56 protein-coding genes and 1 pseudogene (2 of these 57 cut by a window edge) are annotated in these 56,262 nt (G+C 64.2%); 30 read left to right on the forward strand and 27 right to left on the reverse strand.

From position 1 onward, the window contains the following. The 3 genes in view from IC761_RS05120 to IC761_RS05130 are tightly spaced (at most 7 nt apart) and all read left to right on the forward strand, a layout consistent with a single transcriptional unit that may run on beyond the window. Positions 1-760, forward strand: the 3' portion of a protein-coding gene (locus IC761_RS05120) for a microcin C ABC transporter permease YejB (protein WP_195802204.1). The gene continues 350 nt to the left of window position 1, outside the view; 760 of the gene's 1,110 nt are visible here — the last part of the coding sequence; the start codon falls outside the window, past its left edge; the stop codon is at positions 758-760. Continuing rightward, the gene (locus IC761_RS05125) at positions 760-1,938 is read left to right on the forward strand and encodes an ABC transporter permease (protein ID WP_195802205.1); all 1,179 of its coding nucleotides are present in this window, start codon (positions 760-762) and stop codon (positions 1,936-1,938) included. The genes IC761_RS05120 and IC761_RS05125 overlap by 1 nt, the downstream gene beginning before the upstream one ends. A gap of 7 nt (positions 1,939-1,945) precedes the next feature. Continuing rightward, positions 1,946-3,583, forward strand: a complete 1,638-nt coding sequence (locus IC761_RS05130) for an ABC transporter ATP-binding protein (protein WP_195802206.1) — start codon at positions 1,946-1,948, stop codon at positions 3,581-3,583. Between the two features lie 234 nt (positions 3,584-3,817). Here IC761_RS05130 and IC761_RS05135 read toward each other — a convergent pair. Then, positions 3,818-3,922: pseudogene (locus IC761_RS05135) on the reverse strand (peptidase P60); the annotation flags it as partial. A gap of 275 nt (positions 3,923-4,197) precedes the next feature. Here IC761_RS05135 and IC761_RS05140 point away from each other — a divergent pair. Further along, on the forward strand, positions 4,198-4,962 hold the full coding sequence (locus IC761_RS05140; protein ID WP_195802207.1) for a molybdate ABC transporter substrate-binding protein: 765 nt from the start codon (positions 4,198-4,200) through the stop codon (positions 4,960-4,962). A 258-nt stretch (positions 4,963-5,220) separates the two neighbouring features. On the opposite strand, the gene IC761_RS05145 is transcribed toward IC761_RS05140, so the two are convergent. The 3 genes from IC761_RS05145 to IC761_RS05155 all read right to left on the reverse strand — a co-directional run bounded on the left by IC761_RS05145 (position 5,221) and on the right by IC761_RS05155 (position 8,982). Further along, a complete protein-coding gene (locus IC761_RS05145; protein WP_195798804.1) occupies positions 5,221-6,600 on the reverse strand; it encodes a transposase in 1,380 nt (459 codons plus the stop codon). A 161-nt stretch (positions 6,601-6,761) separates the two neighbouring features. Continuing rightward, entirely contained in the window at positions 6,762-7,610 is an 849-nt protein-coding gene (locus IC761_RS05150; RefSeq protein ID WP_195802208.1) for a C40 family peptidase, read from the reverse strand. Beyond that, positions 7,603-8,982: a leucyl aminopeptidase family protein gene (locus tag IC761_RS05155; protein ID WP_195802209.1), complete on the reverse strand. Its 1,380-nt coding sequence runs from the start codon at positions 8,980-8,982 to the stop codon at positions 7,603-7,605. Before IC761_RS05155 ends, IC761_RS05150 begins: the two co-directional genes overlap by 8 nt. A 212-nt stretch (positions 8,983-9,194) precedes the next feature. Here IC761_RS05155 and IC761_RS05160 point away from each other — a divergent pair, with 212 nt between their 5' ends. The 3 genes from IC761_RS05160 (at position 9,195) to IC761_RS05170 (ending at position 12,100) form a co-directional block, all read left to right on the forward strand. Further along, on the forward strand, positions 9,195-9,398 hold the full coding sequence (locus IC761_RS05160) for a hypothetical protein (protein WP_195802210.1): 204 nt from the start codon (positions 9,195-9,197) through the stop codon (positions 9,396-9,398). 304 nt (positions 9,399-9,702) lie between these two features. Continuing rightward, positions 9,703-11,196: a metallophosphoesterase family protein gene (locus IC761_RS05165; RefSeq protein ID WP_195802211.1), complete on the forward strand. Its 1,494-nt coding sequence runs from the start codon at positions 9,703-9,705 to the stop codon at positions 11,194-11,196. Positions 11,197-11,287: 91 nt separating this feature from the next. Then, positions 11,288-12,100 (forward strand): tetratricopeptide repeat protein, encoded by an 813-nt coding sequence (locus IC761_RS05170; RefSeq protein WP_195802212.1) that lies wholly within the window; start codon positions 11,288-11,290, stop codon positions 12,098-12,100. Positions 12,101-12,232: 132 nt separating this feature from the next. Here the strand turns inward: IC761_RS05170 and IC761_RS05175 are convergent, their stop codons facing one another. The 10 genes from IC761_RS05175 to IC761_RS05220 form a co-directional block, all read right to left on the reverse strand. Further along, positions 12,233-13,207 carry a type II secretion system F family protein gene (locus IC761_RS05175; protein WP_195802213.1) on the reverse strand — a complete coding sequence of 325 codons (975 nt, stop codon included), beginning with the start codon at positions 13,205-13,207 and terminating at the stop codon, positions 12,233-12,235. A 9-nt stretch (positions 13,208-13,216) separates the two neighbouring features. Continuing rightward, positions 13,217-14,194, reverse strand: coding sequence for a type II secretion system F family protein (locus IC761_RS05180; protein WP_195802214.1), 978 nt, complete (start codon positions 14,192-14,194; stop codon positions 13,217-13,219). A 16-nt stretch (positions 14,195-14,210) separates the two neighbouring features. Further along, positions 14,211-15,674, reverse strand: coding sequence for a TadA family conjugal transfer-associated ATPase (locus tag IC761_RS05185; RefSeq protein WP_195802215.1), 1,464 nt, complete (start codon positions 15,672-15,674; stop codon positions 14,211-14,213). Between the two features lie 21 nt (positions 15,675-15,695). After that, positions 15,696-16,961 carry a CpaE/TadZ family protein gene (locus tag IC761_RS05190; protein ID WP_195802216.1) on the reverse strand — a complete coding sequence of 422 codons (1,266 nt, stop codon included), beginning with the start codon at positions 16,959-16,961 and terminating at the stop codon, positions 15,696-15,698. Further along, the gene (locus IC761_RS05195) at positions 16,958-17,692 is read right to left on the reverse strand and encodes a CpaD family pilus assembly protein (protein WP_195802217.1); all 735 of its coding nucleotides are present in this window, start codon (positions 17,690-17,692) and stop codon (positions 16,958-16,960) included. Before IC761_RS05195 ends, IC761_RS05190 begins: the two co-directional genes overlap by 4 nt. A 20-nt stretch (positions 17,693-17,712) precedes the next feature. After that, entirely contained in the window at positions 17,713-19,188 is a 1,476-nt protein-coding gene (locus IC761_RS05200; protein WP_195802218.1) for a type II and III secretion system protein family protein, read from the reverse strand. An 11-nt stretch (positions 19,189-19,199) separates the two neighbouring features. Then, positions 19,200-20,000 (reverse strand): Flp pilus assembly protein CpaB, encoded by an 801-nt coding sequence (gene cpaB / locus IC761_RS05205; protein ID WP_195802219.1) that lies wholly within the window; start codon positions 19,998-20,000, stop codon positions 19,200-19,202. 127 nt (positions 20,001-20,127) lie between these two features. Beyond that, entirely contained in the window at positions 20,128-20,652 is a 525-nt protein-coding gene (locus tag IC761_RS05210) for an A24 family peptidase (RefSeq protein ID WP_195802220.1), read from the reverse strand. A 123-nt stretch (positions 20,653-20,775) separates the two neighbouring features. Next, positions 20,776-20,922, reverse strand: a complete 147-nt coding sequence (locus IC761_RS05215; protein WP_195802221.1) for a hypothetical protein — start codon at positions 20,920-20,922, stop codon at positions 20,776-20,778. 69 nt (positions 20,923-20,991) lie between these two features. Then, a complete protein-coding gene (locus IC761_RS05220; protein ID WP_195802222.1) occupies positions 20,992-21,156 on the reverse strand; it encodes a Flp family type IVb pilin in 165 nt (54 codons plus the stop codon). A 257-nt stretch (positions 21,157-21,413) separates the two neighbouring features. On the opposite strand from IC761_RS05220, the gene IC761_RS05225 reads away from it, so the two are divergent. The 4 genes from IC761_RS05225 (at position 21,414) to IC761_RS05240 (ending at position 24,308) form a co-directional block, all read left to right on the forward strand. Beyond that, positions 21,414-22,241 (forward strand): sterol desaturase family protein, encoded by an 828-nt coding sequence (locus IC761_RS05225; protein WP_195802223.1) that lies wholly within the window; start codon positions 21,414-21,416, stop codon positions 22,239-22,241. Positions 22,242-22,405: 164 nt separating this feature from the next. Then, the gene (locus IC761_RS05230; RefSeq protein WP_195802224.1) at positions 22,406-22,906 is read left to right on the forward strand and encodes a pilus assembly protein N-terminal domain-containing protein; all 501 of its coding nucleotides are present in this window, start codon (positions 22,406-22,408) and stop codon (positions 22,904-22,906) included. Between the two features lie 231 nt (positions 22,907-23,137). Continuing rightward, positions 23,138-23,716, forward strand: coding sequence for a TadE/TadG family type IV pilus assembly protein (locus IC761_RS05235; protein WP_195802225.1), 579 nt, complete (start codon positions 23,138-23,140; stop codon positions 23,714-23,716). Between the two features lie 13 nt (positions 23,717-23,729). Next, entirely contained in the window at positions 23,730-24,308 is a 579-nt protein-coding gene (locus tag IC761_RS05240; protein ID WP_195802226.1) for a TadE/TadG family type IV pilus assembly protein, read from the forward strand. Positions 24,309-24,426: 118 nt separating this feature from the next. Here IC761_RS05240 and IC761_RS05245 read toward each other — a convergent pair whose 3' ends face one another. From IC761_RS05245 to IC761_RS05255, 3 genes are all read right to left on the reverse strand, one after another. Further along, positions 24,427-24,639 carry a cold-shock protein gene (locus tag IC761_RS05245; protein WP_195802227.1) on the reverse strand — a complete coding sequence of 71 codons (213 nt, stop codon included), beginning with the start codon at positions 24,637-24,639 and terminating at the stop codon, positions 24,427-24,429. Between the two features lie 272 nt (positions 24,640-24,911). Further along, positions 24,912-25,202, reverse strand: coding sequence for a translation initiation factor IF-1 (gene infA / locus IC761_RS05250; protein ID WP_128936634.1), 291 nt, complete (start codon positions 25,200-25,202; stop codon positions 24,912-24,914). A 23-nt stretch (positions 25,203-25,225) separates the two neighbouring features. After that, positions 25,226-26,800: a DEAD/DEAH box helicase gene (locus tag IC761_RS05255; protein ID WP_195802228.1), complete on the reverse strand. Its 1,575-nt coding sequence runs from the start codon at positions 26,798-26,800 to the stop codon at positions 25,226-25,228. Between the two features lie 503 nt (positions 26,801-27,303). Between IC761_RS05255 and urtA the strand changes: the two genes are divergently transcribed. From urtA to IC761_RS05330, 15 genes are all read left to right on the forward strand, one after another. Continuing rightward, entirely contained in the window at positions 27,304-28,626 is a 1,323-nt protein-coding gene (urtA, locus tag IC761_RS05260; protein WP_195802229.1) for an urea ABC transporter substrate-binding protein, read from the forward strand. 97 nt (positions 28,627-28,723) lie between these two features. Then, positions 28,724-30,331 carry an urea ABC transporter permease subunit UrtB gene (gene urtB / locus IC761_RS05265; protein ID WP_195802230.1) on the forward strand — a complete coding sequence of 536 codons (1,608 nt, stop codon included), beginning with the start codon at positions 28,724-28,726 and terminating at the stop codon, positions 30,329-30,331. After that, positions 30,328-31,497, forward strand: coding sequence for an urea ABC transporter permease subunit UrtC (gene urtC / locus IC761_RS05270; protein WP_195802231.1), 1,170 nt, complete (start codon positions 30,328-30,330; stop codon positions 31,495-31,497). Before urtB ends, urtC begins: the two co-directional genes overlap by 4 nt. Positions 31,498-31,502: 5 nt before the next feature. Further along, the gene (urtD, locus tag IC761_RS05275; protein ID WP_195802232.1) at positions 31,503-32,264 is read left to right on the forward strand and encodes an urea ABC transporter ATP-binding protein UrtD; all 762 of its coding nucleotides are present in this window, start codon (positions 31,503-31,505) and stop codon (positions 32,262-32,264) included. A 3-nt stretch (positions 32,265-32,267) separates the two neighbouring features. After that, complete coding sequence (gene urtE / locus IC761_RS05280) at positions 32,268-32,963, forward strand: urea ABC transporter ATP-binding subunit UrtE (protein ID WP_195802233.1); 696 nt, start codon at positions 32,268-32,270, stop codon at positions 32,961-32,963. 36 nt (positions 32,964-32,999) lie between these two features. After that, positions 33,000-33,830, forward strand: a complete 831-nt coding sequence (locus IC761_RS05285) for an urease accessory protein UreD (RefSeq protein WP_195802234.1) — start codon at positions 33,000-33,002, stop codon at positions 33,828-33,830. A gap of 40 nt (positions 33,831-33,870) precedes the next feature. Next, positions 33,871-34,173 carry an urease subunit gamma gene (locus tag IC761_RS05290; RefSeq protein ID WP_195802235.1) on the forward strand — a complete coding sequence of 101 codons (303 nt, stop codon included), beginning with the start codon at positions 33,871-33,873 and terminating at the stop codon, positions 34,171-34,173. A gap of 10 nt (positions 34,174-34,183) precedes the next feature. Next, on the forward strand, positions 34,184-34,489 hold the full coding sequence (locus tag IC761_RS05295; protein ID WP_011084271.1) for an urease subunit beta: 306 nt from the start codon (positions 34,184-34,186) through the stop codon (positions 34,487-34,489). Positions 34,490-34,492: 3 nt separating this feature from the next. Next, positions 34,493-35,032: an HD domain-containing protein gene (locus tag IC761_RS05300; protein WP_195802236.1), complete on the forward strand. Its 540-nt coding sequence runs from the start codon at positions 34,493-34,495 to the stop codon at positions 35,030-35,032. 37 nt (positions 35,033-35,069) lie between these two features. Continuing rightward, positions 35,070-36,785: an urease subunit alpha gene (gene ureC, locus IC761_RS05305; RefSeq protein WP_195802237.1), complete on the forward strand. Its 1,716-nt coding sequence runs from the start codon at positions 35,070-35,072 to the stop codon at positions 36,783-36,785. A gap of 124 nt (positions 36,786-36,909) precedes the next feature. Next, positions 36,910-37,209, forward strand: a complete 300-nt coding sequence (locus IC761_RS05310; protein WP_008131870.1) for a putative quinol monooxygenase — start codon at positions 36,910-36,912, stop codon at positions 37,207-37,209. A gap of 14 nt (positions 37,210-37,223) precedes the next feature. Continuing rightward, entirely contained in the window at positions 37,224-37,820 is a 597-nt protein-coding gene (locus IC761_RS05315; RefSeq protein WP_195802238.1) for an urease accessory protein UreE, read from the forward strand. After that, a complete protein-coding gene (locus IC761_RS05320; RefSeq protein ID WP_195804554.1) occupies positions 37,801-38,526 on the forward strand; it encodes an urease accessory protein UreF in 726 nt (241 codons plus the stop codon). Before IC761_RS05315 ends, IC761_RS05320 begins: the two co-directional genes overlap by 20 nt. A 160-nt stretch (positions 38,527-38,686) precedes the next feature. Next, positions 38,687-39,310 carry an urease accessory protein UreG gene (gene ureG / locus IC761_RS05325; protein ID WP_195802239.1) on the forward strand — a complete coding sequence of 208 codons (624 nt, stop codon included), beginning with the start codon at positions 38,687-38,689 and terminating at the stop codon, positions 39,308-39,310. Positions 39,311-39,620: 310 nt separating this feature from the next. Further along, positions 39,621-41,279 (forward strand): CHASE domain-containing protein, encoded by a 1,659-nt coding sequence (locus tag IC761_RS05330; protein ID WP_195802240.1) that lies wholly within the window; start codon positions 39,621-39,623, stop codon positions 41,277-41,279. Between the two features lie 15 nt (positions 41,280-41,294). Here the strand turns inward: IC761_RS05330 and IC761_RS05335 are convergent, their stop codons facing one another. From IC761_RS05335 to IC761_RS05345, 3 genes are all read right to left on the reverse strand, one after another. Next, a complete protein-coding gene (locus IC761_RS05335; RefSeq protein WP_195802241.1) occupies positions 41,295-41,654 on the reverse strand; it encodes a RidA family protein in 360 nt (119 codons plus the stop codon). Between the two features lie 47 nt (positions 41,655-41,701). Then, positions 41,702-42,310, reverse strand: a complete 609-nt coding sequence (locus IC761_RS05340) for a TetR/AcrR family transcriptional regulator (protein ID WP_195802242.1) — start codon at positions 42,308-42,310, stop codon at positions 41,702-41,704. Positions 42,311-42,418: 108 nt separating this feature from the next. Then, complete coding sequence (locus tag IC761_RS05345; RefSeq protein WP_195802243.1) at positions 42,419-43,561, reverse strand: OpgC domain-containing protein; 1,143 nt, start codon at positions 43,559-43,561, stop codon at positions 42,419-42,421. A 185-nt stretch (positions 43,562-43,746) separates the two neighbouring features. On the opposite strand from IC761_RS05345, the gene IC761_RS05350 reads away from it, so the two are divergent. Further along, entirely contained in the window at positions 43,747-44,946 is a 1,200-nt protein-coding gene (locus IC761_RS05350; RefSeq protein WP_195802244.1) for an MFS transporter, read from the forward strand. Between the two features lie 6 nt (positions 44,947-44,952). On the opposite strand, the gene IC761_RS05355 is transcribed toward IC761_RS05350, so the two are convergent. The 3 genes from IC761_RS05355 to IC761_RS05365 all read right to left on the reverse strand — a co-directional run bounded on the left by IC761_RS05355 (position 44,953) and on the right by IC761_RS05365 (position 47,065). Then, positions 44,953-45,408, reverse strand: a complete 456-nt coding sequence (locus IC761_RS05355) for a hypothetical protein (protein WP_195802245.1) — start codon at positions 45,406-45,408, stop codon at positions 44,953-44,955. Positions 45,409-45,504: 96 nt separating this feature from the next. Further along, positions 45,505-45,876: an ElaB/YgaM/YqjD family protein gene (locus IC761_RS05360; RefSeq protein WP_195802246.1), complete on the reverse strand. Its 372-nt coding sequence runs from the start codon at positions 45,874-45,876 to the stop codon at positions 45,505-45,507. A gap of 76 nt (positions 45,877-45,952) precedes the next feature. Beyond that, positions 45,953-47,065: an AI-2E family transporter gene (locus IC761_RS05365; RefSeq protein ID WP_195802247.1), complete on the reverse strand. Its 1,113-nt coding sequence runs from the start codon at positions 47,063-47,065 to the stop codon at positions 45,953-45,955. Positions 47,066-47,284: 219 nt separating this feature from the next. Between IC761_RS05365 and IC761_RS05370 the strand changes: the two genes are divergently transcribed. Continuing rightward, entirely contained in the window at positions 47,285-48,055 is a 771-nt protein-coding gene (locus tag IC761_RS05370) for a L,D-transpeptidase (RefSeq protein ID WP_195802248.1), read from the forward strand. Positions 48,056-48,072: 17 nt separating this feature from the next. After that, positions 48,073-48,723: a DUF2865 domain-containing protein gene (locus IC761_RS05375; RefSeq protein WP_195802249.1), complete on the forward strand. Its 651-nt coding sequence runs from the start codon at positions 48,073-48,075 to the stop codon at positions 48,721-48,723. Positions 48,724-48,785: 62 nt separating this feature from the next. On the opposite strand, the gene IC761_RS05380 is transcribed toward IC761_RS05375, so the two are convergent. Both IC761_RS05380 and IC761_RS05385 read right to left on the reverse strand, forming a co-directional pair. Then, positions 48,786-50,882: a methyl-accepting chemotaxis protein gene (locus tag IC761_RS05380; protein ID WP_195802250.1), complete on the reverse strand. Its 2,097-nt coding sequence runs from the start codon at positions 50,880-50,882 to the stop codon at positions 48,786-48,788. 238 nt (positions 50,883-51,120) lie between these two features. Continuing rightward, positions 51,121-53,214 (reverse strand): methyl-accepting chemotaxis protein, encoded by a 2,094-nt coding sequence (locus tag IC761_RS05385; RefSeq protein WP_195802251.1) that lies wholly within the window; start codon positions 53,212-53,214, stop codon positions 51,121-51,123. A gap of 274 nt (positions 53,215-53,488) precedes the next feature. Here IC761_RS05385 and IC761_RS05390 point away from each other — a divergent pair, with 274 nt between their 5' ends. Next, entirely contained in the window at positions 53,489-53,644 is a 156-nt protein-coding gene (locus IC761_RS05390; RefSeq protein WP_195802252.1) for a Thivi_2564 family membrane protein, read from the forward strand. 75 nt (positions 53,645-53,719) lie between these two features. On the opposite strand, the gene IC761_RS05395 is transcribed toward IC761_RS05390, so the two are convergent. Continuing rightward, positions 53,720-55,885, reverse strand: a complete 2,166-nt coding sequence (locus tag IC761_RS05395; protein ID WP_195802253.1) for a malate synthase G — start codon at positions 55,883-55,885, stop codon at positions 53,720-53,722. Positions 55,886-56,102: 217 nt separating this feature from the next. Then, a protein-coding gene (cysC, locus tag IC761_RS05400; protein ID WP_195802254.1) for an adenylyl-sulfate kinase crosses the window boundary here: on the reverse strand, positions 56,103-56,262 show its final stretch. 1,757 nt of this gene lie beyond the right edge of the window; only the last 160 of its 1,917 coding nucleotides appear in the window; the start codon falls outside the window, past its right edge; its stop codon occupies positions 56,103-56,105.

Below are 56,262 nucleotides of genomic sequence, written 5' to 3' on the forward strand. Positions count from 1 at the left end.
TTTCGGCGACAGCTATTTCCGCACGGTCAGCGTCATCCAGCTCGTCAAGGAGAAGCTGCCGGTCTCGATCTCGCTCGGCATCTGGCTGACGCTGCTGACATATCTGATCTCGATCCCGCTCGGCATCCGCAAGGCGGTCAGGGACGGCACCCGCTTCGACATGTGGACCTCGACGGTGATCGTGCTCGGCTACGCCATCCCCGGCTTCCTGTTCGCGATCCTCTTGATCATCCTGTTTGCCGGCGGCTCCTTCTTCAACTGGTTCCCGCTGCGCGGGCTGACGTCGGACGGCTGGTCGCAGTATCCGTGGTATTGGAAGATCATCGATTATTTCTGGCACCTGACGCTGCCCTTGATCTCGCTGGCGCTCGGTGCGTTCGCGACCATGACGTTCCTCACCAAGAACTCGTTCCTCGACGAGATCCGCAAGCAGTATGTGATGACTGCGCGGGCCAAGGGCTGTAGCGAGAACCAGGTGCTCTATGGCCACATCTTCCGCAACGCGATGCTGATCGTGATCGCGGGCTTTCCCGGCGCCTTCATCGGCGCCTTCTTCTCAGGCTCGCTGCTGATCGAGACCATCTTTTCCCTGGATGGGCTGGGATTGCTCGGGTTCGAGAGCGTGCTCAACCGCGACTATCCCGTCGTGTTCGGCACGCTCTACATCTTCTCCCTCATCGGCCTCGTGGTGAGCCTGATTTCGGATCTGACCTATATGTGGATCGATCCAAGGATCGATTTCGAGGCGCGGGAGGTGTGATGACGATCACCGCGCCAAATCCGCCTGAGACCAATACGACGTCGCCGCCCGGCGCCGCCACGCCGGTTGCGCGCAAGCCGTTCGTGCCGTCGCCGCTCAACCGGCGCCGCTGGCAGAATTTCAAGGCGAACCGGCGCGGCTACTGGTCGTTCTGGATCTTCATGGTCCTGTTCGTGGTGTCGCTCTGCGCCGAGCTGATCGCCAACGACCGGCCGTTCCTGATCAAGTATGACGGCCATCTCTATTGGCCGGCCTTCGTGACCTATTCGGAGACGACCTTCGGCGGCGACTTCGAGACCGCGGCCGACTACCGCGATCCGTATTTGCAGAAGCTGATCAAGGACAAGGGCGGCAGCATCGTCTGGCCGCTGATCCGCTACTCCTATGGCACCCACAATCTCGACCTGCCGACGCCGGCGCCGTCGCCGCCCACCTGGTGGCTGACGGAGGCGCAGTGCAAGCCGGTGGTGGAGAAGAAGGGCCTGAAGGGCTGCCGTGACCTCGAATACAACTGGCTTGGCACCGACGACCAGGGCCGCGACGTGGTCGCGCGGATGATCTACGGTTTTCGCATCTCGGTGCTGTTCGGCCTGATCCTCACCATCGTGTCGTCCGTCATCGGCGTCGTCGCCGGCGGCGTGCAGGGCTATTTCGGCGGCTGGACCGATCTGTTGTTTCAGCGCTTCATCGAGATCTGGAACGCCATCCCCTATCTCTATCTTCTGCTGATCATCTCGGCGGTGCTGCCGCCGGGCTTTTTCATACTGCTCGGCATCATGGTGTTGTTTCACTGGGTGTCGCTCGTCGGCCTCGTACGCGCGGAATTCTTGCGCGGGCGCAACTTCGAATACATCCAGGCTGCGCGGGCGCTTGGTGTGTCGGATCGCGTGATCATGTTCCGCCATTTGTTGCCGAACGCCATGGTCGCGACCATGACGTTCCTGCCGTTCATCGTGTCATCGTCGGTGATGACGCTGACGGCGCTGGACTTCCTCGGCTTCGGCCTGCCTCCCGGCTCGCCCTCGCTCGGTGAGCTCTTGTCGCAGGCCAAGGCCAATGTGCAGGCGCCGTGGCTCGGCTTCAGCGGCTTCTTCTCGGTCGCGATCATGCTGTCGCTGCTGATCTTCACCGGCGAAGCGGTGCGCGACGCCTTCGATCCGCGCAAGACCTTCAAGTGAGGGCGTGATGGACGCGATCAACCAGCCGCTGCTCAGCGTGCGCGACCTCTCGGTGGCCTTCCACCAGGGCGGCGCCACCACGCTCGCGGTCGACAAGGTCTCGTTCCAGATCAAGCGCGGCGAATGCGTCGCGCTGGTCGGCGAATCCGGCTCCGGCAAGTCGGTCAGCGCGCTCTCGATCCTGAAGCTCCTGCCCTATCCGAACGCCTCGCATCCCTCGGGCAGCATCCGCTTCAAGGGACAGGAGCTGATCGACCGCTCGGAGCGCGAGATGCGGGAGGTGCGCGGCAGCGACATCTCCATCATCTTCCAGGAGCCGATGACCTCGCTCAATCCGCTGCACACGATCGAGGCGCAGATCGGCGAGATCATCCAGCTGCACAACCCGACCAGCAACGCGCGGACGCGCGAGCGGACGCTGGAGCTGCTCACACAAGTCGGCATTCCCGAGCCCGAGACGCGGCTGAAGAGCTATCCGCACCAGCTCTCCGGCGGCCAGCGCCAGCGCGTGATGATCGCGATGGCGCTTGCCAACGAGCCGGACCTCTTGATCGCGGACGAGCCGACCACGGCGCTCGACGTCACCGTGCAGGCGCAGATCCTGGCGCTGCTCGCCGAGATCCGCGCCCGGCTCGGCATGAGCCTGCTGTTCATCACCCATGATCTCGGCATCGTGCGCCGCATCGCCGACCATGTCTGCGTCATGAAAAGCGGTGAGATCGTCGAGCAGGGGCCGGTCGAGCAGGTGTTCAGGAGTCCAAAGCATCCCTACACGCGCGACCTGCTCGCGGCGGAGCCGAAGCCGGATCCAGCGCCGCCGCGGCCGGACGCGCCGGTGGTGATGTCGGCCGATGATTTGAAGGTCTGGTTTCCGATCAAGCGCGGACTGATGCGCAAGACGGTCGGCCACATCAAGGCGGTCGATGGCGTCAGCGTCGCCGTGCGCAAGGGCGAGACGCTCGGCGTCGTCGGCGAATCCGGCTCGGGCAAGACCACGCTGGGGCTGGCGCTGCTGCGGCTGATCTCCTCGAACGGGCGCATCGTGTTCTTGGGCAAAGACATCCAGGGCCTGCGCTTCAAGGAGATGCGCCCTATCAGGCGCGACATGCAGGTGGTGTTCCAGGACCCGTTCGGCTCGCTCAGCCCGCGCATGTCGGTCGCCGACATCGTCGCCGAAGGTCTCTCCGTGCATCAGCCGACACTCTCGCGCGAGGAGCGCGAGGCGCGCGTCGTCAAGGCGCTCGAGGACGTCGGCCTGAAGCCCGACACCCGCTACCGCTATCCGCACGAATTCTCCGGCGGCCAGCGTCAGCGCATCTCGATCGCGCGCGCAATGGTGCTGGAGCCGGATTTCGTGGTGCTGGACGAGCCGACCAGCGCGCTCGACATGCTGTTCCAGGCGCAGATGGTCGATCTCTTGCGCGAGCTCCAGCGCAAGCGCGACCTGACCTACATGTTCATCTCGCACGATTTGCGCGTGGTCGCCTCGCTCGCGAGCCACCTCATCGTGATGCGCGGCGGCAAGGTGGTCGAGGAAGGCCAGGCCGCCGACCTGTTCAAGAGCCCGAAGACGGATTACACCCGCGCGCTGTTCGCGGCCGCGTTCCGGCTGGAGATGGCGGGCGACGGCTCGGTCGCGACGTAGCCCCTTCACCTCTCCCGAAGGGAGAGGTGCGCAAGCAAATCGGTTGAGGGGCGGAACACTCACGCCTCACATTCGCTGTCGTCCCGGCGAAGGCCGGGACCCATACCGCGGAATCTCTCGGCTGCAATCGGTAGGTGTGCCGAACAGCGGTTCTTCGCCAAGCGTCCCCCGGGGCAATGGGTCCCGGCCTTCGCCGGGACGACGATCAGGAGGGTTGTTTGCGCCCTTGCGAGCTCAACCAAGCCGCTTGATCTCCACGATCTCGCTACCCGCCTGCCTGATCCGCGCAATGGCCGGCTCGATCGGCTCGATCACCGTCGCCATGTGATGCGCGTTGGCAATGAACCACGATTACGGTGACAGTGCACTTAATCATCCGTCGATAGACGGCGCAGCCTTCGATCCGCGCGTGCCGGGCTTGAAAGGGCGGAGCGGCCAATTGAGTGCACTGTCACCGTAATTCCGCGGCGGTCAGCGGACGTGATTGACCCAACTGAGACATGGGGTGCCGCCGTCCGCCTTGCGAGAGTACCGAGAAACGTGAATATTCATGCTGGTTCGCGTGTCTCAGGAAAATCCCGTAATAGAGCGCTGCAATGAATAGGGGTCTTGTCATGACAAGGTATCCGATTACGGTGGCCGCCTCGGTGCTAGCTCTGGCGCTTGTGGTGTCGCCGTCAGCCAATGTGCAGGCTGCCGAACTCAGGCTTCTGGCAGGTGGAGCAATGTCGGCCGTTTGGGCCGATATCAAACCGCAGTTTGAGCAAGCCTCTGGTCACAAGCTTGAAATTTTCCTTGGCACAACTCCGAACCTCATAAAGGAAGCCACATCGGGCAAGCCGTTCGATGTTGGCGTTGTACCTGTCGAGGTTATGCAGGATGCGTCGGCCAGAGCTAAATTCGTGGCAAGTCCGACAATCGATATTGCTCACGTTGGCCTCGGCGTTGCCGTCCAATCTGGCGCTCAAAAGCCTGAAATCGGCAACGCTGATGCCCTCAAAGCAACGCTGCTCAAAGCTCAGTCTATTGCCTCGATCCCGGAGAGCGCCACCGGCTATTCAATCGCAAAGGTATTTGATCGCCTTGGAATTACCGAGCCGATGAAGGCGAAGATGAAGGCGCAGCCCAACCCCGCGCAGGTCGTCGCGGTGGTCGCCAAGGGTGAAGTCGAATTGGGCATATTCCTTATCAACGTTCTCACGGCTCCCGGTTTGGAAGTCGTCGGTCCATTTCCGGCCGAACTGCAACAAAACGTGGTGTTTACGGCGGCGATCGGATCGGAAACCAAAGAAACTACCGCCGCCAAGGACCTTATTGAGTACCTTAAAAGTCCGGCGGCAGTTGCAATCATCAAATCAAAGGGCATGAACCCCGGCTGATCCGACGGATCAACCCGTTGCGCGGGAGACGTTCCTCGCGCTTCGCGTCGCGTGTTCGATCATCAGCGGTGCCACCGAAAACGTCCGTCACTTCCGTTAATGGCCGATTTTGTTGCAGAAGTCGGTAGGATCGACGCTCTCAGCCGAGGCCGAGATCTGAAAATTTGGGCTCGCGATCTCTCGGCCGCCTGCCCGGCATGGGCTGCGGATACGCCCCCGGGCACTGATGTTTGACGCAACCAACGCGACGGACGCCACTTACGCAACGCACGGTGCGGCCGTGTTGGGTGGATGGAGCGCCAGCTTGGCAAAGCGACGAAGGTTCTGAGCGATTGCTGCAAGCGTAAATTCGAACCGCGCGCCGGCCGGGCCACGCAGCCTCAGGCGGCCGAGCCGCAGAATCCGCTTGAGGTGCGCAAACAGCATCTCAACCTTCTTGCGATCTCGTCGGGTCTGATCGTAGGCAGGCGTCTTGGCGATCGCGCGGGCGACATCGCGCGCTGCCTCATGCACGTGGCGTGTGATCTTCCGGCTAGGCGAGTTTGGGCAGCATTTGGACTTGAGCGGGCAGTCGCGGCAATCGGCGACGCGCGAGAAATACGAGATAGCGTCATCCCCGCGTGGTCCGCGTGCTCCACTTGAGCGCGGCAGGATCTTGCCGCTGGGGCAGATACATTGATCGCGCGCCTCGTCATAGATGAAATCGTCGCGGCTGAACGTGCCGTCGTCGCGCTTTGACTTGTCGATCACCGGGATGTGGGGCGCGATCCCCTTCACATCGACCAGGAAGTGGAGATTTTGGGCCGCGCCGTAGGCCGTATCCGCGACGAGCCAGTCGGGTTTGATGCCGAACGTCTTCTCAGTCCTTTCGATCATCGTCTGGGATGCGCCAACCTCGGACTGGCGGATCGCCCGGGACGCTTCGACATCCATGATAATACCGAACTTGATGTCGACGAGGTAATTGTCGGCGTAGGCGAAGAACGCGGCGCTGCGCAGTGCGCCAGTCCACTGCGCGGCTGGGTCGGACGGCGCGACAAACTTCGGCACGACGTCGGTCGCACGACCCCATGCCGGATCGTCGAGATTGGCAAGGTAGTCCTGAACGGCGCGCCTGGCCCTCATCGGGTCGATGTCGTGGCTCCATTTGTCGCCCGGGGTCGAGCGGCACTTATTGGCGTCCGCCGCGATCAAGCTGGCATCGACGGCGAAACCATCGCCGCCGACAAGGCCAGCTTTGATGCACGAAACGACGACATGTTCGAAGACGTGACGAAAGACATCATGATCGCGAAAGCGCTCGTTGCGGGCGCGCGTGAATGCCGAGTGATCCGGGATTCTGTCCTCTATGCCAAGACCGCAGAACCAGCGATATGCGAGGTTGAGCTGGACCTCGCGGCATAATGCTCGCTCCGAGCGGATCGCGAATACGTATCCGAGGATGAGCATCCGGATCATCAACTCCGGATCGACCGATGGCCGACCAGTGTTGGAGTAGTGCGGCGCAAGCTCTGCGCGCACCCACGAGAGATCGAGAACTGCCGCAATCTGCCGAACCTGATGGTCGTCCGGTACTACGGCTTCGAGGTCGAACGCATAGAACAGCTGACCCTGCTCACTCTTGCACCGCCCCATCATCGAAACGCTCCGTCGATGGCCGCTTCACCTCACGGAATCACGGTTTGCTCCGCTCCTCAAGGGTTCTGCAACAAAATCGGCCCAAGGCAGACACGGACCGTGGGGCCTTCGATGCCGCCTTTCGAGAGTAAAGCCGACGCAACGCATTTTCGACGACGCGCCTACAGCCGCTTGATCGCGACGATCTCGCTACCCGCCTGCCTGATCCGCGCAATGGCCGGCTCGATCGGCTCGATCGCCGTCGCCATATGATGCGCGTTGGCATGAACCATGCTGCTGCCGTCGCGCACGATGGCGACATGGCCCTTCCAGAAGATCAGATCGCCGCGTAGCAGCGTGCTCCGTTCATGCGGCTCCAGCGCGCGGCCAAGCCCGGCCTGCTGCATGTCGCTGTCGCGTGGGCAGCCGATGCCCGCCGATGTCAGCGAGACCTGCACCAGGCCCGAGCAGTCGATGCCGAGGCTGCTCTTGCCGCCCCAGAGATAGGGCGTGCCGACGAAGCGTTCGGCGACAGCGACGAAGTCCGGCTCATGATGATCGAGCGGGTCGAGATGCGCCTTCGGCAGGAACATTCCTTCGCGCGTCACGGCAAAGCTGCCGTCCTCGCGCGCGATCGTGAGTTTTGATCCCAGCACCAGCGTGTCGGCCGGGGGCAATTTGATCGAGGGGCCGGGGAAGGCAAACGTCCGCAGCGCGCTCACCTTGTGGGTCGGCGCGGCCACGGGCTTCGTCAGCGCCGCATCCGGCATCCAGCCGACATAGCCGTCGCCGCCGAGCTGGCCCCAGGCCCAGCCCTCGTCGTTGCGGTCGTAGATCGTGACGCGCTCGCCGCGCAGTGCTTCGGTCGCCAGCATCGCGCTCGACGACGGCTGCTCGCGCACGGCTGCAATCGCCTCGATCACCTCGAATTCCTCGCCGGCGACGTAGCGATCCGCCTTCACCTTGCCTTCGAGATACTTTGCGGCGAGGTCGCGCCGTGCCGGCGTCAACCTTGGGTCGAAATCATCCATAGCGCTCGCTCAGCAATGCGTAGATCGCGCGGGCGGCCTGGCATTCGCCGCCCTCGGGCCGCGCCGGCTTGGCCGACGGTGTCCAGCCGTAAATATCCACGTGAAGCCAGCTTTTGGCCTGCTCGACGAAGCGCTGCAAAAACAGCGCGCAGGTGATCGAGCCGGCGAAGCCGCCGGACGGTGCATTGGTGATGGTGGCGGTCTTGGAGTCCAGCCAGGCATCGTAAGCGGGCCACAGCGGCATGCGCCACAACGGATCGTTCTCCTTCGCCGCGCAGCGCGCGACGTCGGCGGCCAGTGTCTCATCATTGGTGTAAAAGGGCGGTAAATCCGGTCCCAGCGCGACCCGCGCCGCGCCGGTCAACGTGCCGAGATCGATCAGCAGGTCCGGCTTCTCCTCGTCGGCCAGCGCCAGCGCGTCGGCGAGCACGAGCCGGCCTTCGGCGTCGGTGTTGCCGATCTCGACCGTGATGCCCTTGCGCGACGTAAAAATGTCGAGCGGGCGGAAGGCGTTGCCGGAGACCGCGTTTTCGACCGCGGGGATCAGCACGCGCAGCCGCACCTTCAGCTTCGCGTCCATCACCATGCGCGCCAGCGCCAGCACATTGGCGGCACCGCCCATGTCCTTCTTCATGATCAGCATGCCGCTCGACGGCTTCAGGTCGAGCCCGCCGGTGTCGAAGCAGACGCCTTTTCCCACCAGCGTCACCTTGGGATGATCAGGGTCGTCACCCCAGCCGATATCGATCAGCCGCGGCGCGCGATCCGAGGCCATGCCGACGGCGTGGATCAGCGGGAAATTCTTCGCCACCAGCTCGTCGCCGACGATGCAGGCAAAGCTCGCGCCGAACTCGGCGGCGAGGTCTCGTGCGGCGGCGGCCAGCTCCTCCGGCCCCATGTCGTTGGACGGCGTATTGATGAGGTCCCGCGCCAGCGTCGCGGCCTCCGCGACGCGATCGATCTCGACCGCATCGACACCATCCGGCGGCACCAGCCGGACGTCGGGGCTATCAGCCTTGCGGTAGCGGCCAAAGCGGTAACAGCCGAGCGCGAAGGCGAGCGCGGCCAGTCGGGTATCGTGCGGGGCATTGGCGAAACGATAGGTGCCCGGCGGCAGCAGGCCGGGCAGGGCGCCGGGCCGGAACGGGTCGCGCGATCGGGCGCTGTCGTCCTCGAGGCCGAACAGGATCTGCGCGATCGTGCCATCGGGCGCGGGCAGCGCCAGATAGCCGCCCGGCTTGCCGGCGAAGGCGCTCGCTGTGGCGAACTGACGCTGCGCCGGCGGTAGCCGCTCGGCGACCTGATCCCAGCTCGACTTGGTGACGAAGGTGATCGGGGTGGCGGTCGAGGCGGTCTCGAAGACGGAAGGCATTGGCGGGTCCGGCGCGTCAGATCAAACGGGTCATTCGGTCGGTGGAGACTTCGCAGAGTTTTGCCATGGCCGCAATCGGCTTCGCGGTCACCGCTGAGTGAGCCGCTACTCGCAGAGAAGCAGCCATGCTAGGTTCCGGCCGACGGTTGCCAGGCGTCAGGTGCGCAGAGAACGCCGGCGACCGAAGACGAGGCGTGCCGGGAGGAATTGCGATGGAATTTGTGTGGAGCGTGGTCACATTCATTGGCCAGGCCATCGAGGCGGTCTTTGGCTATGTCGAGCATCATCACTGGGTCTTCGCGTTCCTCGCCGGCGGCTACGTCTTCTATCTCCATGATCGTTCGGTCCATGCGCGGTTCGACGCGCTCGACAAGCGCCTGGACGAAATCCGCAAGCGCCTCGCCATCGAATATTGATCGGGCGAGACGAAACAATCGTCCGGCGACCTCGTACCTCCGCTGAGAACTGTCGTTCACGAGAGCGCGGCCGCAGGGCTTTACTAGCGCTGCGGTTGTGGCATTATTGTAGAATATTCTTGGGTTGCGTGATGTGCTCCTGCACGTATCGAGCGCAAGCGCGCGGCTGAATCTTGGTTGATGCCGGTCTGGATTGATACCGCCTGAGCCTCTTGGTCGTAAGCCTCTTGGTCGCGAGGCTCTTCGTCGAAGGCATTTCTCTCAATCGTTTGGGCGACGCAGCATTCGCGATGAGCGGCGCAACATGGATAGATCGTTTGTCATTGCGCAGATATCCGACCTGCATCTGGACGGGTCAGGCCGGCTGCTTGCCACGGTCGAGGCCCTCGTGGACTCTCTCCGCGAGAGGATGGCGGATTTCGCGGACGTCCCCGATCGCATCCTGCTGATCACGGGCGATCTCGTGAACGACCCGACGCCGCGTGCGCTCGACGAAGCGCTCGCGGTCATCGCGTCCCTGCGGCAGACCGGCCTGTTCACGGATATCCAGGCGGTGGCCGGCAATCACGACGTCAAGCGTCCGAGCCAGCGCGCAGGCCGGCACGACGCCTACGATTACCTGCACCTGCCGCGGACCTCGAAGAGCGTCTATTACCGTCAGGCTGGTCTCGATCTGGTGCTGCTGGACTCCAATAGCGCCAGCCTGACCACGCTTGCCAGTGGCGGTGTCGATGAGCGCGCCTACCAGGCGCTGGTGACGCATTCCGCCCGGTTGAGCGTCGAGCTCGCCGGCAGCACAGGTTCAGCCGGACGCACCGACTATGCCGAGCCCGCGGAAAACCTGGTGCGCGTGCTGGCGCTGCATCATCATCCGCTGCCGCAGGCGACCGGTGAGGGCAAGCGGTTTCTCGGCGTCCCCGACGAGCCGCTGATGTACCTCGCCGCGCCCGCGACCTTTCTCGAGGCCGCCACCTCGCTCAACGTCAATCTGATCCTGCACGGGCATCGGCATGTCGAGGGGCTCACCCGCTATTCGATTCCCGATCCGCGCACGACACGGAGCGGGGTCGAGGATTTCTGGCGCACGATCTATGTGCTCTCCTGTCCGTCGTCGACGGGGCAGGGCGGCGACGATGCCGGCTTCAACATCATCCATTTCAGTCCGAGGCCTCAGGCTGGAGGTTACCGGTTCGCGATCACGCGATATTCGCGGCCGCGCGACGAGGGCACATTCAGGCCGCTGGACTCGAACCTGCCGGGCGGCCTCATCACGCTTCCGGCGGGGCGGGATTTTTCCCGCGATCCCGCCATCCAGTCGGCGATCGATATCGCCTCATGCGCATCGTTGAAGCGGGATCAGGTCCCGGCGCTGGTCCGACAGCTGCTGTCGCGCCGCGCCTTCTACGATGACGGCGGGCAAAGCTGGGCGGACTCGCTCTACACTTATCTCGTCACTGCCCACGCCTGGTCGGATCTCAAGGGCAGGTTCGCAAGGTCGGGACCTGGGCCTGAGGTCGAGGCGCTGGCGGCAGCGCGAGCGTTGCTCCGTCAATTGATCGGGCAATCCGCCGACGTGCTTGGCATCGACCGCGCCACGCTCGACGAGCTCCGCGCCAACCGCCTGATCAATCGTGACGACGTCCTGCGCCGCTGGCCGCGGCTGCCGCGCGAGGGCATCGACATCGAGGAGCGGTTGCGACAGAGGCTGCAATGGCTGCGGGAGCTCGACCGGCAAGCGGGTGCGCTCGGCCTCGCTCTCGGCCTCGGCGGCAAGATGCCGCCGAAAACGCCGCCATAAAGCCGCAGGCCGCGCGTTAACCGGCCATTAGGGTTAACGGTCTATTGCTGGCGCGTTCGGCTCGATCCATCCGCTCGAGAGTCAAAGCGTCATGCGTCAACGGTTCAGTCCTGCCCGGCTTCTTGCCTCCGCCTCGCTGATCGCGCTGGTGGGTGCGAGCCTCGGCGGCTGCACGGCCATGTCAAAGCTCTCCGACGTCACCGGCTCGATCGGGCCGAAGGCGGAAGCCGCTCCGACCGATCCGGCGCGCGCCGTCGAGGTCTATGGCGAGCGTTACCGTGCCAATCCCAGGGATGCCGACGCGGCGCTGGCCTATGGCCAGGCCTTGCGCGCCAACGGCCAGCGCGCGCAGGCTGCCGCCGTGCTCGAGCAGGCGACCATCGCCAATCCCGGCAACAAGGCGCTGCTCGCCCAATACGGACGCGCGCTCGCCGACAACGGCAATTTCCAGCAGGCTTTCGACGTGCTGTCGAAGGCGCATTCGCCCGACAATCCGGACTGGCGCCTGCTCTCGGTGCAGGGCACTGCGCTCGACCAGATGGGCCGTCACGACGAGGCGCGCGCCTATTATGCCAGCGCGCTCAAGATCGCGCCGGGCGATCCCGGCGTGCTCTCAAATCTCGGCCTGTCCTACATGCTGTCGCGCGACCTGCCCAAGGCCGAGGACGTGCTGCGCCAGGCCTACGCCTCGCCGCACGCGAGCGCCCGGGTGCGGCAGAATCTCGGCCTGGTGGTCGGCCTCCAGGGCCGCTTTGCCGAGGCCGAAACCATCGTGAAGGCGGACCTGCCGCCGGACCAGGCCGCGGCCAATGTCGCCTATCTGAAGGACATGCTGAGCCGCAACGACGCCCCGCGCGGCGCTCAGAAGCGGACGCCGGTCGCGTCTCTCGGCCAATCCGACTGATCCGCCGCTCTTCGCGCCATTGCGCGGATTTCCCCTGACGCTTCAGACGCTTTGCGCGATCCACCTCGCAGCCGGCCGGCGACCGCCGGCTACTGTGCATGGGGTTGTTTTCGAGGATTTGTTTTTGGCGCCTCAGTGCAGCTCGGAGATCTTGATGCCGGTCGGCCCGAGAATGACGACGAACAGCACCGGCAGGAAGAACAGGATCATCGGCACCGTCAGTTTCGGCGGCAGCGCGGCGGCCTTCTTCTCGGCCTCGTTCATGCGCATGTCGCGATTTTCCTGCGCCATGACGCGCAAGGAATGGCCAAGCGGCGTGCCGTAGCGCTCCGCCTGCTGAAGCGCGAGACAGACCGACTTGACGCCTTCGAGCCCGGTGCGGCGCGCCAGGTTCTCGTAGGCCACCTTGCGGTCCTGCAAATAGGACAGCTCCGCGGTGGTCAGCGTGAACTCTTCCGACAGCGCGATCGACTGGCCGACGATCTCGGTCGCGACCTTGCGGAACGCCATTTCCACCGACATGCCGGACTCGATACAGATCAGCAGCAGGTCGAGCGCGTCGGGGAAGGCACGCTTGATCGAGAGCTGGCGCTTCGAGATCGCATTCCTCAGGAACAGCATCGGCGCCTGCAAGCCGCCATAGGCGGCGCCGACGCAGATGCCGATCTTGATCGGCATCGATTGCTCCATATGGGCGATCAGGAACACGTAGACGACCGAGCCGACGAACAGCACCAGCGGCGCCACCATGCGGGCGAACAGGAAGGTGATGTAGGGGGCCTGGCCGCGATAGCCCGCCATGATCAGCTTGTCGCGCGCGGCTTCCTGCGCCAGCCATTTGGTGAGGTTGAAGTCCTCGACGACCCTGGAGACGAGCTGCTTGGGCGTCTGGCGCAGCGAGACCTTCTCGCTCTTGTTGAGGCGTTCGCGCTCACGCTGCCGGATGCGCTCGCGCTCGCTCGCCACCGCCTTCATGCGCTTGGAGAGGCCTTCGCCGGCGAACAGCGGCATGACCAGCGTATACACCGTGGCACTGGCGGCGATGGCCGCCAGCAACATGGTCATGAAGTGGACGTCGTGCAGCTTCGTGACGAGCAAATCAACCATACGGCACCATCAAAAATCGAAGTTGATCATCTTCTTCATCACCATGATGCCAATCGACATCCAGACGACGCAGCCGACCAGCATCAGCTGGCCTGTGGGATGGGTCCAAAGAATCGAGATGTAGCCAGGCGTCGTGAGATAGACGAGAAACATCACGATCGGCGGCAGCGAGCCGATGATGCCGGCCGAGGCCTTGGCTTCCATCGACATCGCCTGGATCTTTTCCTTCATCTTCTTGCGGTCGCGCAACACCTTGGAGAGGTTGCCGAGCGCTTCGGAGAGGTTGCCGCCCGACTTCTGCTGGATCGACACCACGATGCCGAAGAAGTTGGCCTCCGGCAGCGGCATGCGGTCGTAGAGACGCGAGCAGGCCTCGCCGAGCGGCATGCCGATCGCCTGCGTTTCGATGATGGACAGGAACTCGCTGCGCAGCGGCTCCGGCGCATCGGCGGCGACGACCTTGATCGATTCGAACAGCGGCAGGCCGGCCTTGATGCCGCGGACGATGACGTCGACGGCGTCCGGCAGCGCCGCCAGGAATTTGTTCTCGCGGCGCTTCTTCAGGAAACCGAGCGCCCAGCGCGGCAGGCCGAAACCGCCGGCGAAGGCGAGACCGACGGCGCCGAGCAGGCCGCCACCGCCGAACAGCGCGCCAAAGAAAAACACGCCGCCCGTGACAGCGGACACGATCCAGAATTTCTGCGGCGTCCAGTCGAGCCCGGCCTGCGACAGGCGGACGTGGAGCGGAACGCTCTTCTCCTGCGCGCGCCGCGCCTCGAGATCCTTGAGCGTGGTCTCGACCTGCTCGCGACGCGAGCGCTGGGTCTTCTCGGCCTGGCGGGCGGTGGGCGCCTCGGCGCGCGCGATCGAGGCGCGGCGACCCTCGGCCTTCCGCTCGCCGGATAGCAGCGGGTAGACGAAGACCCAGGCGATGCCGCCGACCGCGGCGGTGGCGAGGAAGGCGAGGGCGAGGACCTGCATGTTCATGGCTGCGCCGCCCTGCTCACGTGTTCGGTTTCTTTTCCGCGGCGTCGAGCGCGGCGGCAAGGCGTTTCTCTTCGCCGTAATAGCGGGCGCGTTCCCAGAACTTCGGGCGACCGATGCCGGTCGAGCGGTGCTGGCCGATGATCTTGCCGTTGGCGTCCTCGCCGACGAGGTCGTAGAGGAAGACGTCCTGGGTGATGATGGTGTCGCCTTCCATGCCCATCACCTCGGTGATGTGGGTGATGCGGCGCGAGCCGTCGCGCAGGCGCGCGGCCTGGACGATGACGTCGATCGAGGCGCAGATCATCTCGCGGATTGTTCGCGAAGGAAGCGAAAAGCCGCCCATGGTGATCATGGATTCGCAGCGCGACAGCGCTTCGCGGGGATTGTTGGCGTGCAGCGTTCCCATCGAGCCGTCGTGGCCGGTGTTCATGGCCTGGAGCAGGTCGAACGCCTCAGGTCCGCGGACTTCGCCGACGATGATGCGTTCGGGGCGCATACGCAGGCAGTTGCGCACCAGCTCGCGCATGGTGACCTGGCCTTCGCCTTCGATGTTGGGCGGGCGGGTTTCGAGCCGGACCACGTGGGGCTGCTGGAGCTGGAGCTCGGCGGCGTCCTCGCAGGTGATGACGCGCTCGTCGTGCTCGATGTAATTGGTCAGACAGTTGAGCAGCGTGGTCTTGCCGGAGCCGGTACCGCCGGAGATCAGCACGTTGCAGCGGACGCGGCCGATGATCTGGAGGATCTCGGCGCCCTCCGGCGAGATCGCGCCGAACTTGACCAGCTGATCCAGCGTCAGCTTGTCCTTCTTGAACTTACGAATGGTGAGTGCGGGGCCGTCGATCGCGAGCGGCGGTACGATGGCGTTGACGCGGGAGCCGTCGGCGAGGCGCGCGTCGCAGATCGGCGAGGATTCGTCGACGCGCCGGCCGACCTGGCTGACGATGCGCTGGCAGATGTTGAGGAGCTGCTGATTGTCGCGGAAGCGGATGCCGGTCTTCTGGATCTTGCCGTTGACTTCGATGAAGACGGTGCCGGCGCCGTTGACCATGATGTCGGCGATGTCGTCGCGTGCGAGCAGCGGCTCGAGCGGGCCGTAGCCGAGCACGTCGTTGCAGATGTCGTCGAGCAGCTCTTCCTGCTCGGCGATCGACATCACGATGTTCTTGATCGCGATGATCTCGTTGACGATGTCGCGGATTTCCTCGCGCGCGGACTCGGAATCGAGCTTGGCGAGCTGGGCGAGGTCGATGGCCTCGATCAGCGCGCCGAAGATGGTCGCCTTGACCTCGTAATAATTGTCCGAGCGGCGGGCTTCCATCGCCGGCGCGGGCCGGGCGGGGGCGAGCGGCGGCGAGGCGACGACCGGCGGGGGCGGCGCGCGCGACACTGTGGGCGCCGGAGCCGGGGCAGGCTCTGGCGACACGGCGCCGGGCTTGGGAGCCCGAAGATCGGTGTCTGTTCCGCTACGCTTACCGAACACTTAACAACTCCATGCGGCGGCTTATTTTCCCCGCAACTTCTCAATCAGCGGTGAAAGCAGGGACGACTTTTGTTTCTTCGTCTCGCTGCGGCCGGTCAGCCGCTGGGCGATCTGGAGAAACATTTCGATCGACTTGTGGTTGGCGGAGATCTCCGCGATCATCTGGCCGTTGTTGGCCGCCGAGCCGAAGATCTGCGGCTCGAACGGGATCGAAACGACCGGCTGGCTCTCGATCGCCTTGGCGAATTCAGCCGCCGCAATCTCTGGCCGCTTGGGCACGCCGACCTGGTTCAGGCAGTAGAGTGGCGGCCGGTCGTTGGGACGGGCGGCCTTCAGCAGATCGAACAGGTTCTTGGTGTTGCGCAGATTGGCGAGATCGGGCGCCGCCACGATCAGGATGTCGTCGGCGCCGATCAGGGCGCGCTTGGTCCAGCCCGACCATTGATGGGGGATGTCGAGCACGATGCAGGGCATGGTTGAGCGCAGCGTGTCGAACACGGAATCGAAGGCGTCGGAGCCAAAATCATAGACCCGGTCGAGCGTGGCCGGCGCCGCCAGCAGGCTGAGATGGTCCGTACATTTCGACAGCAGGCGGTCGATGAAGGCGGTGTCGACGCGATCGGGCGAGAACACCGCGTCCGCGATGCCCTGCGGCGGGTCCTGGTTGTAGTCGAGACCGGCGGTGCCGAAGGCGAGGTCGAGATCGGCCACCACCGCGTCCATCGCGAGGTCCCGCGCAATCGCCCACGCGACGTTGTGGGAGATGGTGGAGGCGCCGACGCCGCCCTTGGCGCCAACCACGGCGATGATTCGGCCGACCGCCTTGGCCTCCGGCGCCGAGAACAGGTTGCAGATCGAGCGCACGACGTCGATCGGTCCGACCGGCGAGAGCACGTAGTCGCTGACGCCGCGGCGGACCAGCTCGCGATAGAGCATGACGTCGTTGATGCGGCCGATCACGACCACGCGGGTGCCGGCGTCGCAGACGGTCGCGAGCTGGTCGAGGCCGTTCAAGAGGTCGTTGCGGCCGTCGCTCTCGAGCACGATCACATTGGGGGTCGGGGCAGACCGATAGGCCTCGATCGCAGCCGCCATGCCGCCCATCTGGATCTTCAGATGGGCCTTGCCGAGACGGCGATCCTCACCGGCCGACTGCACGGCGGCGGCGGTCTCCACCGTCTCGCAAAAGGCCTGGACCGAAACGCGCGGTGCGGGCGCAATATGCTCCTCGACCGGTGCAGGGGCCTCCGGCTGCTCTTCTTGAGTCTGGCGAGCGTAGCTGATCATTTGCCGGTATCGCTGAGTTTGGCCTTTTCGGCTTCCGGATAGGGGACCGCCGTCGGCGTTCCCTTGCGAAACTTCTCGAAGGCGGCGGTGCGCCGCGGCGTGTAGGCCGGCGTTTCGGGCCGTGGCTGCTCGAGGTCCGACGGGTTGTCGACCATCGCGGCCATGTTGCGCTGATAGGAGCAGCCGAAATTGTAATAGTCCTTGTTTTCGAACCAGCCCTTGTTCTTCATCGATGGGCCGATGTCGTCCGGCCACAGGCCGCAGGGGCCCGCGACCGCGGCGATCTTCGAATAGGTCAGCCGGATCGGCGGCAGGAAACGCTTGTCCTCGGGCTGGTAGGGGCGTGCGATCACTCCGCGCGGGGGAACGCCCGCTGCTGCCAGCATCGCCTGGATCTCACGCATCGATTCCGCCACCGGGCGCGCGTTGGGCACCCCGGACGGCACGTCGATATGGATGGCGCCGGTGCCCTCATGCATCCAGGCCGACGCCAGACCCATCACGTCGGCGCGCTGGGCTGCGGTCAGGCCGCCGCGGGCGTGGCCGACGAAGACGACGATGGAGCGGTTCTGTTCCTCGATCGCGATCGGATGACGCTGCTTGTAGTCGTCCGGAATGGAGGCGGTCACCACTTCATCGTGCTGGCAACCGCCGAGCGCGATGGCGATACCGACCAGCGCGCCACCGAGGCCGATGGCGCGTTTGCGAAGTTGGGGTGGTCTTGTGATCATCGTGAAGTCCCCGTTCCGCCTCAGTCGGTGATGAAGCCGTAGGTGCCGCGGTAGTTCTTTGCCGGTTCAGTCCGGCCGGGCACGCCGTAGATGCGGTTGATGTTGCCGAGCAGTTCGACCTGCGGATCCGAAGGCGCTGAGAAACCGTCATCCGGCCGCGACAGGTCCTTCTGCGCCACCGCGCGCACGATGTAGGGCGTCACGATCACGACCAGCTCGGTCGAGTTGTTGACGAAGTCGCGGCTGCGGAACAGCGAGCCGAGAACCGGGAGCTGCATCAGGCCCGGCAGTCCGCTGATTGCCTGCTTGGTCTGCTGCTGGATCAGGCCGGCCATCGCCATTGCGCCGCCGGAGGGAATTTCGAGCGAGGTCTCGGCACGGCGGGTCCTGATCGAGGGCACCGTCAGCGAGTTCACCGAGGTCGAGGTCACGGCCTGCGACAGCGTGATCGCGTTGTCGTTGGAGAGCTCCGACACCTCGGTCATCACCCGCAGGCTGATCTTGCCTTCGGTCAGCACCACGGGCGTGAAGTTGAGCGAGATACCGAACTTCTTGAAGCTGATCTGGGTGGTACAGACATGCGTGGTGGGGTCGCAGGCATAGCCTGCCGGCACCGGGAATTCACCGCCGGCGATGAAGGTCGCCGATTCACCCGAGATCGCGGTCAGGTTCGGCTCGGCCAGCGTGCGGATCACACCTGCGGTCTCCATCGCGCGCAGGGTGGCCTGCACGGACGGGGTCGCGCCGAACTTCGTGGTCAGGCTGTTGCCGTCGACGAGGTTGTGGCCAAGCGCCGTGAACGGGTTGGAGTTGGTGAAGCTGACCACGGACGTGCCGTAGTTGAGGTTGGCGGTGAGATCGATGCCGAGCTGCTTGACGATGTTGCGCGCGACTTCGGCGACTGTCACCTTCAGCATGACCTGGTCGCGGCCGCGGACCACGATCGAATTCACCACCTTGTCGGCGCCGCCGGCAAGCCGCGCGGCGAGCTCGTTGGCCTGCTGCGCTTCGATCGGGGTCGCCGCCGTGCCGCTGAGGACGACGCCGTCGCCGAGGCCGTCGATCTGGATGTCGGAATTGGGCAGGATCTGCTTCAGTGCGGCGCGCACGCCATTGAGGTCGCGCTTGACCGCGATGTCATAGGCCGCGATCTGCTGGCCGGCGGAATCGAAGAACACGATGTTGGTCTGGCCGACCGAGGCGCCGATGATGTAGGCGCGCTGGGACGAGCGCACCACTGCGTTGGCGATCTTGGGATCGGCGACGAGCACGTCCTTGATGTCGCGCGGCAGGTCGATCACGATCGACTTGCCGACGCCGAGCGACAGAAAGCGCGCGTTCATCTGGCCGTCGGCCGCAACCGGCGCCACGGGACGGTAGTCTGCGGCGACCACGGGGGTCAGCACCGGGTTGAGCGTCAGCGCGAGAGCGGCCGAGAACGACAGGGCGCGGACCGCGGAGGTTCGCAACGTCGTCAAATCTGCCCTGCATTTCATATCGACAGTCCTCATCGTACCTTCGCCGACTGGCTCGGGATGCCGTAGCGAATGACCGAAATGCCGTCGCGCTTTTGCGCGGAGTCATCGAGCGTGATCTCGCTCATCTTGACGTCGGCGATGCTGCGCAGGGCCAGCGACAGCGTGCCGCTCTGGCGGGCGGCGGAAAGCGTCGCGGTCTGCGCGGGATTGAGCTCGAGGGTGACGGTCTTGCCGACCACGGAGTTCTGGCCGTCCTTCTCCTTCGGCGCCTGGTCGATCGCCAGCACGCGGACATTGGCCAGGATGATCTCTGACGTGACGATGTCCTGGGCGCCTGCGCTCTGGTCCGGGTTCTTGAGGCGGCGGGTGAGGAGCACGTCGACACGATCGTTCGGCAGGATAAAACCGCCCGCGCCGGTCTCCGGCGAGATCTCGGTCGAGATGGCGCGCATGCCGGTCGGCAGGATCGCGGCCATGAAGCCGGAGCCGTCAGCCTTGACCAGCTTCTGGTCGCGGATCGGCTCACCCTGGATGAAAGGCGCGCGCGCGATCGAACCAGTGACCTGGGTCGCGCCCTCTGGGCGCTCGTTGCGACGGATGAAGGTGGCGCTGGCGGAGCTGGTCGGCCATGTCTGCCACTGCACGTCTTCCGGCTTCACGGTCTGGCCGAGGCCAATGTCGTTCTTGGCGACCAGCACGTCGACGGTCGGAAGCTGCGCGACGGGAGCCGCCGGAGGCGGCGCAGAATTGTCCGAGCCGCTCGCCAGGTACGCGGCGACACCGCCGGCGCAGATGGCGGCCGTCAGGACGACAATGCGTGCCCTATTCATACGCTTCACTTTCCAACTAAACGCCGCGACGCAGCCGCCGCCGTAATCGGCAGTTGACCAGCTATTCGTCAAAGCATGGTTAATGAGGCGTATCTAAATCGCCTTAACGCCGGGTTACCCGGAGCGTTCAGCGCAGTGCGAGGCGAGCGAGGTCGATCGCCTTCACCCATTCGGTCTCCGGGTAGACCATCAGCGCGCTGAGCGCGAGCGCGATGCCGTAGGGAATGCCGGTCTCCTTGGCGTGGAGCCGCGCCAGCCAGGCCTGGCCGGCGAGCCCGAAGGGCAACGGCCATTGCCGGAACTGGAGCAGGAAGAGCGTCAACGCTCCGCCAAACAGCGAGGCGTAGAGCAGGAAGTTCGTCAGATGTGCGAAGCCGAACCAGAGCGCCACCGATGCCGCGACCTTCGCGTCGCCGCCGCCGACCCAGCCCATCGCAAAGCAGGTGAAGGCCACGACCAGGATGAACGCGCCGGCGCCGACATGGCTCAGCATGTCGTATGGTGCCATGCCACCGGCAATGGCGAGCACGAAGAAGCCTGCGACCAGGATCAGCGAGACGCGGTTCGAGATGGTCATCGTGAAGAGATCGCTGGCCGCGGCGAAGGCCATCAGGGCCGGGAAGAGCAGAAGGCGCGCGAGGTCGAGGGTCATGGCTGCGTCTTGGGGCCGTGGGTCTGTCGCTGGATCGGGCGTCGCGGCATGCTAGTCGGCAGTGCTAAACAAACCGACAACGGCGGCGGCGCCTTGACGGCGCTGGAACCGGCGGGCCGGCCATCACCAGATGCTGGCGATGCGGGTCGCGAGCGTGACCATTGCGAGCAGCAACGCGAGACAGACCCAATAGACCGATGCGTCGGCTCGCGCCGCTTCCGCCTCGTTCGCCGCAACCGCGGCATCGGTTCTGGTCTTACGCAACGCCACTGGAACTCGCCGTGTCCAAAAAAACAAAGGCCCCGGAGGTCCGGGGCTTTTGCCGCAATCGGTGCTCGCTTACTTCAGCGAGGAGCTGATCGAGCCGAACTTGGCGTTCAGCGAGGTGCCGAGGTTGTTGACGACGGTGATGATGGCCAGCGCGATGCCGGCGGCGATCAGACCGTATTCGATGGCGGTGGCGCCGGATTCATCCTTCGCGAAACGCGCAATCAGGTTCTTCATGAACTAACTCCATCTGGGGTGAGGTCGCCTCGTGCGGCGCTGGTCTTGACACGTCGACCATGAGAGCCGAGCTCTTTCGGTAGAGTTAATTCGACCGCGCAAAGCCGGCCGAAGCGCCGTGCTTTTGGCCAGAGTGAATTTCGCCTTAAGACCGCCCCTGCAATTCGCTCCGGTTCCGAACGCGTCGTCAACTTCACCCTCCCTTAAATTTCGCGGAGTAGGCCTAGTGGCATCAGCAGTCTGGAAGAGAGGCGACGATGTCGAGCCTACCCATGCAAGTCGCCCTGATGCTCGGCGAGACCATCGAGAAGGTCATCCCGATCACCTTCATGCTCGCGGTCGTCTTCACCGTGCTTGAGCATTTCTGGGCCTGCAATCCCGGTGCACCGTGGTGGCGCAAGCGCGAGATCGTGACCGACATCTGCTACTGGTTCTTCGTTCCGGTGTTTGCCCGCACCATGCGGATCGGCCTCCTGATCGTCGGCGCCAGTGCCGTCTTCAACATCCACGATGCCGACGAGCTGATCGCCTTCTACGACAACGGCCATGGCCCGCTGTCGCAATTGCCGCTGTGGGCGCAGGGCGCGCTGTTCCTGGTGTTGTCCGACTTCATGCTGTACTGGCTGCACCGGATGTTCCATGACGGCGGGTTCTGGAAGTACCACGCCATCCATCATTCGTCGGAGGAGATCGTGTGGATTTCCGCGGCGCGCTTCCATCCGGTGAATCTCATGCTCGGCACCATCGGCGTCGACGTCGTGCTGCTGATGGCCGGTATTTCGCCGAACGTGATGATCTGGGTCGGCCCGTTCACCACTTTCCATTCGGCCTTCGTGCACGCCAATCTGAACTGGACCTTCGGGCCGTTCAAATATTTGCTGGCGACGCCGGTGTTCCACCGCTGGCACCACACCCCGCTCGAAGAGGGCGGCGACACCAATTTCGCCGGCACCTTCCCGATCTGGGACGTGCTGTTCGGCACCTTCCGCATGCCCGAGGGCGAGCTGCCGCAGGATTACGGCAAGGACGAAGCGGCGATGCCGAAGGAAATCGGCGGCCAGCTCGCTTTTCCGTTCCGCCGCTAGGGTTGGGGCCGGCAGCCGGAGAGGCCGCAAAAACGCCAGTCCGTTCAAACAATAGCCTGCGAATTTGCGGAACGTTCACGAATTAAAGGCAGGTTAGCGGATGTCGGGCGCCGGCTCCGCCTCGTCAATCGCTTCTGCCGGCTTGTACGTCCCGGGGTAACAGTATGCGTAAAGAGTTCCTGCGCCGCCATGCGCGCGTCTGTCTTCTGGTTGCGGCTGCCGTGCTGGCTTCGCCCGCGGCTGGTCTTGCCGAACCCACCGCCGATACCATCGCCGTCAATGTCGACCAGGCCAAGCTGGTCCGGCTGCCCGGCAAGGTGGCGACGATCGTGGTCGGGAATCCCCTGATCGCAGACGTCACGCTCCAGCCCGGCGGCATGATTGTCGTGACCGGGAAGGGCTACGGCGCCACCAATTTCATCGCGCTCGACCGTAGCGGCGAGATCCTGGTCGACCGCCAGATCCAGGTCGAAGGCCCGAGCGACCGGCTCGTCACCGTCTACCGCGGGGTCGAGCGGGAATCCTATAGCTGCATGCCCGTCTGCCAGCGCCGCGTGACGCTTGGCGACAGCGACAACTATTTCAACACGACGATGAACCAGGCCGGTACGCTGAGCAGCAATGCCAGTGGCAGCGGTGGCGGCGCGGCCGCCAAGACGAACTAACAAGACCAACTCGCGAGACAAGCAAGCAAGACCGGCCAGTGGTCGGGACCATCCGGTCCCGCGCGGTGCCGTCTTGCATGCGTTCTGTCCTCGCGGCGTCCAAGGGCCGGCGTGGTTAACCCGCGCTTAACGGCGCGATCCGGTCCGCGCGGATTGTCTGAAACACTTAAACAATCAGTTTCCGATATTGATCGGGGCAGATGATCGCCGCCGCCTGAGGAATTTTACGCGATGCCATCGCCTGCACCTTCGAGGTTCACGCTCCGGACCGCGCTGCGCCGGTTTCGCGGCAACCGCCACGGATCAGCAGCGGTCGAGTTTGCGCTGGTCGCGCCGATCTTCTTTGGGCTGCTGTTCGCCATCATCGAGACGGCGCTGGTGTTCTTCTCGGGCCAGGTGCTCGAGACCATCACGCAGAATTCCGCACGCGTGGTGCTGACCGGCCAGGCGCAGTCGGGTTCAGTGACGGCCTGCGCGGTGTCCGGCGTCGCCGCGCCCTGCACGCAGGCGACGTTCAAGACTTACGTCTGCACCCAGATCCCGGCACTGTTCAATTGCAATAGTCTTTATGTCGAGGTCACCAGCTTCTCGTCCTTCTCTGCGGTAACGCTGCCGACCCATCTCGATGCGGCCTGCAACTTCGACACCAACATGACCTACAGCGCGGGCAGCGCGGGCGATATCGTGGTGGTCCGGCTGTTCTATCAGTGGCCGCTGTTCGTGACCGGGCTCGGTTACAACATCGGCTGCGGCAGCACCAGCAAGCGGCTGCTCGTGGCGACCGCTGCGTTCAAGAACGAGCCCTACTAGGACCAGCGGAACGATGCAGACGATTGCGAAATTCTGGCGGACGACCCGTCTCTCCGCATGCGAATTCCTGGCCGATGGCAGCGGGCTCGCGGCCACCGAATTCGCGGTCATCGTGCCGCTGATGCTGGTGATGTTCTTCGGCACGGTGGAGTTCTCGTCAGCCGTGGCGGTCGATCGCAAAGTGACGCTGATGGCGCGGACGCTGTCGGACCTCACCTCGCAGTCGACGTCGGTCGCCGATACCGACATGACCAATTTCTTCGCGGCCTCGACCGCGATCATGACGCCGTATTCGACCACGCCGATATCGTCGACGATCAGCGAGCTCTATGTCGATCCCTCGACCTTGATTGCGCATGTGCAGTGGAGCAAGGGCTCGGTGCCGCGGACCGCGAAATCCGTGGTCTCGATTCCGACGACGCTTGCGATCGGTGGCACCTATCTGATCTTCAGCGAAGTCAGCTACACCTACACGCCGACCGTGGGTTACGTGCTCAAGAGCGCGATCACGCTGAGCGACGTCGCCTATACCCGCCCGCGCCAGTCGACCTGCGTCTACTACAGCCCGGATACGGCCTGCACGACCTATTGAGCGCGTTCGCGTTCCGGGCATGAAAAAAGGCCGCGCATGCTGCACGGCCTTTTTCCGTTGTCGGGTTCGCTCGCGCTGATCCCGTGCCCGCGAGGGCCGGACACGCAAGGGTCGCGCGTCAGCCTGCGTCGCGGAGATTGTCGGCGGCCGACTTGCCGGACCGGCGATCGGCGACGATCTCGTAGGAGAGCTTCTGGCCTTCGCGCAGCGAGCCGAGGCCGGCGCGCTCGACGGCGCTGATGTGAACGAATACGTCCTTGCCGCCGTCGTCGGGCTGAATGAAGCCATAGCCCTTGGTCGCGTTAAACCACTTCACGGTTCCCATGCTCACGGGGGTAGTCCCTTCTCAGATACACAATGGTAGCGCCCGCTCGCGCGGGCTGGTTAGGTTAGATCGAATTTTTGGAAGGGTCGTCAGCGTGTCTGAACCGGCTGTACCGGTGGATGCTAATGTCGTCCGGCCGAAAATCGATTAATTCATTTTATTGGAAATAAGGCGCCAAAACAATCCTGACGTGCACGATTTTTTGATCCGCCGTGATGTCCACGGCGGATCAGCATACAGATCAGAATTTTAATTCCGCGCTTGCGCGCGGAACGGCATTAGCGACGGCGGAATTGGCCGCCGCGCTGCGCGCCACCCCGCGGCGGTCCGCCGGGCGTTGATGGACGTTCGTCCTTGTGGCGGAAAATCAGCCGGCCCTTCTCAAGATCATAGGGCGACATCTCCACCGTCACGCGGTCTCCCGCCAGCGTCTTGATGCGGTTCTTCTTCATCTTGCCGGCAGTGTAGGCAACGATCTCGTGCCCGGCGTCGAGCTGCACGCGGTAACGCGCGTCGGGGAGGATTTCGGTGACCAGTCCTTCGAACTGGATCAGCTCTTCCTTAGCCATGAATTTCTCCAGGTCGTGGACGGCTAGTGCGAATGGGGTTTGCGGTTCGGGTGGCCGTTCGGCCGACTCTCACGGCGCAAAAAGGCCACGCCTTGTATCCCATCAGACGCCCCCGCGCTATGCGCGGAACGCTGTTCCTGACGGTCGTTTGACGAAGAATGCATCTTTCCACCGGAGCGACGACGGGGAGTCCCCTTCGAAGCTTTCGGACCATTACCGGGCCTTCCCTCGACACGCCTTCCGTCAGCATGCCGTGCCTCGCCATTCCGGCTTTCACTGGGCCGTCCGTCGCCCTGCTTGCCGGCACTGTGATGGCGTCCGTCGGCATGCCTTTCATCGGTACGCCGTCCGTCACCGTGCCGCGCGCCTTGCGAACGCTGGCCCGGGCGGCCGCCTGGCCGGCCCTGCCGTTGTTGCTGCGGGGGAGCGCCAGCATCGCGGCGGCCGGCATCGGTGCGAAGATCCTCGCGCGGCAGCGCCACCTTGATCAGCCGCTCGATGTCGCGGAGATAGCTGAGCTCCTCGCCGCCTGCGACCAGCGAGATCGCGGTGCCGTCGGCGCCGGCGCGCGCGGTGCGGCCGATGCGGTGGACATAGGTCTCTGGCACGTTCGGCAGGTCGAAATTGATGACGTGGCTGATGCCGTCGACGTCGATGCCGCGGGCGGCGATGTCGGTGGCGACCAGCGTGCGGATTTCACCCGAGCGGAACAGGGCGAGCGTGCGCTCGCGATGGTTCTGCGACTTGTTGCCGTGGATGGCGCTGGCGGCGATGCCGGCCCGCTCGAGCGTCTTCACGACCTTGTCGGCGCCGTGCTTGGTGCGGGTGAAGACCAGCGCGCGGTTGACCTGCTCGTCCTTCAAGAGCTTGGTCAGGAAGGCGGGCTTGGCCGAGAAGTCGACCTGGATGATGCGCTGGTTGATGCGCTCGGCGGTCGAGGCGACCGGGGTCACCGCGACGCGCGCGGGGTCGCGCAGCATCGAGTCGGCGAGCTCGGCGATGTCCTTCGGCATGGTGGCCGAGAAGAACAGCGTTTGCCGCTTGATCGGCAACTTGGCGACGATTTTGCGGATGTCGTTGATGAAGCCCATGTCGAGCATGCGGTCGGCCTCGTCGAGGACGAGGAATTCGACGCTTCCAAGCTTCAGCCCATTGCTCTGCACGAGGTCGAGCAGGCGGCCGGGCGTGGCCACCAGCACATCGACACCTTGCATCAGAGCGCGGACCTGGCGGCCCATCGGCACGCCGCCGATGGCGAGCGTCGAAGATAGGCGGATGTGGCGGCCATAGGCATTGAAGCTGTCGAGGATCTGGCCGGACAGCTCACGGGTGGGGGAGAGCACGAGCACGCGGGCTGTCTTGGGCTGCGGCTTGATGCGGTGCTCGAGCAGACGGTGCAGGATCGGCAGCGCGAAGGACGCGGTCTTGCCGGTGCCGGTCTGGGCGATGCCGACGACGTCCCGGCCCGTCAATGCCAGCGGGATGGTCTGGGCCTGGATGGGGGTGGGGGTGACGTAGTTCTCTTCGGCGAGGGCACGCGCGATGGGTTCGGCGAGGCCGAAGTCCTGAAAGGAAGTCAAAAGAGGGGCTCTTTCCATGTCAAAAGCGTTCGCCCGGCGCAGTCAGCGGGGCGCGCGCAAAAGGGTGTCAAAAAGACACCTGCGTGTTTGGGGTGTCGGATGGCTTGGTGAGATGGGGCAAGCCAGAGGCCCGTACGGGCTTAAGAACACGCGGCTCGCAACGACCGCTCGATTCGCAAGCGATCTCCACCGCTATATGGAACATTGACGCGGCGGTTTCAAGGCAGGCGTTCGCCCGGCATCGATTGCGGTGCAAAAATGGTTATGCCGGAATTTTAGCCAGACGCAACCTTTTGCCTGAAAATTGGACCGTCTGCCGCATTAGCATACATTTTATTCGCTCAAGTTTTAAGCAGATGGACTGCGGCGAAACTTTGATTACGACAAAATTATTGAGCCTGACCAAAGACTTGGCAGGTGCCCAAGCCATGGCATGGTTCTTGCGATTCCGTTAATCGCAGGCGGCCGTGGGGCCGTTTCGCAGCGTCTTTTCACGTCTGCGTCAGGGAGATGATACACAAATGCTTACCAAATCCACTCATGATATAGCGGCGTCATTTAGCCGCCGCGGCGTGCTCGCCGCGACCGCCGGACTGATGCTCGGTCTGGCTTCCATTTCCGGCGCGAAGGCCGCGGACGACACCATCAAGGTCGGCGTGCTTCATTCTCTCTCGGGCACCATGGCCATCAGCGAAACCACGCTGAAGGACACCATCCTCTTCCTGATCGACGAGCAGAACAAGAAGGGCGGCGTGCTCGGCAAGAAGCTCGAGGCCGTCGTCGTCGACCCCGCCTCGAACTGGCCGCTGTTCGCCGAAAAGGCGCGCGAGCTGATCACCAAGGACAAGGTCTCGGTCGTGTTCGGCTGCTGGACCTCGGTGTCGCGCAAGTCGGTGCTCCCGGTGTTCAAGGAGCTCAACAACATCCTGTTCTACCCCGTGCAGTACGAGGGTGAGGAGAGCGAGCGCAACGTGTTCTACACCGGTGCTGCTCCGAACCAGCAGGCGATCCCGGCCGTCGACTATCTGATGAAGGAAGAGAAGGTGAAGCGCTGGGTGCTCGCGGGCACCGACTACGTCTATCCGCGCACCACCAACAAGATCCTGGAAGCCTATCTGAAGTCGAAGGGTGTCGCCCAGGACGACATCATGATCAACTACACGCCGTTCGGTCACTCCGACTGGCAGACGATCGTAGCCGACATCAAGAAGTTCGGCTCGGCCGGCAAGAAGACCGCGGTGGTCTCGACCATCAACGGCGACGCCAACGTCCCCTTCTACAAGGAGCTCGGCAACCAGGGCATCAAGGCCAAGGACATCCCGGTGGTCGCGTTCTCGGTGGGTGAGGAAGAACTCGCCGGCATCGACACCAAGCCGCTGGTCGGCCATCTCGCCGCCTGGAACTACTTCGAGTCGATCAAGACGCCCGCCAACGAGAAGTTCATCAAGGACTGGCAGGCCTACACCAAGAACCCGAAGCGTACGACCAATGACCCGATGGAAGCGCATGTGATCGGCTTCAACATGTGGGTCAAGGCCGTCGAGAAGGTGAAGTCGACCGATCCGGACAAGGTGATCGACGCGCTTCCCGGCATCGAAGCCGCGAACCTGACCGGTGGCACCTCGAAGATGCTGCCGAACCACCACATCACCAAGCCGGTGTTCATCGGCGAGATCAAGGGCAACGGCCAGTTCGACGTGGTCTGGAAGACCCCGGGTCTCGTCGCTGGCGATGCCTGGTCGAAGGAGCTCGATGGCTCCAAGGACCTGATCGGCGACTGGGTCGGCAAGAAGTGCGGCAACTTCAACACCAAGACCAACAAGTGCCTCGGTTCGGGCTCCTGATCCGAGAGCACGCGACTAAGGCCTGACGGCCAATTGCGATCGGAGAAGGCGGCGATCCCGCCGCCTTCTCCACCCATTTCTGCCGGGGTCATTCACAGTGCCAGCCAATTTGTCCGCCCGTCTCTGTTCGCTCCTGCTCTCATTGGTCCTGATCGCGTTCGCGTTGCCGGCCTTTGCCGGTCCGTTCGAGGATGCGGTCGCCAAATTCGCCAATGATGATTATTCCGATACGGAAGAGGCGATCGGCGTGGTCGCGAGCAGCGGCAACAAGCTTGCTTTTCCCATCATCAGCGCGCTCCAGGACGGCCGCCTCATGGCCGATCCGGACAGCAAGAAGGTTTACGTCACCGGCACCGACGGCAAGTCGATCGACGCTGCAACCGGCGAGGCAGTCGCCAGCGTTCCCGACAGCGCCAGCGCAGTTCGCCTCAACAATCGCCTGCGCCGCAGCGTCGACGCTGCGCTCGGCGGCCTGACGCTTCAGTCGCCGGATCTCGGAACGCGGCTCCAGGCCGCGCAATCCGTGTTCAAATCGCACGAGGAGACCGCGCTCGAGGCCGTCGACGGCGCGCTCGCCAAGGAAACCAACAAGTCGGTCAAGACGGCGCTCAGCGAAGCCCGCGCGGCGATCCTGCTGTTCAAGTCTGACGCGACCGAAGTCGAGAAGCTCGAGGCGGTCGCCACCATCAAGGCGCGCGGCGACCAGGAGGCAATGGCGCTGCTCACCGGCATGGGCGACCAGCCGGCCTCGGTGACCAAGGCCGCCGCCAGCGCCATCGGTTCGATCCAGAGCTCGCTCGCGGTGTGGTCCAGCGTGCAGAACGCCTGGTACGGGCTCTCGCTCGGCTCGGTGCTGCTGCTCGCCGCGATCGGGCTCGCCATCACCTTCGGCGTGATGGGCGTCATCAACATGGCCCACGGCGAGATGGTGATGATCGGCGCCTACACCACCTTCGTGGTGCAGGAGGTGATCCGCACCCGCTATCCCGCTCTGTTCGACTATTCGCTGCTGATCGCCGTGCCGCTCGCCTTCCTGGTCGCCGGCGCGATCGGCGTGCTGATCGAGCGCAGCATCATCCGCTTCCTCTACGGCAGGCCGCTGGAAACGCTGCTTGCGACCTGGGGCCTGTCGCTGGTGCTCCAGCAGGCCGTGCGCACCATGTTCGGTCCGACCAATCGCGAGGTCGGCAACCCCTCGTGGATGAGCGGCGCGTTCGAGCTCGGCCAGATTACCATTACCTATAACCGGCTCTGGATCCTTGTCTTCACGCTTGCGGTGTTCGCGATCCTGCTCGCCATGCTGCGCTTTACCGCGCTTGGCCTCGAGATGCGCGCGGTGACGCAGAATCGCCGCATGGCAGCGTCCATGGGCATCGCTACCTCGCGCGTCGACGCGCTGACCTTTGGTCTCGGCTCCGGCATTGCCGGCATCGCCGGCGTGGCGCTGTCGCAGATCGACAATGTCAGCCCCAATCTCGGCCAGAGCTACATCATCGACAGCTTCATGGTCGTGGTGTTCGGCGGGGTCGGCAATCTCTGGGGCACGCTGGTCGGCGCCTTTACGCTCGGTATCGCCAACAAGTTCCTGGAGCCGGTCGCCGGCGCCGTGCTCGGCAAGATCGCCATCCTGGTCCTGATCATCCTGTTCATTCAAAAGCGGCCGCGCGGACTGTTCGCGCTCAAGGGCCGTGCGGTGGAAGCATGACCCCTCACATGCTGACGCGATCGCTGGACCGCGGCGCGATGATTTTCCTCGCCGTCGTCGCGGCCTGCGGCATTCTGATCCCGCTCTCCAACCTGCTGCTGCCGGCGGGCTCGTTCCTGCAAGTGCCGACCTATCTCGTCGCGCTCTGGGGCAAGTATGTCTGCTACGCCATCCTCGCGCTCTCGATCGACCTGATCTGGGGCTATTGCGGCATCCTCTCGCTCGGCCATGGCGCCTTCTTCGCGCTCGGTGGCTACGCCATGGGCATGTACCTGATGCGGCAGATCGGCACCCGCGGCGTCTATGGCAACCCGATCCTGCCGGACTTCATGGTGTTCCTGAACTATCCGAAACTGCCGTGGTACTGGCACGGCTTCGACATGTTCTGGTTCGCGGCGCTGATGGTGCTGTTCGTGCCTGGGCTACTCGCCTTCTGCTTCGGCTGGCTCGCCTTCCGCTCCCGCGTCACCGGCGTGTATTTGTCGATCATCACCCAGGCGATGACCTATGCGCTGCTGCTCGCCTTCTTCCGTAACGATTTCGGCTTCGGCGGCAATAACGGCCTGACCGATTTCAAGGACATCTTGGGCTTCAACGTGCAGGCTGACGGCACCCGCGCGGCGCTGTTCATGCTGAGCTGCCTCGGCCTGATCATCAGCTTCCTGATCTGTCGCGCGGTCGTGTCCTCCAAGCTCGGCAAGGTGCTGATCGCGATCCGCGATGCGGAATCGCGCAGCCGGTTCCTCGGTTACCGCGTCGAATCCTACAAATTGTTCGTCTTCACGCTCTCGGCCTGCATGGCCGGCGTCGCCGGCGCGCTCTATGTGCCGCAGGTCGGCATCATCAACCCGAGCGAATTCGCGCCGGGCAATTCGATCGAGGCGGTGATCTGGGTCGCGGTGGGTGGCCGCGGCACTTTGGTCGGCGCGGCCCTCGGTGCCGTCGTCGTCAACTACGCCAAGACGCTTTTCACCTCCGGCGCGCTCGCGCCCTATTGGCTGTTCATGCTGGGCGCGATGTTCATCCTGGTGACGCTGCTGTTGCCCAAGGGCATCGTCGGCACCTTCAGTGCCTGGCGGGAACAGTCGAAGGAGAAACGCCCAGCCGAGACCACCGCGAGTGCTGCGGCCGAAGACGGCGTCACCGAACCGAAAATGGCGGAGTAAGCGCGATGAACGTCATGGACACTCGCGCAACCTCCGCACTGCTTTATCTCGATGGCGTGCACGTCTCGTTCGACGGCTTCCACGCCATCAACAATCTGTCGCTGACGCTCGCGCCCGGCGAGATGCGTGCGATCATCGGCCCCAATGGCGCCGGCAAGACCACGATGATGGACATCATCACCGGCAAGACCAAGCCGGACGAGGGCACGGTGCTGTTCGACGGCGTCACCGACCTGACGCGGCTGGACGAGACCCGCATCGCCGAGCTCGGCATCGGCCGCAAATTCCAGAAGCCGACCGTGTTCGAGAGCCAGACCGTGCAGGACAACCTGCTGCTCGCGCTCAACGTCGATCACAGCGTCAAGGGCACGCTGTTCTGGCGCGGCAGCAAGGCCGAGTCCGAGCGCATCGACAAGGTGCTGGAGACGATCCGCCTCACCGACGCCCGCAACCGGCTCGCCGGCAGCCTCAGCCATGGACAGAAGCAATGGCTCGAGATCGGCATGCTGCTTGCGCAGGATCCGAAGCTGCTGCTGGTCGACGAGCCTGTTGCCGGCATGACCGACGTCGAGACGCATCTCACCGCCGAGCTGCTAAAAGAGATCAACAAGACGCATACCGTCATGGTGGTCGAGCACGACATGACCTTCGTGCGCGAGCTCGGCGTCAAGGTCACCTGCCTGCACGAAGGCACGGTGCTCGCGGAAGGAACCATCGACCAGGTCTCGTCCAATGAGCGGGTCATCGAAGTCTATCTGGGACGCTGAGCAATGCTTGAGGTCAAGGACATCAACCTGTTCTACGGCGCGGCGCAGGCCCTGCGCGGCGTCTCGATTTCGGCCGAACCCGGCAAGGTCACCTGCGTGCTCGGGCGCAACGGCGTAGGCAAGACCTCGCTGCTGCGTGCCATGGTCGGGCAATATCCGATCTCCTCCGGTGCGATCGTGCTCGACGGCAACGACATCACCGGCTTGAAGCCCTACGAGCGGGCGCGCAAGGGCATCGGCTTCGTGCCGCAGGGCCGCGAGATTTTTCCGCTGCTAACGGTCGAGGAGAACCTCAAGACCGGCTTCGGCCCGCTCAAGCGCGAGGACAAGCACATTCCAGACGACGTGTTCTCGCTGTTTCCGGTGCTGCAATCCATGCTCGGCCGGCGCGGCGGCGATCTCTCGGGCGGCCAGCAACAGCAACTCGCGATCGGCCGCGCGCTGGTGATGCGACCGAAGCTGCTGCTGCTCGACGAGCCGACCGAGGGCATCCAGCCCTCGATCATCAAGGACATCGGCCGCGCCATCTCCTATCTGCGCAACCTCGGCAACATCGCTATCGTGCTGGTCGAACAATATCTCGACTTTGCCTGCGAACTCGGCGACAGTTTCGCCGTGATGGATCGCGGCGCGGTGAAGTTCACCTGCGACCGCTCCAATCTCGACCCGAGCGAGATCAGCCGCCAGATGGCGCTGTAAGCCGGAAAATCCTGCCGCGACCGGCTAGGGAGACGGATGCGCAGCGAACTATCAACCCTTTCGGCTGTGTTCGAAGCCAACCGCGCCCGCGGTGCTGTCAGCTTCGAGGTGCATGCCCGCGACGGTGTGACGCGGCGTGGCGCCTTGCATGAGTCCGGCTCGTTGCGCGTGCGTTTTCCCTCGCCGGAGGACGATGGCTTGTCCGGCGTGTTCGTCAACACGGCCGGCGGCGTCGCTGGCGGCGATCGCTTCGACATCGAGATCTCGGCCGTTGACCGCGCACGGCTGACGTTGACCACGGCAGCCGCGGAAAAAATCTATCGTGCGCCGGGCGCAGCGGCGCAGCTCAATATGGGGCTGAAGGTTGGCGCAGGCTCACATTTGTCCTGGCTGCCGCAGGAAACGATCCTGTTCGATCGGGCGCGCGTGCAGCGTCGTTTCGATATCGAGCTGGATGAGGCTGCCTCGCTCCTGCTGTGCGAGATCGTGGTGTTTGGCCGCACCGCCATGGGCGAGCGGATGGAGCAAGGTGAATTCGTCGACCGCTGGCGGCTGCGTCGCGGCGGCAAACTGGTGTTCGCCGAGACCGTCAGGCTTGACGGACATATCGGCGCCAAGCTCGCGCGGTCCGCGGTCGCCAAGGGCGGCGCGGCGATCGGAACGGCCCTCATCGTGCCAGGCGATGAGGCTTTGGTCGAGCGCATCCGCGAGGCGTCGGATTCTTTCTCCGGCGAGGTCGGGATATCCGCCTGGAATGGCTTTGCAATGGCGCGGTTCTGTGCCCAAGATGCGGCGCGCTTGCGCGCCGACATGATGGCCGTGCTGACGCGTACCGGCGCGGCGCTGCCGCGGCTCTGGCTGAATTGATCACTGGCTGAATTGACGTGTTGAACGGAAGAGATTTCGCATGAACCTGTCTCCCCGCGAAAAGGACAAGCTTCTGATCTCGATGGCGGCCATTGTGGCCCGCCGCAGGCTGGACCGCGGCGTCAAGCTCAATCATCCCGAGGCGATCGCGATCATCTCCGACTTCATTCTCGAAGGCGCCCGCGACGGCCGCACCGTTGCTGAGCTGATGCAGGCAGGCGCGCAGGTGCTCACCCGCGACCAGGTGATGCCGGGCATACCCGAGATGATCCACGACATCCAGGTCGAGGCGACCTTTCCGGACGGGACGAAGCTCGTCACCGTCCACGAGCCGATCCGATAGGAGCGAGAGCATGATCCCCGGCGAACTCTTCATCCAGGACGGCGAGATCGAGCTCAATGCTGGTCGCAAGACTGTGACGCTGACGGTTGCCAACACCGGCGACCGTCCCATTCAGGTGGGCTCGCACTACCATTTCTTCGAGACCAACCCGGCGCTGAAATTCGAGCGCAAGAAAGCCCGCGGCATGCGCCTCGACATCGCCGCCGGCACCGCCGTCCGCTTCGAACCCGGCCAGACCCGCGACGTCCAGCTCGTCGCGCTTGCCGGCAAGAAGACGATTTACGGTTTTCGTGGCGACGTGATGGGGAAGCTGTGAGGCATGCTCTCCTCCGTCCGCCTCATCTCGGAAGCTGCTGAGCTGGCTGCACGCCGGCACAATGGCATGGCGCGCAAGGGGCGGGGGAACGAGCCCTACATCAACCATCTGGCGGAAGTGGCGAACCTGCTTGCGACTGCGACTGAAGGGGCAGATGCCGAACTGGTCGCAGCCGGCTGGCTGCACGATGTGATCGAAGATACCGAGACGACGCGCGGGGAGCTTGAGCAGAAGTTTTCCGACCGCGTTGCGTCCCTTGTCGTCGAGTGCACCGACGACATGAGCCTGCCGAAGGCTGAACGGCGTCGTCTTCAGGTGGTCGATGCGCCGAAGAAATCGCCGAGCGCCAGGCTGATCAAGATCGCCGACAAGATCAGCAATATCGGCGCGCGCATCCATTCCGAACCGACCGCCGAAGAACGCGACGACCTCGTCGATTACACCGGTTGGGCCGAGCAGGTCGTCGCCGGCTGCCGCGGCGGCAATTCCTGGCTCGACACGAGATTCGACGACATGGTGCGCAGAGCGAGAGCCTCGCTGTGAGCACAATCGAAACATTCAAATGCAAACGGGGCTTGTGATGTCCGTCAAGATGAAGCGTACCGTCTATGCCGACATGTTCGGCCCCACCACCGGCGACAAGGTGCGGCTCGCCGACACCGATCTCATCATCGAGGTCGAGAAGGATTTCACCACTTACGGCGAGGAGGTGAAGTTCGGCGGCGGCAAGGTGATCCGTGATGGCATGGGGCAGTCACAGGTCACCAACAAGCAGGGCGCGGCCGACACCGTCATCACCAATGCGCTGATCGTCGATCACTGGGGCATCGTGAAGGCCGACGTCGCGATCAAGGACGGAATGATCGCAGGCATAGGCAAATCCGGCAATCCCGACATCCAGCCGGGCGTCACCATCATCATCGGCCCCGGCACGGACGTGATCGCGGGTGAAGGAAAAATCCTCACCGCTGGGGGTTTCGACAGCCACATCCATTTCATCTGCCCGCAGCAGATCGAGCATGCGCTGATGTCAGGCGTCACCTCGATGCTCGGCGGCGGCACCGGTCCCTCGCACGGCACCTTCGCCACCACCTGCACACCCGGGCCCTGGCATATCGCGCGGATGATCCAGTCATTCGATGCCTTCCCGGTCAATCTCGGCATTTCCGGCAAAGGCAACGCCTCGCGTCCCGCAGCGCTGGTCGAGATGATCAAGGCCGGCGCCTGTGCGCTGAAGCTGCACGAGGACTGGGGCACGACGCCGGCCGCGATCGACAATTGCTTGTCGGTCGCCGACGACCACGACATCCAGGTCATGCTGCATTCCGACACGCTGAACGAATCCGGCTTCGTCGAGGACACGATCAAGGCGTTCAAGGGCCGCACCATCCATGCCTTCCATACCGAGGGTGCCGGCGGCGGCCATGCGCCTGACATCATCAAGGTTGCCGGCCTGAAGAACGTGCTGCCGTCCTCGACCAACCCGACGCGGCCGTTCACGCGCAATACCATCGACGAGCATCTGGACATGCTGATGGTGTGTCACCACCTCGATCCCTCGATCGCGGAAGATCTGGCGTTCGCCGAAAGCCGCATCCGCAAGGAGACCATTGCCGCCGAGGACATCCTGCACGACCTCGGCGCGCTCTCGATGATGTCGTCGGACTCGCAGGCCATGGGCCGTCTCGGCGAGGTCATCATCCGCACTTGGCAGACTGCCGACAAGATGAAGAAGCAGCGCGGGTCGCTGCCGCAGGACAATGGCAAGGACAACGACAATTTCCGCGTCAAGCGCTACATCGCCAAGTACACGATCAATCCGGCGATCGCGCACGGCGTGTCGAAGCTCATCGGCTCGGTCGAGAAGGGCAAGCTCGCCGATCTCGTGCTGTGGTCGCCCGCCTTCTTCGGCGTCAAGCCGGATTGCATCGTCAAGGGCGGCACGATCGTCGCCGCGCCCATGGGCGATCCCAATGCCTCGATCCCGACCCCGCAGCCGGTGCACTACCAGCCAATGTTCGGCGCCTTCGGCAAGGCGCGCACGGCGTCCTCCGTGGTGTTTACCTCGAAGGCGGCCGTCACGGGCGGTCTCGCGCGAAAGCTCGGTATCGACAAGAAGCTCTATGCGGTCCAGAACACCCGCAGCAAGATCTCGAAGAAGAGCATGATCCACAACGACGCCACGCCGAATATCGAGGTCGATCCGGAGACGTACGAGGTTCGTGCCGACGGCGAGCTTTTGACCTGTGCGCCGGCCGAGGTTCTGCCGATGGCACAGCGATATTTCATGTACTGAAATACGCCTCAACGCATGCCCGGACATGTCTTGGAGCGGCTTTTCCGGTTTTGCGTTCGCTCCCGGCTGGTCTAATGTCCCGCCCGGTATCTAACCTTGAGAAGAAAAGCCGGGAGGATTTCTCGTGATCTATGTCGTTGCAACCCTGACCATCAAGCCTGAGACGCGCGCCGAATTCATTGCAGCTGCCACCGCCTGCATCAAGGAGACGCGCAAAGAGCCCGGCAATATCGCCTATGACCTGCATGAGAGCGTCACCGATCCCACCAAGATGGTGTTCGTCGAGCAGTGGGAGAATGCCGAGGCGCTGGTGCCGCATCGCGGCCAGGAGCACATGAAGACGTTCGGCCGCGTCGCCGTGAAGTGCTTTACCGCACCGCCGAAGATCGAGGTGATTACGCCCGAGAAGGTCGAAGTACGGTAACGGGGTAAAAGCGTATGATCCGGGCGACGCAGGTCAGGGGACAGCACCGCTTCACGGAAGCGCCGGCGGATACGGTCGTGCTCGATTTCGACGATCGGCACCGCCGCCGCATGGCCATGGCGGGAACCCGCGGCCTCGAATTCCTGCTCGACCTGGAGAATGCCGTGGCGCTGCGCGGTGGCGATGCGCTGGTGCTGGAGGACGGTCGGCTGGTCGAAGTGGTCGCGGCACCCGAGTCGCTGCTCGAGATCCGCGGCCGCGACCCGCACCATCTCATTCGCGTCGCCTGGCATCTCGGCAATCGACATCTGCCGACGCAGCTGATGGCCAAGAGCCTGCGCATCCGCCGCGACCATGTCATCGAGGCGATGGTGAAGGGGCTCGGCGCGCGGGTGATCGAGATCGAGGCGCCGTTCGATCCCGAGGGCGGCGCCTATGCCGACGCCGGCCATGCGCATGGCCACGATGACCATGGCCATCATGATCATGGTCACCACGATCATGGCCATCATCATCACGATCATGCCACGCACGATCACCACCATCATCACGACGAGCATTGCGACCATCCCGACCATCACCACGGCCACCATGCTCATGACCACAAATGAGCCGGCCGTCGGCGACCTCGCCGAGGGCGAGGCGGCGGCGCTGTACCGGCTGCTGACCTGGCTGTCGCCGGCGTTTCCGGTCGGCGGCTTTTCCTATTCCAGCGGCATCGAATGGGCGGTCGAGGCGGGTGACATCGTCGACACCGCGACGCTCGCCGACTGGCTCGATGCCATGCTCGGTGACGGTTCGGGCTTTTGCGATGCGACCTTTCTGGTCCATGCCTATCGTGCCGCCGAAGCCGGCGAGGACGCCGCTCTGCGCGAGATCGCCGAACTCGCCGCCGCCTTTGTGCCCTCACGCGAACGGCAGCTGGAGACGACCTCGCAGGGGCGCGCTTTCATCGACATCAGCCGCGCCGCGTGGGATGTGGAAGGTCTGGATGCCATGGTGGCGGCATGCAGCACGCCACTGGTCTATCCCGTCGCCGTCGGTGTCGTCGCCGCGATGCACGGCGTGCCGCTGGCGCCGACATTGCACGCCTTTCTGCACGCGCTGGTCTCGAACTGGATCTCGGCGGCAAGCCGGCTCATTCCACTCGGCCAGACCGACAGCCAGCGCGTGCTGGTGATGCTGGAGGCCGCCGTCGCTGCGACTGGAAATCGTGCTCTGAACGCGGCATTGGACGATCTCGGCAGCGCGACCTTCCGCGCCGATCTCGCCAGCCTGCGCCATGAGACGCAATATACGCGGCTGTTCCGGTCATGAGTGGGCAAGGTGCCTTCCGCTCGTCGTCCCGGCGAAGGCCGGGACCCGTAGCCACAATTGTTTATGGTTATGGCGCGCTGCGGCTCCAGCTCAACGCAACAACGATCGACTTTCGTGGTTATGGGTCCCGGCCTTCGCCGGGACGACGATAGAGGTGGACATGGCGACTTCTCACGGCCCCTTGCGTGTCGGCGTCGGCGGTCCGGTCGGATCGGGCAAGACCGCGCTGATGGACCTGCTCTGCAAGACCATGCGCGAGCGCTACGACATCGCCGCGATCACCAACGACATCTACACCAAATGGGATGCGGAGTTCCTGGTGCGCTCGGGCTCGTTAACGCCGGACCGCATCGCCGGCGTCGAAACCGGCGGCTGCCCGCATACCGCGATCCGCGAGGACGCCTCGATGAATCTCGCCGCGGTCGCCGATATGCGCGCGAAATTCCCCGGTCTCGACCTCGTGCTGATCGAGTCGGGCGGCGACAATCTCGCTGCCACTTTTTCCCCGGAGCTGGCCGACCTCACCATCTACGTCATCGACGTTGCGGCCGGCGACAAGATACCGTCCAAGGGCGGCCCCGGCATCACCCGATCCGACCTCCTGGTCATCAACAAGATCGACCTTGCGCCCCATGTCGGGGCGTCGCTGGAGAAGATGGAAACGGACGCCAAGCGCATGCGCGGCGAGCGCCCCTTCGTCATGACCAACCTCAAGAAGAGCGATGGGCTCGACCGCATCGTCGGCTTCATCGAGACCAAGGGTGGATTGAAGCGAGCAGGTTAAAGGGCCGCGGCGACATAGCGCAGGTCTTTTCCGGCGTTAACGTCTGGGGCAAAGCGACCTGCGGAACAAATTTCCGACACGGCGATTAACTACCTCCGGGGCCCGGAGCAAAGCTGCCTTGTAAAGTCGTTTTGGCCGGACGATCGGCCGGGCGGATTAAGCTTTTTGGGCGACCCAAGTTGCGTACCGATGCCTCCTCCTTCATTATCTCCGCCACTGGGGTCTACCCTGTTTCGGCACGTGGCCATTCGAGCGGCGTTCATATGCTCCGTGTTTATTGCCGACCTCCTGCTTTCGCCTGAGTAGTCGCGTGGTCCGGCTGGGTTTCATCATCGGCTTCATCGCTCTGCTCGGAGCCTTGCTCTCCGGGCTTGCGGCCTATCGTGTCCACGACCAGGAGCTGGCGTTGGACCGGATTGCGCTCGCGCGCGCGATCGACGTTCATGCGAGCCTCGTCCAGGACAGGTCGACCGAACGTGAGCTGTTGGCTCGTGTCGCCTCAGGCCTGTTCCGCGCGCCCTCGGTGCTGAAGCCGAATATGCTGGAGCCGCTGCGCTCGGCCATCTACGCCTTCAAGACTGATTTCGTGGTGGCGGGCTGGGTTGCCCGGCTTCGGCCGACCGAGCTTGCCGCGGCACAGGCTGCGATTGCAGCGGCCGGCTTTCCGAAGCCGCAGATACGCGACTACCGCGACAAGCCGATCGACCCTGCAAGCCTCACCCAGCCGATCGACGTGCTGATGGATCTCGAGCCGCGCAGCGACGAGACCAAGGCGTTGCCCGGCCGCAGCTACGATCAGGACCCTGTCCGCAGTGCCATGCTCGCCCGCGCCAGAATCGAGAAGCGCTCAGTTGCCTCCGACCCGGTTCCGCTGCTGCGCGCCAACGGTCCCATCGGGATCATCGTCGCGGCGCCCGTGATCCCCGAGGGCGCGGCCGAGCCGGTCGGCTTCATCACATTTTCCTACGAGCTCGCTTCGCTGATGCTGACCAACGACGATCTGTCGTTGTTCTCGGTCGCGCTTAGGGATCCGCGGAAGGAGGGCAGCGAGCTCATCGCCAATGATCAGGGCGTCGTTTCCACCCGCATGACGGCGCCGGATGGACCGGCGCCGTCGGCGACGCGCACGATAAGCTTCGGCGGTCGCGACTGGCAGCTCGGTTATTATGCCAAGACCAATTCGGCGCGCCGTGCCGAGCAGACCGCCATCATCGTCGCGGCGATCGGCTTCGCCATCACCGCGATGGTGTGCGGCCTGTTCGGCTACGTGGCCTACAACAATTTGCGGCTCAGTCGCGAAATCCAGGTGCGGATCGGTTTCGAGCGGCGGTTGACAGCGGTGATCGACGAGCTGAACCATCGCGTCAAGAACATCCTCGCGGTGATCCAGTCGATCGTGACGCGCACGCTGCGCCATGGTTCGGACATCGACGTCGCGCGTGAGCTCTTGATCGGCCGCATCCACGCCATGTCCAACGTGGTTTCGTTGCTCAGCGAAAGCCAGTGGCAGGGCGTGAAGCTGAAGGGCTTGTTCGAGGCACGCGCCATCCCGCATGCCGATCGCATCGCCGTCAGCGGCCCGGACATCGCCGTCAGCGCGCGCGCCGCGCAGAGCCTGTCGCTGCTGTTCTTCGAGCTTGCCTCGCATTCCGACGAAGGCCTGTCGCTGGTCGGCAAGCATCCGCACATCACCGCGAACTGGACCGTGACGGGCGAGGCGCCCGCGGAGGTGTTCCAGTTCCGCTGGGAGGAGTTCAACACCAGCGAAGCGACGCGCCGCCCGGATTCCGATTTCGGCCTGATCCTGCTCGATCGCGTCGCACCCGAAGCGCTCGGCGGCGCCGCCAAGCGCTATTTCACCGACTTCTCCTACGTTTACGAGCTCATCGCGCCGATGGAGACGGTAGTGGACATGACCGAGCGCGATCGCACGGACAAGATATCGGCGCCGGTGCGGCCGGCGAAGTAGATCTCGCGCCTGGCTTCAGGTCGAGGTCGATCGAGCCGCAATTGCGGTCATCTCGAGTTTCACGCCGGGGCCAAGATCGGCCGCGCCGACGGCAGCGCGCGCCGGCAGATGAGCTTTCGCAAAGTGCGCCTTCCAGGCTGCATTGAACGCAGCCTTCTCGCCCAGATTCGTCATGAAGATGGTCACCTGCAAGACGTTGGCCATGTCGGATTCGAGAGTCTCCAGCAGACGCGACAATTGGCCGAGCACATCGTTTGCCTGGCCCGACATGTCGAGGCTGGTGTCCTCGGGGACGATTCCGCCGATGTAAAGCACGCCTCCATGCTCGACCACTTCGTGGAGCAACCCTTCGTATGGCAAAATGCTCTTGATCATGATGAGAACGATGCTCCTGTGGGAATCGGCGTGAGATTTTCGCGTACTCAACCCTTCGGCCGCAACACCAGGTCGACCAGGTTTCGCGCGTAAGCGGGCGTGATCGGCGCGATGCCGAAGACGTAGCGATAGAACAGGCTGCCATAGATCGCGTCGTAGAGATCTTCTGCCGGCGCTTCGGCCCGGACGCTGCCGTCCTTCTGGCCGGCGGCGATCATCTCCACCAGCGCGTCGCGGCGGAATTGCAGATAGCGCGCGTAGAACAGCTCCGCTGAGCCCGTCTTCGAGATGCATTCGGAGATGACCGCGAGCTGCACCTTGCCGAACTCGCCCTGCAAGGCTTCGGCATAGGCGGCGGCGTGACGCCGCGCGCGCGCCGCGGGCGTGCCGGCGCTCGCCGGCGGCAGCGGCAGCATTTGTGCGGCGTGGTGGAGAAAGGCGTCGATCAGCAGCGCCTCCCGCGATGGCCACCATTTGTAGATGGTCATCTTGGAGACGTTGGAATGGCGCGCGACTGCGTCGATCGTGGTGGCGGCAAGGCCCGTGGCGGCCATCAGTGCGTAGGCGCTCTCGAGGATCGCGTTGGTGGTCTCGACCGAGCGCGGCCGGCCGCGCCGGGGCGCCGTCTCAGCCGCTTCGCTCGTACCCTTTGCCATGACCTCGCCTGCTGCGCAGAGACCGCGCTTCCACCGCGGTCGTATCTGTCCGGCATAGCGCAGGCCTGCGGTTCGTGCCTAGCACAAATCGGCAGCAGGCCTGAAACCTCAGGCGCGCTGACGCAAGGCCGCCGGCTCGTCCTGCCGCTTCGACCAGGAAATATAATAGGCAACCGCCGTCATCGCCGCGAGACCGGCGAGGCTCACCCCGATCTGCATCACGACCAGATTGGCTCCGGTGATCAGGACGAGATGGCCGGCAAACGAAAGGAACACGCCGACGCAGAACACGGCGAGCCATTCCTCGCCGCATTTGATCACCATCTGGAGCGGCTTCCATTGCAGGCCCGGGTGGTCGGCCGGGATGAGATGGGTCGCCAGAAATGCGAGCGCGAGGAAGTGGAGCACGCGATAGGGCGCAAGGTTCTCCTTGTCGGTCGGCGCGATGCCGTTGAGCACGATGTCCGGCAGGTAAGCGGACAGCGCCGGCGAATGGCGCATCAAGGTGACCGCCATCGCAAACAGAAGATAGGCGCCCGCGAGCACGCGGAGCCATGACATGTTGTGCAGCGCGCGGCCGGGCGCGCCGGTCACGGCGAACCAGCCGCCCAGCACCATCAGCATCTGCCAGCAGTACGGATTGAAGGTCCATTCCTGGTCCGGCGAGATGCGAAAGCTCCAGTCGAACCAGCGTGCCGCGAAATAGAACGCGACCGATGCGGCCAGCGTTACGTTCGGCCGTCGCAACAGCCCCCACAGGGCGAACGGAAAGAACGCCATCAGCGGGATCATCAATTGCAGCAGATCGAGGTTCAGCGGCTCTTCCTGGAGCACGAGGCCACGGATCAGGATGCGCAGCGGATGCTCGAGGATGCCTGAGATGTTGTATTCCTGGATGAGCTCGGGTGCCATCGATTGCGAGGCGACATAGGCGATGGTGTCGATATAGATCACGAACAGCACAACATAGGCGGCGTAGAGCCGCCAGACGCGGCGGAAGATGCGCGTCGCCGCGACGACATAGCCGCGCTCCAGCGCCATCCTGCCGTGGATGATGGCGACGCCATAGCCGACCACGAACACGAACAGGTCGGCGGCGCCGCTGAAGCCGAAATTGCGCAATGTCAGCAGATTGGCAACATTGTTCGGGATGTGATCGACGAACACAGACCAGTTGGCGATGCCGAGCGTCAGGTACAGCCTGGCATCGTATTGGAATGCGGAGAGGTTCGCCTTGACGGACGGCTTCATCTTCAAAAATAACTTTTGGAATCAGGGCGATGCTTTTAGCGGCAACCGCCGGCCTATCCGAGTAGCGATTGCGTGAATAGGTGCGGTTTTGCCCGGGTGACGCAAAATTTCGCAAGGTCGGCTGTCGATTATCGGCAATCCCGTTCGTCCTACCGACAACGCAACTTTCGGCAAGGGCAAACGAGATGAATTCCTATCGTTGGGTGATCGTGGCCTGCGGCGCCCTGATGACCTGCGTCGGCATCGGCGCGATGTTCTCGCTCGCGGTCTATCTGCAACCGATGTCGACGGAGACCGGCTGGTCGCGCACCGGCATTTCGAGCGCGATGACGATCGACTTCCTGGTGATGGGCGCCGCCGGCTTCGGCTGGGGCGCGCTGTCGGACCGGATCGGCCCACGCATGGTGACGCTGTGCGGCGCGGTCCTGCTCGGGCTCGGCCTCGTGCTCGCAAGTGGGACGACATCGCTCGCCTCGTTCCAGCTCACGTACGGCGTTCTGGTCGGGCTCGCGGCCGGCGCCTTCTTCGCACCGATGATTGCGGCGGCGACCGGTTGGTTCGAGCCCAGGCGCAGGAGCCTCGCCGTCTCGCTCGTCTCCGCCGGCATGGGCGTGGCGCCGATGACGATCTCGCCATTTGCGCGCTATCTGATCTCGACCTATGACTGGCGCACCGCGATGATGACCATCGGCATCGCCGCGTGGTTTCTGCTGATCCCGGCTGCGTTGTTGGTGCGGCGTGCACCGGCGGAGCCCACCTCCGGCCCCGCGCGCGCCACGGACGAACTGAGGCTCACCGTCGGCGAGGCGCTGCGCTCGCCGCAATTCGCGGTGCTGGCAACAACCTTCATGCTGTGCTGCGCCGCTCATTCGGGACCGATCTTCCACATGGTGAGCTACGCCATCGGCTGCGGCATCGCTCCGCTCGCAGCGGTGTCGATCTACAGCCTCGAGGGCCTGTCCGGGCTCGGGGGACGCCTGCTGCTCGGCCTGCTCGCCGACCGTTTTGGTGCAAAGCCGGTGCTGATTTGCGGCCTGCTGGTGCAATCATTCTGCATCGCGGCCTATCTGTTCGTGAACAGGCTGGAGGCCTTCTATGCTGTCGCCGTCGTGTTCGGCACGGCCTATGGCGGCGTGATGCCGCTCTATGCGGTGCTGGCGCGGGAATCCTTCGGCCAGCGCATCATGGGCACCGTGTTCGGCGCCTTGACCATGGTCTCCGCCATCGGCATGGCCTTCGGCCCGTGGGCGGGCGGCCGAATCTTCGACGCCAACAACAGCTATGCCTGGCTCTATCTCGGCGCCTCGACCGTTGCGCTCGCGGCGGTGCTGGTGGCGCTGACGTTCTCGCCGCGGCGCGAGGTGCAAACCTTGCAGCCGGCGTGATCGGGTCTACTCGGCGGGTTCGGCGGAGGCATCCTCCGCCGCACCGGCGCGGCTTGCCATGACTCCGAGTGCGACGCCGCCGATCGCCAGGATCGGCAGCAGCCGCTTGACGCCGATGGCGCGGACGATCTGCAAGCCGGTGGCGAGCAGCATGGGATCGGCGAGCATACTCGCGGCCGCCGACTTCGCGGCGCGCTCGGCGGTGATGCGGGCGCGCTTCTGCGCCTCGCGCTTGTAGCCCCAATAGCTCCCCGCAGCAGCGAGAGTCAGCAGGAAGAAGATGCCGGCGCCCGCGAGGCAAGCTTGCACGGGGCCGTATTTCTCCAGCACCGAGATGAATGCGGCTGCGCAAAGGAAGCATGTGGTGATGAACAGCGCAAAGGCGGTGCCCGCGGCAAGCGATGTCAGCCGTATTGTCGTGCCGGTCGATGCGCTGATGCCGTCGATGATGCGCTGAAACAAGGCCTTTCTCCTCCGATCCCGGCAAGCCAATTCGTCACGACGATCGATGACGGCGGCACCGCAGCGCTGCCGTCATCTCGATATCCATCATACGCTTTACCGGCGCCAGGCGGCACCGATCAGAAAGCCGATGCCGAGCGCCAGCCCAACGGTCGCGAGCGGCCGCGAGGTGATCGCATCTTCCAGCGTCTCCTCGATCGAGCCGTAAGCATCCTGAGCCGCGCCCATCATCGCGCTGCCGCGCTCGGACATGTCGTCGAGCGTCGAATCCATGTTCTCGCGGGCCTGCTTGTAGCCGCGCCGGGCCTGCTTGCTTGCCGAATTGGCAAAGGTGTTGAGCGCGTCGGTGATCTGGTCGGTGAGGGCGGCGATATCGCTTTTCACGGCTGCTACATCCTTCTCGAGACGTTCTCTGGTGGCTTTGTCGGTCCAGTCTCTCATCCCGGCTTCGCCATTTGTCATTGACATCACAAGCTCCGAACTGTTGGCGGTGAGATAGCCGACAAACGCCGCGTCATCACGGAAGTTCCATCGCGCGAACCCATCACCCCTGTGGAAGCTGCGGCGAATTCTCCGGCAAGAGATGCTCCTTCAGGATCAGGGCGACGATCAGGAGCGGTGACGACAGGAATGCGCCCATCGGTCCCCACAGCCAGGTCCAAAAGGCGAGCGCGATGAAGACCGCGAGCGCGTTCAAGGCCAGCCTGCGGCCGATGATGGTCGGCGTGACGAAATGTCCTTCCATGAACGTGATGCCGCCGAAGGCGAGCGCCGCCATCAACCCACCGCCCAGCGTCGGAAAGGCGACCAGCCCGACCACAACCAGCACGGCGAACATCGCGACCGGGCCGATGATCGGGATGAAGTTCAGCGTTGCCGCCAGCGCGCCGAGGCCGGCTGGATTCGGCATGCCGGTGGCCGCGCAGACAATGCCGGTCGCAACGCCGACGCCGATATTGATGACGGTCACAGTCAGAAGGTAGTTGCCGAGGTGAACCTCGATTTCATTGAGAATTCGGAGCGTACGCAGCCGCGCGTCGCGATCGCTGAAGTTCATGATCATCGCGCGCCGCAAATCGCGCCAGCTCGCAACGAACAGGATCAGGGTGGCGAAGAACAGCAGAAATTCGGCAAAAGTCGGCGACAGGAATTCCAGCGTCGGCTGTACCCATTCGACCTTCGGCAGCGACAGGCTCGGCAACCCGTCGGAGCCGCCGGCCATGGTTTGCAGCTCCTTCCATAGCGCTAGCGGCCGGTCGAAAACATGCGCTTTCTCTTTCAATTGCGCGCCCAGCTCCGGAAGGCGCGAGCCCCACTCCATTACGGGGGCGGCGATCAGCGCGACGACGAAGGCGACCACCGTCGTCACCGCGATCACGATCAGCACGGCGCCGAGGGCGCGCGGCACGCGCCGCCGTTCCAGAAAGCTTGCTGCCGGCGACAGCATGGTGCCGGCGACGATTGCCATCACCACCGGCAGGAAGAACGCCTTGGCGACATAAAGCACCGTGCCGACGGCGATCAGCAGCAGGCCCATCAGCGCAATGGCAACGAATTCAGTGCGGCGGATGACTGGCGGCAACTCGCTACGGCTATCGGGAAGCGGGGCGCCTTCGCTGTTGTCGGACATCAGACGTTCACCGGGAAGGACGCGCACAATCTCTCTCCCCGCACGGAGGCCCTCACCCGCACGCCCATTGCCCATTGGTGACTGGAAAAACGCCCGGTGGTTACTTCGGTTCCATCGCGGCTTCGTGAAGAACGGCTCGCTTGACTGTGACGTCGCCGCCGCACTGTGCGGTGGAACTTGAGTCGGCCTCACCGCGTTTGTGGACAGCAGCATCACAACGATGCACACATCCGAACGGGGCAGCACATGACCAGGTTCTTTGCAGTCCGCCGCCGGCTCCCGCCGCGCGCTCTTTCCGCCTTTGCCTTTGCGACAGCCCTGCTGACGCTGCCTGTTGCGACGCAGGCGCAATCGCTCGGCTACGCGCCGATGCAGCCGCAGGCGTTTCCGCAGGACCAGGCTTTCGCACCGGGCTATGCGCCTGACGATCGGCAGGCCACCGGCGAGGATGCCCTGCTGCCGGATCGGCTGCGCCGGCAGATCGTCAGTTTCGACCGCAACGAGCCTGCCGGCACCATCGTCATCGATACCGCGAACACCTACCTCTATTACGTGCTCGGCAATGGCCGCGCCATGCGCTACGGCGTCGGTGTCGGTCGCGAAGGCTTTACCTGGTCGGGCGTGCAGAACGTGACGCGCAAGGCGGAATGGCCGGACTGGCATCCGCCGGCAGAGATGATCGCGCGCCAGCCCTATCTGCCGCGCTTCGTCGCCGGCGGCCCGGGCAATCCGCTCGGCGCCCGCGCGATGTATCTCGGCTCCAGCGAATACCGCATCCACGGCACCAACGATCCCACCACGATCGGCAAGTTCGTCTCTTCCGGCTGTATCCGCCTGACCAATGAGGACGTCACCGACCTCTTCAACCGCGTCAATGTCGGCACCAAGGTCGTGGTGCTGCCGAAGAACGCGCCGCTGATGGCGAAGGGGGCTGACCCCGTTCGCAGGCGTCCAGCGGTGACGACGCTGCCCTCGGGCCGTCAGGCGCTGAACATCCCGACGTCGTCGGTGGACTGAGAGTTGAGTGAGGTGACATGGTGAGACGTCAGATCGGCAAACTGACCGGCGGTGCGGCGGCATTGGTCGCCGTCGCCTTCCTTGGTCTTGCGCTGACGCCACCGGCGCATGCAGAGGACTTTTTCTCGGCGCTGTTTGGTGGATTTGGCAGGCGGCCGCCACCGCAAATTCAGATGCCGTTCCCGACCGACGATGGGCCGCGCTACGATGCCCCGCGCCAGCGCGCCTATGGTGGTGGCACGGCCTATTGTGTCCGTAGCTGCGACGGTCGCTATTTCCCGGCGCAAGGCGCAGACACCGAGAGCAAGGCGCAATCCTGCAAGAGCTTCTGCCCGACCGCCGAAACGTCCCTCGTTTATGGCAGCAACATCGACGATGCCGCGTCCGATAGCGGAAAGTCCTACTCCGACCTGCCGAACGCCTTCCGCTATCGCAGGGAGGTTGTCGCGGGCTGCACCTGCAACGGCAAGAATTCGGCCGGGCTCGCGTCGGTCAAGGTCGAGGACGATCCGACCTTGCGCAAAGGTGACATCGTCGCGGGCGCCGAGGGCCTCGTCGTCGCCAACCGCAATGCCAACGACCGTCGCGGCGTCGCGATGAATTTCTCGCCGCTGCCGGACTCGGTGCGAGCCAAATTCCGCCAGCTGCCGGTGGTGGCGAAGGAGTAGGGGCTCAATGTCGTCCTGGCGAAAGCCTGGCTTTCGCCAGGACGACATCGTGAAAATTGCCCTTACGCCGCGCGGATTTTCCCGAGGAAATCGCTGACCTGATGGCCGAGCTGGCGGCTCTGGGTCTCCAGCATTTCAGAGGCCTGCTTGACGTTCTCCGCAGCTCCCGCCGCGGTGTCGGCATCGGACTTCACGCCGGTGATGTTGTCGGAGACGTTCTTGGTGCCTTGCGCGGCATACTGCGTGCTGCGGGTGATCTCCTGCGTCGCCGCACCCTGCTCCTGCACGGCAGCGGCGATGGCGGTCGCGACCTCGTTGACCTCGCCGATGATGCCGCCGATCGCCTGGATTGCGTTGATGGCGTCGCCCGCAACCTTCTGGATGTCAGCGATCTGCTCGGAGATCTCTTCTGTCGCCTTGGCGGTCTGGCTCGCCAGCGACTTCACCTCGGAGGCGACCACCGCAAATCCACGTCCGGCCTCGCCGGCGCGCGCCGCCTCGATCGTGGCGTTGAGCGCGAGCAGGTTGGTCTGCGCCGCAATGCTGTTGATCAGGCCGACCACCTCGCCGATACGGTTGGCCGAGTTGGCGAGGCCCTGCACGGTGCCGTCGGTGTCACGGGCCTGGCTGACCGCGCGGCTCGCAATGCCGGCGGCGTGCGCGGCCTGCTGGCTGATGTCGTTGATGGAGGCGCTAAGCTCTTCGGCGGCGGCGGCAACGCTGTCCACGCTGCCCGAGGCATCGCCGGACGCTTTGCCGGCCATTTGCACCCGCTCGTTGGTCTGGCGCGAGACTGCGGAGAGCTCCGAGGCCGTCTTGCGCATCTCGCTCGAGGCCTGGCTCAATTGAGCGAGGGTCTCGCGCACCAGGCCCTCGAACTCTCCGATGGAGCCCTCGATCATGCGCTGCCGTGCAGCAGCACCCGCGTTGTGCTCGCGTTCCTGCGCCTCGATCTTGAGCTTGTCGGTGGCCTGCTGCTTGAACGTCTCCAGGGCGCCGGCAAGCGCGCCGATCTCGTCCTTGCGGTCGAGATAGCCGCTGTCGACGGTGAGGTTGCCGCCGGCAACCCCCAGCATGGCGTCGCGGATATTGTGCAACGGACGGATCACGCGCCGCGTGACCGTGATCATGGCGCCGACGGTGAGAAGCGTGGCCAGCACCAGCAGCGCGATCTGGACCGCGAGCGCGCGGCTTGCGACTGCGTATTGCCCCGCCGCATAGTTGCGCGCCTCGTCGAGCGCGCGCTCCGCGACTGCGACCGCCGTGCCCATGCGCTGCGACGTCAGCGGCGTCCATTGGTCGGCGGTCATTTCGGTCTTCGATCCCACCATGATCTGGTCGATCAGCCGGTCGCGCAGTGCGAGATAGTCCGGATTGAAATACGCGGCCTTGGCCGCGCCCATGGCGTTGGCAAGCTCCGGCGACAGCGTCATGCCCAGCGTCGAGGATTCGAGGCCGCTCCAGGCATTCTGGATCGCGCCGACGAATTTGGTGTAGGTCTGCTGCGCTTCCAGCGGCAAGCTGCCGGTCGCGACCAGGCCGGTTGCGACCAGGTCCGAGGCCTCTCCCGCGGTGTTGCGCAACAGCCAGGCGGCCTGCTTGATCGACAGCAGCTGGTCGATCAGCGGATCATTGTGGTTGACCACCGCGGTCAAGCGCGCCGAAATCGTCTCGAGGGTCGACAGCAGCGCGCCGGTCTCGTCCGTATATTCCTTCGAAAGGGCTGCACGCCGGGCCTTCTTCGGCTTGCGCATCTCGTCCCAGGCCTCGCGCTGGAGCGTTACCAGCCTGTCGAGCTGCTGGTTCAAATTGCCGAGCAACGTGGCCTGCTCGGCGAAGGGGATCGACGGCAGCAGCGCCGCTGTGGCCCGGATTGCCGGCATCTCGGCGTCATGAATGCCGCGCAGGAATTTCTCGATCTCCGGCGACACCGGCGCGTCGCCGTTCAGCACGCGCGGCGTCGAGGAGCGATCGGTGCGAAGGTTGTGCATCGCCTTGAAGGCGTTGACGGACGCCTCTGCCACCGCCGCGATGTTGCCGGTCGCGTGCAGACGCTCCCAGGATTGCCAGGCCGTCGCCACCAGCAACGCCACCACACAGGCCGCGAGAAGGGCAATGACGGATTGCAGCAGCGCCGAAACGGTCACGCGTCGAAGCATGGTGAAGATCCCCCCGAATCCCTCATTTTTTCGCAGAAAGGGATAAATAGAGTTGTAACGCGCGGCAGGTGTGTGGACGCAGTGGGCTGCGACTTGCGCGCACAGTGGGCGTCGGGGTGCGATATCTTAACGGATCGTTACCGGCGTGGTCTCCGCCGACTCTCTCCTCCACGTCCTCCTGGCCTTCGCCAGGACGACGCTGAATACGTAGCTGGAGCTCTCCGCCTGACGCCCAGCCTTACGCCGCGCGGATCTTGCCGAGGAAGTCGCTGACCTCATGGCCAAGCTGGCGGCTCTGGCTCTCCAGCATCTCGGAGGCGTGCTTCACATTGTCCGCGGCGGCCGCGGCGGCATCCGCATCGGCCTTCACGCCGGTGATGTTGTCCGAGACGTTTCTGGTGCCTTGGGCTGCAAATTGCGTGCTGCGGGTGATCTCCTGGGTCGCTGCGCCCTGTTCCTGGACGGCGGCGGCGATTGCGGTTGCAACCTCATTGACCTCGCCGATGATGCCGCCGATGGTCTGGATCGCGTTGATGGCATCGCCCGCGACCTTCTGGATGTCGGCGATCTGCTCGGAGATTTCTTCCGTGGCCTTCGCCGTCTGGCTTGCCAGCGACTTCACCTCGGAGGCAACGACGGCAAAGCCGCGACCGGCCTCACCGGCGCGTGCCGCCTCGATCGTGGCGTTGAGCGCGAGCAGATTGGTCTGTGCTGCGATCGTGTTGATCAGGCCGACGACCTCGCCGATTCGCCCCGCGGACTTCGCCAGGCCCTGCACCGTGCCGTCGGTCTCGCGCGCCTGCGTGACGGCGCGGCCGGCGATCCCTGCGGCATGCGCCGCCTGCTGGCTGATATCGTTGATCGAGGCGGAGAGCTCTTCCGCGGCCGCGGCGACGCTGTCGACGCTCATCGAAGCGTCGTTGGAGGCTTTCCCTGCGACCTGGACGCGGTCGTTGGTCTGACGCGACACCGCGGACAGATCGCCCGAGGTCTTGCGCATCTCGCCGGAGGCGTCGCTTAATTCGCCGAGCGTCTTGCGCACCGCGCCCTCGAACTCGCCGACATAGGCCTCGATCGCATGCTGGCGGGCGGCGGCGCCCGCATTGCGCTCGCGCTCGTGCTCCTCGATCTTGAGCTTGTCATTCGCCTGCTGCTTGAACGTTTCAAGGGCGCCTGCGAGCGCGCCGATCTCGTCCTCGCGGTCGAGATAGCCGCTGTCGACGGCGAGGTCGCCGCCCGCGACCTTCAGCATGGCGTCGCGGATGGTGTTGAGCGGAGTGATGACGCGGCGGCTGACGAGCATGATCGCGCCGGCGGCGAGGGCGATGGCAAGTGCCAGGAGTGCGAGCTGCATGGTCAGGGCGCGCTGCGCCGCGCCGCGCTGCTCCAGCGTATGGTTCTTCGCGGCTTCGAGAGCGCCCTCGGCGACGGCAACCGCGCTACCCATGCGGCCCACCGTGACGGGGCTCCACTGGTTCGCCGTCATCTCGGCCTTCTCGCCCTTGACGAGCGTGTCCGCAAGGCGATCGCGCAGCGACAGATATTGCTGTTCGAAATAGGCGGTCTTGGCCGTGGCCATGGCGGACGCAAGTGCCGGCGGCAGCCGCATGCCGGAGGTCGACAAATCCAGCGCTTTCCACATCGCAGCGGTGCCGCCGACATATTGCGTATAAGCGACACGTGCCTCGGGTGAGATCTTGCCCGCGGCAAGGCCGTTCGAGACGATCAGCGAGGCTTCGCCCGCCGTGTTACGAAGCAGCCAGGCGTTCTGCTTGATCGACAGCAGTTGGTCGATCGTCGCATCCTGGTGATTCACGGTCGCGGCCAGGACGTTCGACAGCTTGTCGAGCACGTCAAGCAGGCCTTGGGTCGTCTCCATATATTCCTTTGGCAAACTCGCGCGGCGCTGCTCCTTCGGCCTTGCGACCTCCTCCCAGAACTGCTTCTGCTCCTCGGTCAGGAGCTTGAACAGCCGCGACAGCTCCGGAACCAACGTTGCCGACTGCGGAAACTCGATGCTGGGGAGAAGCTCCAGCGCGCGCGCCATCGCCGGCATCTGGGCGTCGCGCAGGCTGCGCAGATATTTGTCCATGTCCGCATCCATCGGCTCAGTGGCGTTGAGCAGCCGGTTGGTGCTGGCGCGGTCGGTGCGCAGATTGTGCATCGCCTTGAACAAATCGGCGGAGGCGTCGGCGATCTGCGAGATGCGGTTGGCGGTCTTGAGGCGGTCCCACGACTCGTAGGCGGTGAGCGAGAGCGCGATCACCACACAGATCGACGTGATCGCGATCACCGCCTTCAGAAGCGCGGACACGGTCAGACGATTCAACATCGAAGTCCCCCCAATTCCCATTTCAAAGTTCGTCAAGGGCGCCCCGGCAAAATCGAAAACAGAGGGCGCGACAGGATCGGCAATTGCATACCGTTCGCGGCTGCGAGCTGCGAACGGTTTCCGCATCTGAAACGAAAAGGGTAAAGTTTTAGGCAGTCGGTCTGCCGGTAGAAGTACGCATTTACTAGAAGTTGTAATGGGTTGCGTCGATGGAACCGGCGCGCGAGATGGGCGTTAGGACACCGTTAGCAATATGCCTGAAGGGGGTTCTGCAATGCTGGTCGGCGTCCTCGTCACCTTTCTCGTCGTCATTCTCGTGCTCTATCTCATCAACATGCTGCCGATGGACGGCCGCACCAAGCAGATCGTGCGGGTCATCGTCATCATCATCGGCGTGGTGTCGCTGCTGAAATACCTGACGGTGTTTTAGCGGCGCTACGGATCTTCCAATGAAAAAAGCCCCGGCGCGAGTCGGGGCTTTTGATGTCTTAATGGCTGGGTCTAATCAGCCGAGCGCCTTCGCTTCGCGGCGGCGCGCGGTGAGGATGTATTCGGTATAGCCGTTCGGCTGCTCGCGGCCCTTGAAGATGAGGTCGCAGGCGGCCTTGAAGGCTGTGCCGTCGAAGGCGGGCCCCATCGGCTTGTAGATCGCATCGCCAGCGTTCTGCTTGTCGACGACGACGGCCATGCGCTTGAGCGATTCCATCACCTGCGCTTCGGTGATGACGCCCTGGTGCAGCCAGTTGGCGAGATGCTGGCTGGAGATGCGCAAGGTGGCGCGGTCTTCCATCAGGCCGACGTCGTGGATGTCGGGCACCTTGGAGCAGCCGACGCCCTGGTCGATCCAGCGCACGACGTAACCCAGAATGCCTTGGCAGTTGTTGTCGATCTCCTGCTTGACGTCGTCGGGCGCCCAGTTCGACTTCGACACCGGAATGGTCAGGATGTCGGAGAGTTTCGCACGAGGCCCCCCCTTGGACAGCTCTTGCTGACGCGCGATCACGTTGACCTGGTGGTAGTGCAGCGCGTGCAGCGTCGCCGCGGTCGGCGAGGGCACCCAGGCGGTGGTGGCGCCGGCCTGCGGATGGGCGAGCTTCTGGGCAAGCATGTCCGCCATCTTGTCGGGCGCCGCCCACATGCCCTTGCCGATCTGGGCGTGGCCGGGCAGGCCGTCGATCAGGCCCATGTCGACGTTCCAGTCTTCATAGGCCTTGATCCAGACCTGCGCCTTCATCTCGTTCTTGCGGATCATCGGCCCCGCTTCCATCGAGGTGTGGATCTCGTCGCCGGTGCGGTCGAGGAAGCCGGTGTTGATGAACATGATGCGCTTGGAGGCGCGCTGGATGCAGGCCTTGAGGTTGACGGTGGTGCGCCGCTCCTCGTCCATGATGCCGACCTTGAGCGTGTTCTCGGCGAGCCCCAGCATCTTCTCGACGCGGTCAAAAATCTCGCAGGTCAGCGAGACCTCGTCCGGGCCGTGCATCTTCGGCTTGACGATATAGGCAGATCCCGTGCGGCTGTTCTTGACCTTGGAATTACCCTTGAGATCGTGGATCGCGAGAAGTCCCGAGACGACGGCGTCGAGCAGGCCCTCCGGGATCTCTTCGCCGCTCTCGTCCAGCACCGCGTCGGTGAACATGTGGTGACCGCAATTGCGCATCAGGAGCAGGCTGCGGCCGTGCAGCTTCACTTCGCCCTTGCCATCAGGCGTCTTGTAGCTGCGGTCGTCATTGAGCGAGCGCGTCAGCGTCTTGCCGCCCTTCTCGAAATCGGCCGACAGCGTGCCGTTCATCAGGCCGAGCGTGTTGCGATAGACCAGCACCTTGTCTTCGGCATCGACCGCGGCAACGGAGTCCTCCATGTCGAGGATGGTCGACACGGCAGATTCCATGATCATGTCGGCGACACCGGCCGGATCGTCCTTGCCGATCGTGCTGTTGCGGTCGATCTTCACCTCGACATGCAGGCCGTTGTTGGCGAGCAGCACGGCGCTCGGCGCGGCTGCGTCGCCCTGGAAGCCCCCGAACTGCGCGGCATTCTTCAGCGCCGTGGCATTGCCACTCTTGAGCTTCACCGCGAGCTGGCCCGCGACCACGCTATAGGCGGTGACGTCGGTGTGGCTGCCGGTCGCGAGCGGCACGGCGGCATCGAGGAACGCCTTGGCCTTGGCGATCACCTTGTCACCGCGCGCCTTGTTGTAACCCTTGCCGCCCTCGGACGGATCGTGAGGAATTGCGTCGGTGCCGTAGAAGGCGTCATAGAGCGAGCCCCAGCGCGCATTCGCGGCGTTCAGCGCGTAGCGGGCATTGGTGAGGGGGACAACGAGCTGCGGGCCGCAGATCTTCCCGATCTCCTCGTCGACATTGGCGGTCTCGACCTTCTGCGTCGCCGGCTCCGGAACGAGATAGCCGATCTCCTTCAGGAAGGCGGTGTAGGCGTCGAGGTCGAACGCCTTGCCCTTGTTGGCGCGGTGCCAATCGTCGATCTTGGCTTGCAGCGTGTCGCGCACGGCGAGCAGCGCCCGGTTCTTCGGCCCGAACTCCTTGATGAGGGCAGCAACCCCGGCCCAGAACGCATCCGGTGCGATCCCCGTCTCCGGGGCCGCTTCCTTGGCGATGAAATCAAACAGGACGGGAGCGATCTTCAGTCCATGGGCGTCGACGCGTTTCATGATGGGCTTTCTTGTTGGAAATGGCTGTTTTTGGCTGCTTTTCACCCGACAGCAGCAAAATGCGCCCATAAAGGGCAGCTTTCAGGGTTCTATTAGCCCCAAAAACGGCGCCGTGAGAAGGCCCCTCAACGGTTGTCAAAATGTCAAGGCGAAGTGGCGGCCGTCGTCCTGGCATTTGCCAGAACGACACCGGTGATCTGGCGCGACAGTCGGCTGCTCAAATATTCGCCGCGAGGTCCACGACCTCGTCGAACAGCACGCCGGTTTTCTTCAGCATCAACTCGATCTCATCCGCCGCATCCGCAACGGTCCGGGCGGACGTGTCGATCACGAGCTCGGCGGCCTCAGGTCGCTCGTAGTCGTCGCCGATGCCCGTG

Origin of the sequence: Bradyrhizobium commune (assembly GCF_015624505.1) — a bacterium.
Taxonomy (GTDB): Bacteria; Pseudomonadota; Alphaproteobacteria; order Rhizobiales; family Xanthobacteraceae; genus Bradyrhizobium; species Bradyrhizobium commune.

What these genes read in the sequence shown, in the direction of transcription:
- IC761_RS05125 (WP_195802205.1), top strand. Translation starts at nt 760, where the DNA reads ATGACGATCACCGCGCCAAATCCGCCTGAGACCAATACGACGTCGCCG.
- IC761_RS05130 (WP_195802206.1), top strand. Translation starts at nt 1,946, where the DNA reads ATGGACGCGATCAACCAGCCGCTGCTCAGCGTGCGCGACCTCTCGGTG.
- IC761_RS05140 (WP_195802207.1), top strand. Translation starts at nt 4,198, where the DNA reads ATGACAAGGTATCCGATTACGGTGGCCGCCTCGGTGCTAGCTCTGGCG.
- IC761_RS05145 (WP_195798804.1), bottom strand. Translation starts at nt 6,600, where the DNA reads ATGATGGGGCGGTGCAAGAGTGAGCAGGGTCAGCTGTTCTATGCGTTC.
- IC761_RS05150 (WP_195802208.1), bottom strand. Translation starts at nt 7,610, where the DNA reads ATGGATGATTTCGACCCAAGGTTGACGCCGGCACGGCGCGACCTCGCC.
- IC761_RS05155 (WP_195802209.1), bottom strand. Translation starts at nt 8,982, where the DNA reads ATGCCTTCCGTCTTCGAGACCGCCTCGACCGCCACCCCGATCACCTTC.
- IC761_RS05160 (WP_195802210.1), top strand. Translation starts at nt 9,195, where the DNA reads ATGGAATTTGTGTGGAGCGTGGTCACATTCATTGGCCAGGCCATCGAG.
- IC761_RS05165 (WP_195802211.1), top strand. Translation starts at nt 9,703, where the DNA reads ATGGATAGATCGTTTGTCATTGCGCAGATATCCGACCTGCATCTGGAC.
- IC761_RS05170 (WP_195802212.1), top strand. Translation starts at nt 11,288, where the DNA reads ATGCGTCAACGGTTCAGTCCTGCCCGGCTTCTTGCCTCCGCCTCGCTG.
- IC761_RS05175 (WP_195802213.1), bottom strand. Translation starts at nt 13,207, where the DNA reads ATGGTTGATTTGCTCGTCACGAAGCTGCACGACGTCCACTTCATGACC.
- IC761_RS05180 (WP_195802214.1), bottom strand. Translation starts at nt 14,194, where the DNA reads ATGAACATGCAGGTCCTCGCCCTCGCCTTCCTCGCCACCGCCGCGGTC.
- IC761_RS05190 (WP_195802216.1), bottom strand. Translation starts at nt 16,961, where the DNA reads ATGATCAGCTACGCTCGCCAGACTCAAGAAGAGCAGCCGGAGGCCCCT.
- IC761_RS05195 (WP_195802217.1), bottom strand. Translation starts at nt 17,692, where the DNA reads ATGATCACAAGACCACCCCAACTTCGCAAACGCGCCATCGGCCTCGGT.
- IC761_RS05200 (WP_195802218.1), bottom strand. Translation starts at nt 19,188, where the DNA reads ATGAAATGCAGGGCAGATTTGACGACGTTGCGAACCTCCGCGGTCCGC.
- cpaB (WP_195802219.1), bottom strand. Translation starts at nt 20,000, where the DNA reads ATGAATAGGGCACGCATTGTCGTCCTGACGGCCGCCATCTGCGCCGGC.
- IC761_RS05210 (WP_195802220.1), bottom strand. Translation starts at nt 20,652, where the DNA reads ATGACCCTCGACCTCGCGCGCCTTCTGCTCTTCCCGGCCCTGATGGCC.
- IC761_RS05220 (WP_195802222.1), bottom strand. Translation starts at nt 21,156, where the DNA reads ATGAAGAACCTGATTGCGCGTTTCGCGAAGGATGAATCCGGCGCCACC.
- IC761_RS05225 (WP_195802223.1), top strand. Translation starts at nt 21,414, where the DNA reads ATGTCGAGCCTACCCATGCAAGTCGCCCTGATGCTCGGCGAGACCATC.
- IC761_RS05230 (WP_195802224.1), top strand. Translation starts at nt 22,406, where the DNA reads ATGCGTAAAGAGTTCCTGCGCCGCCATGCGCGCGTCTGTCTTCTGGTT.
- IC761_RS05235 (WP_195802225.1), top strand. Translation starts at nt 23,138, where the DNA reads ATGCCATCGCCTGCACCTTCGAGGTTCACGCTCCGGACCGCGCTGCGC.
- IC761_RS05240 (WP_195802226.1), top strand. Translation starts at nt 23,730, where the DNA reads ATGCAGACGATTGCGAAATTCTGGCGGACGACCCGTCTCTCCGCATGC.
- infA (WP_128936634.1), bottom strand. Translation starts at nt 25,202, where the DNA reads ATGGCTAAGGAAGAGCTGATCCAGTTCGAAGGACTGGTCACCGAAATC.
- IC761_RS05255 (WP_195802228.1), bottom strand. Translation starts at nt 26,800, where the DNA reads ATGGAAAGAGCCCCTCTTTTGACTTCCTTTCAGGACTTCGGCCTCGCC.
- urtA (WP_195802229.1), top strand. Translation starts at nt 27,304, where the DNA reads ATGCTTACCAAATCCACTCATGATATAGCGGCGTCATTTAGCCGCCGC.
- urtC (WP_195802231.1), top strand. Translation starts at nt 30,328, where the DNA reads ATGACCCCTCACATGCTGACGCGATCGCTGGACCGCGGCGCGATGATT.
- urtD (WP_195802232.1), top strand. Translation starts at nt 31,503, where the DNA reads ATGAACGTCATGGACACTCGCGCAACCTCCGCACTGCTTTATCTCGAT.
- urtE (WP_195802233.1), top strand. Translation starts at nt 32,268, where the DNA reads ATGCTTGAGGTCAAGGACATCAACCTGTTCTACGGCGCGGCGCAGGCC.
- IC761_RS05285 (WP_195802234.1), top strand. Translation starts at nt 33,000, where the DNA reads ATGCGCAGCGAACTATCAACCCTTTCGGCTGTGTTCGAAGCCAACCGC.
- IC761_RS05290 (WP_195802235.1), top strand. Translation starts at nt 33,871, where the DNA reads ATGAACCTGTCTCCCCGCGAAAAGGACAAGCTTCTGATCTCGATGGCG.
- IC761_RS05295 (WP_011084271.1), top strand. Translation starts at nt 34,184, where the DNA reads ATGATCCCCGGCGAACTCTTCATCCAGGACGGCGAGATCGAGCTCAAT.
- IC761_RS05300 (WP_195802236.1), top strand. Translation starts at nt 34,493, where the DNA reads ATGCTCTCCTCCGTCCGCCTCATCTCGGAAGCTGCTGAGCTGGCTGCA.
- ureC (WP_195802237.1), top strand. Translation starts at nt 35,070, where the DNA reads ATGTCCGTCAAGATGAAGCGTACCGTCTATGCCGACATGTTCGGCCCC.
- IC761_RS05315 (WP_195802238.1), top strand. Translation starts at nt 37,224, where the DNA reads ATGATCCGGGCGACGCAGGTCAGGGGACAGCACCGCTTCACGGAAGCG.
- IC761_RS05320 (WP_195804554.1), top strand. Translation starts at nt 37,801, where the DNA reads ATGCTCATGACCACAAATGAGCCGGCCGTCGGCGACCTCGCCGAGGGC.
- ureG (WP_195802239.1), top strand. Translation starts at nt 38,687, where the DNA reads ATGGCGACTTCTCACGGCCCCTTGCGTGTCGGCGTCGGCGGTCCGGTC.
- IC761_RS05335 (WP_195802241.1), bottom strand. Translation starts at nt 41,654, where the DNA reads ATGATCAAGAGCATTTTGCCATACGAAGGGTTGCTCCACGAAGTGGTC.
- IC761_RS05340 (WP_195802242.1), bottom strand. Translation starts at nt 42,310, where the DNA reads ATGGCAAAGGGTACGAGCGAAGCGGCTGAGACGGCGCCCCGGCGCGGC.
- IC761_RS05345 (WP_195802243.1), bottom strand. Translation starts at nt 43,561, where the DNA reads ATGAAGCCGTCCGTCAAGGCGAACCTCTCCGCATTCCAATACGATGCC.
- IC761_RS05350 (WP_195802244.1), top strand. Translation starts at nt 43,747, where the DNA reads ATGAATTCCTATCGTTGGGTGATCGTGGCCTGCGGCGCCCTGATGACC.
- IC761_RS05360 (WP_195802246.1), bottom strand. Translation starts at nt 45,876, where the DNA reads ATGTCAATGACAAATGGCGAAGCCGGGATGAGAGACTGGACCGACAAA.
- IC761_RS05370 (WP_195802248.1), top strand. Translation starts at nt 47,285, where the DNA reads ATGACCAGGTTCTTTGCAGTCCGCCGCCGGCTCCCGCCGCGCGCTCTT.
- IC761_RS05375 (WP_195802249.1), top strand. Translation starts at nt 48,073, where the DNA reads ATGGTGAGACGTCAGATCGGCAAACTGACCGGCGGTGCGGCGGCATTG.
- IC761_RS05380 (WP_195802250.1), bottom strand. Translation starts at nt 50,882, where the DNA reads ATGCTTCGACGCGTGACCGTTTCGGCGCTGCTGCAATCCGTCATTGCC.
- IC761_RS05385 (WP_195802251.1), bottom strand. Translation starts at nt 53,214, where the DNA reads ATGTTGAATCGTCTGACCGTGTCCGCGCTTCTGAAGGCGGTGATCGCG.
- IC761_RS05390 (WP_195802252.1), top strand. Translation starts at nt 53,489, where the DNA reads ATGCTGGTCGGCGTCCTCGTCACCTTTCTCGTCGTCATTCTCGTGCTC.
- IC761_RS05395 (WP_195802253.1), bottom strand. Translation starts at nt 55,885, where the DNA reads ATGAAACGCGTCGACGCCCATGGACTGAAGATCGCTCCCGTCCTGTTT.